Genomic DNA, 57,073 nt, shown 5'->3' with positions numbered 1-57,073 from the left:
GCCGCCGCCGGCTCGTCGCGTCCGCTTCATGGGTGTCAATCAGCGTCACCACAGCCTGGCGCTGTGCCCGGCGCCGCCTGTGGACGAGCCCGGTCTCGTGCATCTGATGATGGAAGCCGAGACTCTCGACGCGGTGGGTCAGGCTCTCGATCGTGTTGCCAAGCTTGGCTTCTCGATCTCCTCGACGTTGGGTCGCCACACGAATGACAAGATGGTGTCGTTCTACGTGCGTGCACCGGGTGGCTGGGATCTGGAGTTCGGTTGCGAGGGCATGCTGGTCGACGAAACCTTCTACACTGCTGAGGAAATCACAGCGGACAGCTACTGGGGCCACGACTGGTCCGACAGTGAACCGCTGGCTGCGTTCACTCCCACGAGCTAGCTCTTACGCAACGAAAAAGCTCGGCTCCAATGCATATCGGGGCCGAGCTTTTTCGTGTGATCGATCAGGAAGCTGCTGCTGCCAAACCGGTTTCGAGGTCGGCGAGAATGTCGTCGATCCCTTCGATGCCAACCGCGAGGCGGACGAGCCCCGGGGTGACGCCCGAAGCGAGCTGCTCTTCGGGGGTGAGTTGCGAGTGCGTCGTCGACGCGGGGTGGATGACGAGTGAGCGAACGTCACCGATGTTGGCGACGTGGCTGTGCAGTGTCAGGGCGTTGACGAACTTCTTGCCCGCGTCGACACCACCGGCAAGCTCGAATGCGACGATCGCTCCGGTGCCCTTGGGCGCCAGCTGCTTTCCGCGCTCGTGCCACGGCGACGACGGCAGTCCCGCGTAGGCGACCGAGGTGACCTCTGCGCGACCGTCGAGGAACTCGGCAACCTTCTGTGCGTTGGACACGTGGCGCTCGATGCGCAGGCTCAAGGTCTCGATGCCCTGCGAGATGAGGAAGGCATTGAACGGCGCGATCGCCGAACCGAGGTCGCGGAGAAGCTGGACGCGTGCCTTGAGCGCGTAGGCGGGCGCGCCGAGGTCGGCGAAGGTGACGCCGTGGTAGCTGGGATCCGGGGTGGTGAAGTTGGTGTGGCGTCCCTGGGTCCAGTCGAAGGTGCCACCGTCGACGATGACGCCGGCGATCGCGGTGCCATGTCCGCCAAGGTATTTGGTGGCGGAGTGGACGACAATGTCAGCGCCGTGCTTCAGCGGCTGAATGAGGTAGGGCGTTGCGACGGTGTTGTCCACGATCAGCGGGATGCCGTTCTCGTGGGCGACCGCACTGATACCGGGAATGTCGAACACGTCGTTTTTGGGGTTGGAGATGGTTTCGCCGTAGAACGCCTTCGTGTTCGGACGGATGGCCGCACGCCAGTGCTCGAGGTTGTCCGGGTCTTCGACGAAGTCGACGGTGATTCCCAGCTTGGGCAGCGTGTAGTGGAAGAGGTTGTACGTGCCGCCGTACAGACGAGGGCTGGAGACGACGTGGTCGCCCGCCTCGGCAATGTTGAGGATCGCGAAGGTCTCGGCAGCCTGACCGGACGCAACCAGCAGAGCCGCGACTCCGCCTTCGAGGGCGGCGATGCGCTGCTCGACGGCGTCCTGCGTCGGGTTCATGATGCGGGTGTAGATGTTGCCCGGCTCGGCGAGGCCGAACAGGGCGGCAGCGTGATCGGTGTTGTCGAAGACGTAGCTGGTGGTCTGGTAGATCGGCAGTGCCCGAGCGTTGGTGGCGCTGTCCGGGCCCTGTCCGGCGTGGACCTGCTTGGTTTCGAACGACCAATCGGCGGTCGGATCGGTGTCGACGGGGGTGTTCTCGCTCATGAATTCATACTCCGTGGTGAAGGGTGGGTTGATGCGGGTCAGGCGGTTTCGACGACTGTATGCACTGGGACGGGATTGCGGGTGAGATCGAGTACGGGGCAGTGGGCGTCGACCGTCTCCTGCAACTCCAGGTAGCGCTCGCGAGTTTCCGGACCGGTCAGGGTGACGACCACGCGGACCTCGGAGAATCCCGGACGGACCGCATCGTCGAAGCCGAAGAATCCACGAACGTCGAGATCGCCTTCGGCTCTGGCCGAGATGTCGTCGAGCGCGATACCGAGCTTGTCGGCCCAGACGCGGTAGGTGACCACCTGGCAGGACAGAAGAGAAGCGAGGTAGTACTCGACTGGATTGGCTGCGGTGTTCTCGCCGCCGAGGGCCGCCGGTTCGTCGACCTCGACGCTGTACTTACCGAGCGAAATGGTGCTGGCAACGGCGTCGTGCGCCTGGGCGGAAGCCTTGAAGACGGCGTGCGCTCTACTCGCGTCCTTGTCGATGGCGTCGGCGTTGGCTGCTAGGACGGAACTCAGGTGGGAGATGGAAGCGGTGGTCATGACAGAAATGTCCCCTGATCTGGGCGTACATACGAATATCGACGCGAGCGGCGCTCACGTCGTAGGTCCGATCAGTAGATCGGACACCCGGATGTACAGACATGCGCAAAGTCGACATGGCGTCGCCGCGTCAGCAGCGTGCCCGTCTCGTATGCGCCAATTTCCGTCACAGGAGTGACTGTAACCGGTTCACACCCTTTCCGACCAGATGTATAGGAAATCTGTCTCGGATCGTGGTCCGTCATGTAGGCGACAGTCCGCTCCACCGGGGTGTCCGACGACCCGCAAAAGCGTCGAGTCCTTCGGCGATGTCCGGGGAACGCAACACTGCGTCCTTGGCATCGTCGGTGACGGTCCATCCGACGGCATCGGCTTCGGCGTAGAGAGCGTCGATCGCCTTCAAGCTCAAGCTCACCGAGGTAGGGGAGGACTCGCAGATCTCGGCCGCCATCACCAACGCCTCGTCGAGTGCCTTGCCTGGCGCAGTGACTGCGTTGACGACGCCGAGGTCCCTGGCCCGTTCGGGATCGAGTGTGCGGCCGGTGATCAGGAGTTCGCGGGCGATGTTGATCGGAAGTGCCCGAGGCGCCCGAAAGAGTGCACCGGACGTCGCAACCAAACCGCGTTTGGTTTCGGGGAGGCCGAATTGTGCTGTGGCAGAGGCGACGATGAGATCGCAGGCCAATGCGATTTCGAAACCTCCACCCAGTGCGTATCCCTCGACCGCAGCGATCAGAGGCTTGTTCCGCTGACGCCGGATTACGCCGTACTCACCGCCGCGGGGCATGCGGAGGTCGGCTCGTTCGCGGATATCGGTTCCGGCACAAAAGATGTTGGGGGTTCCGGTGATGATGCCGACCCACAGAGATGGGTCGTCGTCGAGGAGGTTCAGTGCGGCTTCGATTCCCTCGGCAGTTTCGCGATTGATCGCGTTACGACGTTCTTCGCGTTCGATCCTGACGATGAGAACGCGGTCGTGGCGTTCGGTGGAAACAGTCGACATAATTGGACTGTAATCCATCTATCGAAGGGGTGGTGCGTTACCTGACGGGACGGACATTGGACACATTCCGGACTGTGGCGAAGACTGTGTTCTGAGGCGGAGAAAGGCAGGTCGACGTGATTTCCAAACGAGAACAGAACAAGCGCGATACCAACGACAGGTTGCTCTCGGCTGCTCGAATTCTGTTCTCGGCGCAGGGTTTCGCCAGCACGACTGTCGACGACATCGCCGAGCGAGCCGAGGTGTCGCGAGCCACCTTCTTCAACTACTTCCAGGGCAAGGACTCGGTTCTCGAGGCGCTGCACAGTGATCATCTCGATCAGCTTGCGGCACTGGTGGATCAGCTCATGGAGTCGCCGGTGCCGACCACTGATCGGATCTCCAGGATCTTTCAGGACTTTGCGCAACAGGCGATCATGCATCCGCGCTATCTGCGCATGGTGACTGCAGAACTCGAGCGTGACTTCGCCTCCTCCGGAGCGGGGGCGGCCCATGATCATCGGTTCCACGTGGAACTTCTACGGATCGTCACTGCCGGGATCGAAGCCGGTGAAGTGCGATCGGACTATCCGCCGCTGTTTCTCGCGCAGATGATCGGCGGTACGTACGGCGCGTTGGTTCGCTTCTGGCGGCAGGACGCCGACTACGACGTGGTCGGCGAATTCGATCGCGGAGCGAAGTACGTGGCGGAGGGCATCGCTGCTCGCTGAACTGCCTCAGGGCTTGGGCTGACTCAGAGGGCGGGCTGATTCAGAGGGTGGGCTGATTCAGAGGGTGGGCACTACCAGGGGCAGCATCTGCTGGACGCTCTCCGAAAGATAGTTCGCAGCAGTCTGATCGCCGGACAGATGACGCAGCAGACTCTGCTGGAACAGGCCGTCGAAGATTGCGTACATCGCCGGCGAGGTGACCGAGGGTTCCACATCGAGAAGCTCGGCGTAGCGAGAAACGATGCGCCAGATCATGTTTTCGAGACTCTCGTCGATCGCGGCCACGTCGGCTCGGAAGGACTCCTCGAACATCGACTGCGCACGCAGGTCGTACCAGAGGCGGTGCATCGTCGGTTCGTCGATCATGGTCTCGGCGAGCAGTGCCCCGAAACCGGTTTTCAGTTCCTCCGGCGTCTGGGCGGTGGCGACGATGCCGTCGTAGCGGGTGACGCAGCGTGCCTTGTAGTGGCGCACGCAGTGGGTGATCAGGTCGACCTTGTCGCTGAAGTAGTAGTGCAGGACGCCGTGTGAGAACTCCGAATTCTGGGCGATTTCGCGCAGACTGGTGCGTGCGTAGCCCAGTTCGGCCAGCGTTTGCAGTGCGGCCTCGGCCAGTTGATCGCGGCGCTCGGAGAATTTGTCGACCTGACGACGTGACACTTTGTCGGCGTTGGACCGCTTGTCTGTGTTTGACCGCTTGTCTGAAGCGGTAGGTGCAGCCTTTTTCCCTGCCCCACTGGGCTTCTCGACTGTCGTGGTCACGATGGCACGTCCTGTTCCCTGCGGTTTCCACAGCGGCACGATCGCCGCGTCCGAATCAGTGTAACCCCTGGTCTTTGACGAGCGTGTAACAAAATCTTGACAGTCGTCAAGATTTCTCTTGACACTCGTCCAAAGTTGAATACTCTGTGACTCACACCACTTGGCAGCGTCGCTGTGAACGGTGGTATCGCGAGAGTCGTTTCAGTCACGGAGGCAGTCGAAAATGAGCGTGTTTGATCTCGAGGGACGAAAAGCACTGGTCACGGGTGGTGCCAAGGGGCTCGGAGCCGGAATGGCTGAGGCGTTGGCGAAGGCGGGAGCGTCGGTGATGATCGGCGACGTTCTCGAAGACGAGGGTCGCGCCACCGCGGAGGCCGTCGGTTCGGGCGGAGTCAAGACCGGCTTCGTGAAGCTGGACGTCACCGACGACGCCAACTGGGAAGAAGCAGTTGTGGCAACCGCGGAGACTCTCGGCGGCTTCGACATCCTTGTCAACAACGCCGGCATCGAAATTTCCTCGCTGGTGGTGGACCTCGATCCGGGCGACATCCGCCGCATGTGTGAGGTCAACATCCTCGGAACGGCGCTCGGAACCAAACACGGACTGCGCAGCATGCGTCCGGGTGGCGTCGCCGGAACCGGCGGATCCATCATCAACATTTCGTCGGTGGCAGCAACCATTCCATTTCCCGGCATCAGTGGTTACTCCGCGACCAAGTCCGCGGTCGACCGCTTCACCAAGGTTGCTGCAGCCGAGTCGGGCAAGCTCGGCTACGGAGTCCGCGTCAACTGCATCTACCCGGGCCTTGTTGCCACGGAGATGGGTCTCGGACTCGCAGCGGACATGGAGAAGCTCGGACTCTGGCCCAGTGCCGAAGCAGCAGTCGGCGACGTCATCGGTCTCACCCCACTCGGCCGTCTCGGCGAAGTGAACGACATGGCGGACGCCGTGGTGTTCTTGTCCTCCGACGCCGCACGCTTCATCACCGGTATCGGCCTCCCCGTCGACGGTGGCATGGGCATGTAACTCGCCCCAAATTCGTACGTACACCCTTCCCCCGTCTCCGAAAGGTTCCACGAACATGTCCGAAAAGAAGCCAGTCATCGTCTACGGAGTCTCCGGGTACACCGGCCGTCTGGTGTGTGAATACCTGCGCGAGTTCAACATCCCGTTCATCGCGGCCGGCCGCGACGCCGCTCGCATTCAGGAGGTCCTCGACAAGATCCCCGGTTTGGACACCGTCGATCACGAGGTCGTCGAGGTCGAGCACACGGTCGAGGCGCTCACCGAATTGTTCACCGGTGCACAGGTTGTCAGTAACATGGTAGGGCCGTTCATCAAGCTCGGCGGCACCGTCGTCGAGGCCGCGTTGAATGCGGGTTGCCACTACATGGATACCACCGGTGAGCAGGACTGGGTACTCGATGTCCAAGAGAAGTTCAGCGACAAGTACCAGGAGAAGGGCCTGCTCCTCTCGCCCGGCATCGCTCAGATGTACACCACCGGTGAGATCGCGGCCAACATCGCATTGGAAACGCCGGGCCTCGACACACTCGACATCCTGGTGCTGTGGAAGGGATTTCCCACCTACGCGTCCACTCAGACGATCTTCACCATCCTCAAGGCGAACTGGTACTACCTCGAGCAGAACAAGTACGTGCAGTGGGCGCCCGGCCAGACTTTCGACGTCGTCGTTCCCGGCCAGCACGAAACCGCGCTGGCATTGCCGTGGGGCGGAACATGTCACCCGGTGTGGTTCAAGAACGATCCGCGAGTTTCCAACGTCAAGGCCGCCGGCGGGGTGTTCGACCGCACCGTGATGGAAGGCGTTGTCGCGACCCAGAAGATCGTGGAGGAGCAGATCAAGACACTGCCCGCCGACGAGCAGGAAGCCGCCCTGGCCGAGATCGCCGGTTCGGTGCAGGCCGGAATGCCACCCCGCGAGAACCCACGCATCAACACCTCGCTGGACTCCGTCTATGCGTCCGGCCCGCTCGGTCGCTCACACGTCGTGCTCCACGGCAACTGCAACTACAAGCAGACCGGACTCCTGCACGCATACGCAGCGCACTCGTTGCTTCAGCAGGCGCCCAAGCGCACCGGACTCGCCTCGGCCTGCCAGGCATTCGGGCATCGCGAACTGCTCGGCGCGCTACGCAGTTTCGGGCTGGCACTGGAACCGGAAGTAACCATCAACACCTAGTCCACGCCCTCGTCATCACGTTCACGGCTCCCGGCGTCCTCGCGCCGGGAGTCCGGCCCTGGAGGCTCCCCATGCGTTTGACCGACTATCTCGACAAGGGAGCCTCTCTTGGTTCCACCGCACCGTGTTTGACGATGGGAGAGCGCACTCTCTCCTATGCGGAGGTGCAACAGTTCAGCCGTCGCTTCGCAGCTTCGCTCGCGGCATCGGGCATCGCGCCGGGCGAGAAGGTCGCGATTCTGTCCGGAAATGATCCGATCTCGTTCTCGTGCGTATTCGGAATAAGCAGGGCTGGCGGCGTCTGGTGTCCGATCAATCCTCGCAACGAAGCTGCGGAAAACCGAGATCTGTTGGATCTGTTCGATTGTCGCGCTCTCTTCTTCCAGAAGTCGTACGCGCCGCTGGTCGACCAGATCAAGGATGCGCTTCCCCAGTTGGTGACGCTCGTCTGCATCGACGGCGAATGGGATTCGGTTCAGTCTCTCGAAAGCTGGCTCGGGGATGAAGAACTCGACGTCGTTGCGCCCGACGACGTCACCATGCTGGTCGGCACGGGTGGTACGACGGGTCGGCCCAAGGGTGTGATGTTGACCAAGCACAACATCGAGACGATGACGGCCATCACCTTGATGAGCTATCCGTTCGAAGGACGCCCGGTGTATCTGGCGTTGGCGCCGTTGACTCACGCCGCCGGTGTTCTGTGCTTTCCGATCATGGCCCTCGGCGGCGAAGTGGTGATCATGCCGAAGCCCGACCTCGGGTACTTCCTCGCGAACGTTCAGAAGCACAAGGTGACTCACACCTTCCTGCCGCCGACGCTCATCTACATGCTGCTCGAGCACGAGGGCCTCGCGGCAACGGATCGTCGCTCGCTGCAGTGTTTCTGGTACGGCGCGGCACCGATCTCCCCGACCAGACTCGAGGAGGCGATCGACAGAATCGGCCCGGTCATGGCTCAGTTGTTCGGGCAAAGTGAAGCCCCCATGATGATCTCGACGATGTCACCGAAGGAGCACTTCGGCTCGGACGGCACCGTCGAAACGTCACGACTTGCCTCGGCGGGGCGACCGTCGCCACTGGTGACGGTGGGGATCATGGACGACAAAGGCGCACTTCTCGGACGTGGCGAGCGTGGTGAGGTGGTGATTCGCAGTTCGCTGGTGATGGCGGGCTATTACAAGAACCCCGATGCAACCGCGGAAGCGTCAGCCCACGGCTGGCATCACACCGGCGACATCGGGTACCTGGACGAGGACAATTTCCTGTTCATCGTCGATCGCGCGAAGGACATGATCATCACGGGCGGTTTCAACGTCTACTCGGTAGAGGTCGAGCAGGCGCTCATGGCGTACCCGGGGATTCAGGACTGCGGAGTGATCGGGCTGCCGGACGACAAGTGGGGCGAACGTGTTGTGGCAGTGGTGCAGCCACACCTCGGCGCCGACATCGACGGCGCCGAGGTGATGGCTTTCGTGAAAGCTCGCATCGGAAGTGTGAAGACTCCGAAGCAAGTCATCGTCTGGGACGATCTACCTCGCTCCAAGGTCGGCAAAGTTCTCAAGAACGAGATCAAGAGCGAACTGACGAGCTGAGATCACGACTCGCACACCACGTCTTCTGCCGGCAGTGAGCCGTCGAGCAGATACGAGTTGACGGCGGCGTCAGCGCAAGTATTCGCGTAGCTGGGGAACACCGCATGAGTACGACCCGGAACTGTCACCAGCCGTGAGCCTTTCATGGCTTCATGCATACCGAGTCCTTCCTCGTACGTCGTGCGGGTGTCACCGGTTGCCTGGATCTGCAATGTCGGAACGGTGTTGTCGATGTCGATCCGCGTCGGGGGCTCACTGCGCCAGAACGCGCACGGCATGATCGTGTTGTGGGTGCCGGCAAAGATCGGCTGATCATCCCGGTGCTCCTCCAACTTGTTGCGATACCACTGGGGATCGCTCGGCATCGACACGTCGCCGCAGACGATGGCGATTGTTCCGGCATAGTCGGGGTCGGTCCCCAGTTCGGTCTGGAACCACGCCTGCATCAGGCCCGTCAGCTGTGGATGGATGTTCTCGACGGTCTTGCCGGACGCGAGATCGCGCAACTGAACCAATACCTGTGCGAATGCCTCGCTTTCCTTCTCGGTGTCCCCGGTCCCGTTGACGTACATCAGGAATGGAAGGACGTGATCGTCGACGGCGTAGTCACCGATCCGAATCGGAGTGGTGGCGGCGTCCGAGATCAGCTTCTCGATGAGGGCGCGAACTTCTGCGGGCGTCGATCCGAGCGCATAGGTGGAGTTGCGTTCCGCTGCCCACTGCGAGAATCCGTCGATCGCCTTCTCGTTGGCCGGGCCCATGTCCTGGAACATCTCGTATCCGTACTTCTTCGGGTCCGGTGCACTGTCGAGAACCACACGATCGATCCTGTCGGGGAACATTTGAGCGTAGGTTGCACCAAGATATGTGCCGTACGACCACCCGAAGTACGACGCCTTCTCCTGGTCGAGGGCGCCGCGAATCACGTCGAGGTCGCGGGCGATATTCTGAGTATTGATGTGCGGCAGATAGTCCGGGTACTTGTCCCAGCATTTGTCAGCGGCCTCGCGTGCGAGCGCGACACTCTCGTTCCACCCTTCGTCCGTGGTACCCGGTGAACGCATCCATGACATCTGCTCGACGCCGCAGTCGATCGGCGTGCTCTTGCCGAGTCCCCGGGTATCCATGCCGATGATGTCGTATGCCGCCGCGACCTCCGGTGTCATGCCCGCATTCAGAATTTCAGGCAAGCCCAGACCGCGGCCACCCGGGCCGCCAGGGTTGGTGAGCAGGATCCCGCGTCGCTGCGCGGGGTCGGTCGACGCGACCCGTGAGATCGCCACTTCGATCGTCTTGCCGTCAGGGGTGGAATAGTCCAAAGGTACTGTGACCGTCGCGCAGTCACTTGCCGTCGACGTTCCGGTGTCTGTGGCGCATGGTCCCCATTCGACATCCTGGTCGTAGAATGCGCTGAGATTTGTTTGTGGATCTGTCTGCGGGGCAGCAGGTTCCGAGCACGCCGCCAATGCGGGTACGGCGAGTGCGGCAGCGGCGACTATGGAAGCCAGCCATTTTTGTGGTCGAGGCATGCGTGATCTGGGCATGATGGATCCAGTCATTGTCTTGTCCTTGTGTCGAGCCCGATTCGGGCAGCGTTGATCACCCCACCTGGAATGTGGGGGTTCATGAGGGGTTTCAGGGTCGAGATTGGCGGGCGGCGAACTCGGCCGCCACTGCCTTCGCGAATCTTTCCTGGGTCGCGGTTCGTCGATCCGCTTGGTGTTCGCGCAGTACCGCTACCAACCTTGTGGGTGAAGCACTCTCCGGTGCAGCCTGTTCAGGTAACACGCTCTCGGTGAAGTCGCAGAACTGAATGGCAAGCGCCGCAATCGTGTCCGCGTCCGCCGGGGCATCGGCGAGGGCGTACATGCGAGTGATCAATTCGATGGCGCGCTCGCGGTTCGGCTCGGCCAATGCTCGGTGATGTGCGCTCAGGAGTGAATCGCAGACCTCGGGATCGCCCCCGGAGACCGTGAGCGCGAGGATCAGAAGTTCGCGCTCGTTGTCGATCCATGCTGTCGGCGCACCGGCCACGACGTACTGTGCGAGCACTTCCGAAAATGCATCGGGTAGTTCTGGATCGGCGTTGCGGCGTAGTGACTCGATGTGGGCACGTTGAACAGCGATCTGTTCGGCCTTCGTCTCCAATTCCTTGTCGAGGGCGTCGAGCGCGGACCGAGTGTCGTGAGCGTCGCCGTCCAGGAGTTCGGCGATCTTGGCGACGGAGATCCCCAAATCGCGTAGACGACGGATCCGGCTCAGTCGTGCCAGGTCCACCGCCCGGTACATGCGGTAGCCGTTGGGTTGGCGTTGTGGTTCTTCGAGAAGGCCGTTCGAGTGGTAGTAGCGCACGGATCTGACGGTGGTGCCGGCCAATTTGGCCAGCTCGCCGATGGTCATCATCGCCCTGCCCTCCCGTGATCGAATCGGATTCCGTCTGTGGAGACCATTCTCCAACCTTGACGCGGCGTCAGGGTCAAGGTTCGCACGGGAGAACGTGACCGTTGACACTTTAAGGAGATGAACTTAATCTGAATTTTGTCCGTTACGACATCGTCGATTTCGAGGAAGTGCCCCGATGGCTACCCTTTTTCCTGCGGCAACAATCTTTCCGATCCCCACCGATCCGCTTGCTGCCTACGGTCCACTCGTTGCTCGCCGGAATCCCGAGTCGGTAGTTCCGGCACCGTACGAACACTTCGCAGTCAAGGCGGTCGCGCCGACGATCGGAGCGGAAATCTCCGGTATTCGACTCGGCGGGGGCCTGTCTGATGCCGTGATTGCGGAACTCCGCCGAGCTCTCCTCGAATGGAAAGTCCTCTTCTTTCGGGATCAGGACCTCGACCGAGCGGATCATCGAGCTTTTGCCGAGCGTTGGGGTGATCTCGAACAGCATCCGTTCTTCACGTACACGCAGCCCGGGCAGACGGACGTCGATGTCACGACACTGGCGAAGAATGCGATGGTCGGCGGAGTCGAGAACAACTGGCACAACGACGTGACGTGGCACGAGTTTCCTTCGTTTGCCGCCGTGCTTCGTGCAGTCGAGGTGCCAGAGGTGGGTGGTGACACGTTGTGGGCTGACACCGCTGCTGCCTACGATCTACTTCCGGAAAGCATCAAGAAGCGTATCGACCCGCTTGTTGCAGAACATGATTGGATCAATTCTTTTGGTAGGTCGATGCCGGCGGATGCGGTCGAGATGTTGCGTCCGAAGTTCCCCGCTGTGCAACATCCGGTGGTTCGGGTCATTCCCGAAAGCGGCAGGCGGGTGTTGTTCGTCAACATGACATTCACTCAACGGATCCTCGGTGTGTCAGAAGGGGAGTCGAACGAACTCCTCACGATGTTGTATCGCCACGTCAACCGTCCGGAATTTCAGGTCCGTTTGAAGTGGGCGCCGAATACGGTTGCCTTCTGGGACAATCGGACGTGCCAGCACTATGCCGCCAGTGACTATTTCCCAGCGCGACGCGTGATGGACCGAATCTCGATAGTCGGCGACAAGCCCGTAGGGGTCGTGTGAGTCGACTCTGGTGAGTTTCTTTATCGTCAGGCTCGAGTTTCTGTGACATCCGCGCACCCGGAGATGTCGATGAGGTTGCGAGTGACATCCTCGAGCACTTTCCGTCTGAAGAGTTGCCCTTCCTTCACGAGATGATCGTCGATCACGGTCTGAGTCCGGCTTACGACCACACGAGTGAGTTCGTCTACGGTCTAGAGCCCATCCTCGATGCGCTGGAGGCACGCCGAGACTAGCGCTGAATCGGCACGTGCTTCGTCACTATCCGGTGGATCAGACGAGCAGCGGTTCGGGCAGTGCGATTGTCGATGTCGAGGCTCGGGTTCAGTTCGGCAACATCGAGAACCGCGAGCTTGCCACTGGACGTGAGTCGATCACATACGTATTGGATGGTTTCGAGGCTGACGCCGTAGGCCGCGGGTGCGCTGACGCCCGGCGCCACAGCTGCAGGCAGGACGTCGAGGTCGATGGTCAGGTAGACCAGATCGACATCTGCGAGGAAGTCTGCGAGGAACTGATCCACGACCTCCCGACCGATCGCTCCGCATTCTTCGTCGAGCAAATAGCGAACGCCAAGGCGGTGAGCAGTGTCGAACAGGGCAGTGGTGTTGCTCGGCTGGCTGATTCCGATCACGCTGTACTGATGCGACGTGCCCGCCGCGACTTCGTCCTCGGCGATCTGACGAAAGGGTGTGCCGGAGCTGGGTATCGGGTCGCCCCGCAGGTCGAAGTGCGCGTCCAGATTGAGAATTCCGAGTTTGGCGTCGGCGGTCCGCATCTCGGATCCTGCGACGCCGAGGTACGTGCCGTAGGCGATTTCGTGTCCGCCCCCGAGGACCACGGGAAAGTGTCCCGAATCGAGCGCAGCGCTGACGGCGTTCCCGAGCGCGGCTTGACCGGCCTCGAGCTCTTCACCCGACACGGCAACGGTGCCCGCATCCTGAATCTGCAGCGGTTCGGCCAGCGCCATGGAGGCCAACCCCGCTCGCAACGCGTCCGGGCCGTCTGCAGCACCACGCCGTCCCTTGTTGCGCCGGACGCCTTCGTCGCTGGAGAAACCGATCAGGACGCAGTCGCCGGGCGCCTGGTCTGCCGAATACGGTTGCACGGCATGGTGCCAACGCAGATGCTCGGCAGTGGTGCCGTCGGAGCGCCCCGTCCACGGCGTGGGTTCGATGTCGACTGCGATCTGATGTGCCACGACGGCCTCCCGGTGAGTGTATTTCAGTAGCTGGTGGCGAGTGCGCCGTTTTTCCAGACCTCGCGCACCAGCGGCACGCCCGGACGGTAGGCGAGGTGGAGGTACGACGGTGCGTCGAGCGCGATGGCGTCGGCGCGAGTTCCGGGAGAGAGCGTTCCGACGTCGGTGCGCTGCAGCGCCCGGGCGCCTCCCGCGGTGGCTGCCCAGACTGCTTCGGCGGGTGTCATGTGCATGTCTCGCACCGCAATTGCGATGCAGAACGGGAGGCTGGTTGTGTAGCAGGTGCCCGGATTGCAGTCGGCGCCCAGAGCTACGGTGACGCCGGCATCCAGCAGTGCGCGGGCGTCGGGGTACTTGTTGCGGGTGGAGAAATCGGCACCTGGCAACAGTGTTGCGACGGTGGAACTCTGAGCCAAGGCGTCGATGTCCTCGGCGGTGACGTACGTGACGTGATCGACGGACGCGGCACCCATCTCGACGGCGAGCTGGACTCCTGGTCCTTCGCCGAGTTGGTTTCCGTGGACGCGGGGGATCAGTCCGGCGGCGACGCCTGCACTCAGGACTGCGTGTGCCTGTTCGCGATTGAACGCACCGCGCTCGCAGAAGACGTCGATCCACTTCGCGTGTGGCGCACAGGCAGGGATCATCTCGTCGCACGCCATGGCGACGTAATCATCGGCGCGGCCAGCGTATTCGGGTGGTGGAACGTGGGCCGCCAGCAGTGTGACCTCGTCGGTGAACTGCCCGGCGATCAGCGCGCTGCGTAGTTCGCTCTCGGTGTTCTGCCCGTACCCGGTCTTGCATTCGACGGTTGTGCTGCCCGAGCGCAGGGATTCGTCGAGTAGGCGTCGAACATTGGCTTGCAATTGCTCGTCGGTGGCCGAGCGCGTCGACTCGATGGTGTTGCGAATGCCGCCCGCAGCGTACTTTTCGCCCGCCATCCGAGCTGCGAATTCCTCGGCCCTCTCGCCACCGAACACCAGGTGCGAGTGGCTCTCCACGAATCCGGGCAGGAGTGCCCGGCCGCCGATATCCTGACCGATATCGGCAGCCGGGGCGTCGGCGGAATCGCCGACCCAAGCAACAACGCCGTCGTCGAAGACGATTGCCGCGTCGTGTCGTACGCCGAGCTTGCCCTCACCCAGAGTCGGGTCATTGGTGACGAGGGTTCCGATGTTGGTCAGAACTGTGGTTCGAGAACCATTCGTGGTCAATGTAATTCCTAACTCAGGGTGAGGTGGTGGAGCTGGTTCAGTTCTCGGTCATCGGGATACGGACGCCGCGCGTGGCCGCCGTGTCGATGGCGTGGTCGTATCCTGCATCCGCATGCCGGATGACGCCCATACCGGGGTCGTTGGTGAGAACTGCTTCGAGCTTCTTTGCTGCGAGTTCGGTGCCGTCGGCAATGCACACCTGACCCGCGTGGATGGAGCGTCCCATACCGACACCGCCGCCCTGGTGAAGTGAAACCCACGAAGCGCCGGACGCGGTATTGACCAGAGCGTTGAGCAGCGGCCAGTCGGCGATGGCGTCGGACCCGTCGATCATCGATTCGGTTTCGCGGTACGGCGAGGCGACCGATCCGGAGTCGAGGTGATCGCGGCCGATGGCGATCGGTGCGGACAGCTCGCCCGAGGCGACCATCTCGTTGAACTTCAGGCCCGCGAGGTGACGCTCCCCGTATCCGAGCCAGCAGATGCGAGCCGGAAGGCCTTCGAAGGCAACTTTTTCGCCTGCCATGGTGATCCAGCGACGCAGGTGCTCGTTCTCGGGGAAGAGTTCGAGGATGGCCTTGTCGGTGGCCTCGATGTCCTTGGGATCACCCGAGAGCGCTGCCCAGCGGAAGGGGCCGAGGCCTTCTTCGAAGAGCGGGCGGATGTAAGCGGGAACGAATCCGGGGAAGTCGAAAGCGCGGTCGTAGCCGGCCTTGCGGGCTTCATCGCGGATGGAGTTGCCGTAGTCGAACACCTCGGCGCCGGCGTCCATGAATCCGACCATGGCCTTGACGTGCGCGGCCATCGCGTTGCGGGAATCTTCGGTGAACTTCTGCGGATCCTTCTCCGACATGATCTTCATGTCGGGGAAGTCGATCCCGATCGGCAGGTAGGCGAGTGGATCGTGCGCCGAGGTCTGGTCGGTCACGATGTCGATGGGAGCTTTCATCTCCAGCAATGCCGGGAAGATCTCTGCCGCATTGCCTTCGAGGCCGATGGAGAGCGGCTTCTTGGCATCGCGGGCCGCTGTCGCCAGTTCGAGCGCGTGCTCGATGCTGTCGGCCTTGGTGTCGAGGTACTTGTGGGCGATACGACGGTCGATGCGGGTGATGTCGCAGTCGACACAGATCGCGACACCGTCGTTCATCGTGACGGCGAGAGGCTGAGCGCCGCCCATCCCGCCGAGACCTGCAGTGAGGGTGATGGTTCCGGCGAGTGAGCCGTTGTAGCGCTTCTTCGCGATGGCGCCGAAGGTCTCATAGGTGCCCTGCAGGATTCCCTGCGTGCCGATGTAAATCCAGGAGCCGGCGGTCATCTGACCGTACATGGTCAGGCCGAGGTCTTCGAGACGGCGGAACTCTTCCCAGTTCGCCCAGTCACCGACCAGGTTGGAGTTGGCGATCAGCACTCGCGGTGCCCACTCGTTGGTGCGGAAGACACCGACCGGCTTGCCGGACTGGACGAGCATGGTCTCGTCGTTTTTCAGCGTCTTCAGCGTGGCGACCATGGCGTCGAAGGCAGCCCAACTACGCGCTGCGCGACCGGTTCCGCCGTAGACGACGAGGCTGTCCGGGTGCTCGGCAACATCGGGGTCGAGGTTGTTCATGAGCATGCGCAGGGCGCCCTCCTGCTGCCAACCGAGCGTCGTGAGCTCGGGGCCGCGGGGAGCACGGACGGGGCGCGGCTCGTGGCCGGGGGTGCTGATTTCCATGGTGTTCTCCTTGCTTAACTGAAGTTCGAAAGATGTTGGGGGATCAGACGCGAGAGTCGGTCATCGCGGTGTGATCGGGGTAGATCATCGACGAAGGTGGATTGCTGGTGCGTTTGGCGAGCGGGTAATAGATCAGGCCGGTGAACACGATGCCGACGATCCAGGAGATGTCGGCGCCGCCGAGCATGTCCGTGACGGGGCCGGTGTACATCTTCTGGGCGAGGAACGGGATCTGGGCGAGAACGCCGGCGGCGTAGCAAGCCAATGCGGTGAAGTTCCATGCTCCGTATCGACCGTTGACGTCGTAGAGCGCCGGAATGTCGATGCGCTCCTTGGAGATCAGGTAGTAGTCGATCAGATTGATCGCACTCCACGGCGTGAACACCATCAGCAACACCAGGACGAAGTTCTTGAAGTTGTCCAGGAAGTCGGCGCTGGCGGCGATCGCGATCAACACCGAGACGGCGGTGAAACCGAGAATGTAGAGGGTACGGGCGGTGCTCGAGATTCGCGACTGGCCGTTGAAGGCTGTGACGGTGGTCAGGATCGACATGAATCCGCCGTACGCGTTGAGCACGTTGACCGTCAGCTTGCCGACCAGGATGACGAAGTAGATCAGGAAGGCGATGGCAGCGGGCCCGGCCAGATCTCCCATGAAGCCGACCTGGTTGCCCAGGAACGCATCGCCGGCGCAGGCCGCAACGAGGGCGCCGAAGGTCATGGACCACTGCGATCCGATGACGCTGCCGAGGAACGTCGACCAGAAGGTGGTGCGCTCGGAGGTGCTGCGCGGCAGGTAACGCGAGTAGTCGGCGACGTACGGGCCGAAGGTGAGCTGCCAACCGGCACCCAACGAGATCGCGAGCAGGAAGGTGACGATGTCGAAGCCCTTGATGCCGACGAACGAGGCGACGTCGTACTCGAGGAACAGTCGAACGGCCAGGTAGGAGAATCCGACGATACCGACGACGGTCGCGATCTTGCCGACGATGTGGATCAGCTTGTAGCCGGTGACCGCGACGAATGCGGTGAGGAGACCGAAGACGACGATGCCGACGGTGGGGCTGTCGATGTGCAGGATCTTGTTGACGGCCTGTCCGGCCAACACGGTGCCCGTGGCCGCGAAGCCGAGGTACATCAGGATGACGAGAACAAGCGGGACGACGGCTCCCTTGACCCCGAACTGGGCTCGACTCGAGATCATCTGGGGGAGGCCCATGCGCGGGCCCTGTGCGGAGTGCAGCGCCATGACAGCGCCACCGAAGATGTTGCCGATGAGAAGTCCGACGATCGCCCAAATGGCGTCGGCGCCGAATACGACGGCGAGGGCACCGTCGACGATTGCAGTGATCTGCATGTTGGCGCCGAACCAGAGAGTGAACTGGCTGCGCGGGGTGCCGTGTCGTTCTGCATCCGGGACGACGTCGATAGTGCGTCGTTCCGGAGCGAGGATGACCTCGGCCGGTCCATCGTGAGTCATAGGCCTGTCTTTCTGCTGCGAGCCCGTCGAGCGACGGAATCGACGTCGGGGTATTGCCCACCTTCTTCGTGCTTTGTGCCTGTTGCTCGGCGCTCTGTGCGCTGGGTCACTGTCACTGCGGATAAATGTATATGCCTGTATATACAGGCGTCAATACCCGGAACCCGTTTTCACGTAAATGCTGTGTAACACCACTCGGGAATCAGAAACCCTTACCCGGGTTGAGGATTCCGAGCGGATCGAACGCGGCCTTGATCGCTCGGTGCAGTTGCATGCTGTCCTCGCCGAGCTCGAGAGAGAGCCAGCGGCGCTTCAGAACGCCGACGCCGTGCTCGCCCGTCAGGGTTCCGCCGAGCTCGAGAGCACGCCGGAAGACCTCGTCTGCGGCGGTCCACACGGCGTCGGGAACCGATCCGTCGGCAGTGCGGTCGAACACGAACGTCGGATGGACGTTGCCGTCACCGGCGTGCGCGACGGTCATGATCTTCACCGAGTGCTCGGCAGCCGCCCGGTCGATACTTTCGAGCATGTCGGGCAGTTTCGACCGCGGAACTCCGACGTCTTCCACGAGGCATTGCCCGAGTCGTTCGGAAGCGGGGTAGGCGAGCCGGCGGATCTCGAGTAACTGCGCGGCTTCCGCTGCGTCCTGTGAGACGGCGACAAAATCGGCGCCGGAATGCTCGAAGTGTTTCTGCATCGCCGCTGCTGCTGCGTCGGCGTCGACCCCGTCGGCCTGTGCGATCAGCATCGCGGCAGTGTTGTCTTCCAATCCGATTCGTTTCCAATCGTCGACTGCGCGCAGAGTCGCTCGATCGATCAGCTCCAGCAGGCTCGGTCCGATCCCGTCACGAACGACAGCGGCAACTGCGTCCGCCGCGGAGCGGAGAGAATCGAAACTACCGACGACGGTGACCGGTGCTCTCTTCGGCTTGGGCTGCAACTTGAGGGTGGCGCTCGTGACGACTCCGAGTGTCCCTTCCGAACCGACGAGAAGGCTGGTCAAGTCGTATCCCGCAACACCTTTGACGGTCCTTCGACCCGTCCGTACGATCCGACCGTCGGCTAGCACAACCTCGAGACCCAAGACCGAATCGCGGGTGACGCCGTACTTCACGCATCGAAGTCCGCCGGCGTTGGTGGCGATGTTTCCACCGATCGTGGAGATCTCGAAACTGCTCGGATCGGGGGCGTACATCAGCCCGTACTCGTCTGCCGCTCGACTGATGTCGGCGTTGATCACCCCGGCTTCCACGACCGCGAGCTGATCGTCCGGATTGACCTCGAGAATCGAGCGCATCCGAGTGGTCGAGATGACCAGGCAGCCCTCGACGGCTGTCGAGCCGCCCGCCAAACCGGTTCCCGCGCCGCGGGTTACCACCGGGACCCGGTGAGCAGTAGCCCATTTCAGAGCCTCGGAGATGTCGGCCGCAGTGTCGGCGAGCATGACGGCCGCAGGATGGCCGGGTTCGGCAAGATGGGCCTCGTCGCGACGGTACGAGTCCATTACCGACGGGTCGGTGATCAGGCGACTCGAACCGATCGACCGAGCGAGTTCGTGGACGGACATTCTTTTCTCCAGTCGGTCAAAGGTTGTGTGCGAGTGCATCCACCGCGGCGATCACGGCGCCTTCTGCGGCCCGCTCGCCGACCGTGACCCGTACTCCCTCGCCAGGGAACATCCGGACCGAGACACCTTGCGCGACGCAGGCAGCTTCGAACGCAGAAGCGCTCTCGCCGAGAGGAATCCATACGAAGTTGGCGCCGCTGGGGACCGACTCGACGCCGCGCAGAGCCAATTGCTCACGTAGGTGAGCGCGACCCTGAGTCACCGTTTCGACTATCGAATCGGTGTGCGCCGGATCGGTCAGGGCTGCGCAGGCCGCGGCCTCGGCAGCTGTGCTGAGTCCGAAGGGCGGTGCCGCGCTACGAAGATCCGTCGCGATCGCGGAGTTGGTGATGGCATAGCCGGCACGAAGTCCGGCTAATCCGTAAGCCTTGGAGAAGGTTCGGAAGACGACGATGTTGGGAAAGGTTCGCAGCAGGTCGACACCGTCGACGTCGCTGGTCGCGAACTCCCGGTAAGCCTCGTCCAGGAGGATGAGAACGTCACCAGGGATCGCGCGGGCGAACGAAATGAACTCGGCGGTCGAGAACTCGCTACCGGTCGGATTATTGGGGTTACAGACGAGTACCGCGCGGGTCTGCGGGGTCACGGCCGCCGCCATTGCGCTCAGATCATGCCGATGTTCGGAATCGAGTGCGACGGGGACACCGCTCGCCCCGGCGATTCCGATCAGTATCGGGTACGCCTCGTAACTGCGCCACGGGTAGACGACCTCGGTGCCCGGACCCGTGTAGGCAGTCAACACCTGCTGGAGGAGTGCCAACGACCCGGCGCCGACCAATAGCTGGTCGTCGCCGACGCCCAGACGATCGCTCAATCGGGCGATCAGCGTGTCGCCGAACAACGACGGATACAAGTGTGAGTGTGAGGCCGCGAGATTGACGGCGTCGAGAATCGCCGCCGAGGGTGCAACCGTCGACTCGTTGCTCGACGCGCGCCACCGAACCTGCTCGAGGCCGGCTGCTTTGGAGTATCGAGGAAGTGCTTCGATTTCGGGTCGAGGGCGAGGCCTCAGCGCTCCGGGCGCGGTCATGCCAGGGCGCCGATCGCGTTCTCCGCGGCGGCAACGAGTGCGCCGGATGCGGCCAAGTCCACTGCCGCCTCGATCTCGGGAGACAGGAAGCGATCGGTGCCCGGTCCCTGGACCTTCTCGCGCAGGGTTCGGAGTACTGCTCCGGTGGCGGGGGAGGGTTCGAGTGGGGAGCGCAAATCGATTCCTCTTGCTGCAGTCAGTATCTCGATTGCAAGAACTCGGGTGAGACCGTCGATGGACCGGCGGAGTTTGCGTGCACCCGACCATCCCATGGAGACGTGATCTTCCTGCATGGCCGAGGAGGGAATCGAATCGACACTGGCGGGGCTCGCGAGTCGCTTGAGTTCGGACACGATGGCAGCTTGTGTGTACTGCGCGATCATCAGTCCGCTGTCGACTCCGGGGTCGTCGGCGAGGAAGGGGGTCAGGCCGTGATTGCGTGCTACGTCGAGGAATCGGTCGGTGCGGCGTTCGCTGATACCGGCGACGTCCGCGGTCACGATGGCGAGGAAGTCCAAGACGTAGGCCACCGGAGCTCCGTGGAAGTTGCCGTTCGAGCGAACCCTTCCATCGAGGGTGACGACGGGATTGTCTACAGCACTGGCTAATTCGCGTCCGGCTACGAGGCGGGCGTGATCGACGGTGTCGCGTGCGCCGCCGGCGACCTGCGGGGCACAGCGAAGTGAATACGCGTCCTGAACTCTGGTGCAGTCAGGACCCGCATGGCTGGTGACGATCGGGGAGTCGGCAAGCAGGCGCACCATGTTCGAGGCCGCCGCGCCCTGTCCGGGGTGGGGGCGAAGCGCCTGAAGATCGGCGGCGAATACCTGATCAGTGCCGAGCAGGCCTTCGACGCTCATTGCGGCAGCGATGTCGGCCAACTTGAGCAGATGATCGAGATCGGTGATCGCGAGGGCCAGTTGGCCGAGCATCCCGTCGGTACCGTTGATCAGTGCGAGGCCTTCCTTCTCGGCCAGAACCACCGGTTCGAGGCCATGGGCAGCCAATGCCGTTGCCGCATCGGTGAGTTCACCGTCGGCGGTGCGGACGGAACCTTCACCGATGATCGCCATCGCCACGTGCGCCAGTGGCGCCAGATCTCCCGAGCATCCGAGGCTGCCGTATTCGTGCACCACCGGGGTGATGCCTGCGGTGAGTAGGTCGGCATACGCCTGCGCGACCACGGGGCGCACTCCGGTCCGTCCGGTGGCGAGCGTCGACAGACGCAGGAGCATCAAGGCCCGGATCACTTCGCGTTCGACTTCCGGGCCCGAACCTGCCGCGTGTGATCGGATCAGGCTGCGCTGCAGCTGCGTCCGCAGATGCGCTGGGATGTGCCGGGTGGCAAGTGCGCCGAATCCCGTGGAAACCCCGTAGACCGGCGTGGGGTCTACGGCCAGGGCCTCGATGCGTGCGCGACTTTCGGCGATCGCGGCCAGTGAGTCCGCGGTCAATGCGACGCCGTAACCGTTGCGCGCGACGTCGACGACGTCGGCGATGGTGACAGCGCCGATGCCGACCTCGATGGTTCGGGTAACTGTCTGGGTGGCAGGGGTGGCGTTCATGGGACTCCAATGATGATGCGGTGGTTATCTAGCAAAGTCTTGTATACGAGACTCTAGTCTTGAATATGAGACGAAAACAAGACCTGAGAAGTACGGAACGGAGAAATTTGTTAGATGTCGGCGGGCGGGGTCTCCACCATTCGGTCGCCGAGATCAGCGGAGAACTCGGCGCTGACGGTGCGTACTCGGTCGGCGATCAGTGCACTCTCCTCGGCGGATTTGGAGCCGGAGAGGAAGGTGACGCCGAGAGCTGCGACCGGACGGCCGTCCCGCGTGATCACAGGACTGGCGATGCAATTGATCCCGGATGTCGTCGCATTCTCTTCCACCGCATACCCGCTCTCGCGTGCTGCGGCGAGCAGTTCTCGCAGTTCGGGGAGCGTCGACGGTCCCGTTCCGGTCCGCGTCGGCCACGTGTATCCCTCGTAGAGTGCGCTGATCTGTTCTGTGTCCAGACGGCTCAGAATCGCCCGCCCGACTGCGGTGAGGTGAGCCGGAAGGCGGGTCCCGATTTCGGTCACCAACCGCACGCCCGGCTTGAGCGGTTCACGTTTGTCGAGGTAGATGACATCCGAACCTTGAAGCACCGCCAGATGTGACGTCTCATCCGTCGACTGAGTAAGGGCCAGCATGAATCGTTGGCCTTCGCGGTGCAGTGGGCCGGAGCGCATGTACGACGCACCGACTTCGAACGCCGAGACACCCAGGGTCCAGGCGCGTTGATCAGCCCAATACGAGACGAACCGTCGATCCCGCATGACATTGAGGAGATGATGCGTCGTGCTCTTGGGCAGGTCGAGGGCGCTGGAGATTTCCGCGGTCGCCAGCGGCACACCCCGGCGAGCCAGGAGGTCGAGCACGTCGAGCACACGCTCAGCGGATTTCACGCGGCTGGTGCTCATGGGGGTGTGTCCTTACAGGTAGGTCGGCAGCGGGAGCGCGGAACCACATTGTCTCGGATACGAGACTGGATCGCCAAGCGCTGGGGGTGGTCAGGGAGTCTGACTGCCGAGTTCGGCGGACAACCGGGCGCAGTGCTCCACCAGGACGCGACCGTGGCTGGCGCAGACCTCGTCCGTCAGACGGAAGGTCGGGCCGACCACGCTGAGCGCTCCGGCTATCTGACCGACTGCGTTGTAGATCGGCGCTGCAACTCCGGTCGAGTGATCCTCGATGGTGTCGTGGGCGATGGCGTACCCGCTCTCACCTACCTTGCCGCTCAACGCTGCGCCGACGGCGGTGCCGTCCAGGGGAACGCTCTGGCCAACCCATCCCATGTGACGGATCGCGTGCGTGCCCTCGATCTGATCGAGATACAGCGCAGTGTCTTTCGGTCCCCTCGTCGACAGGTAGGTCGATTCCCTCGTGGATTCGGCGATGGCCTTCATCGCGGGCCGGGCTCTCGGCAACAGTTGATTGTCGCCGAGAGCGCGGGCCCCGATCTGCAGTAGCCGCGGGCCGACGCGATAGACGTTGTCCTCGCCGCGGACGACGAACTCGGTTTGTTCGAGGCTTCTGATCAGGCGAAGCGCGGTACTGGTTGCCAGATCGGTCGCCTTGGCGGCGTCACCGAGCGTCAACCCGCCGTGCTCGACGATCGCACCGAGAAGTTCGAACGTGCGATTCGCGCTGCGGGTCACGTCGCCGGGGGCCATGTCCTACTCCAAGTGCCGAGGGATGTCTGCGCTGAATCTATCGCGAGCCCGGCAGTACCTCACCGTGGTGCTCGTCCAGCAGGGGGCTGCGGCGAACCCGGGGGCGTCGGCTCTCACCGAACACGACGGGTTGTCGTACGTAGGAGATCTTTCCTGCTACCGGGTGCTCGAACGATTCGACGAGTTCCCGATACTCGGCCTGCGCGGAGGTGAGTGCCTGCTGGACGTCCCAGATCTCCGAGCCGGCGAGGCCCGCGTCGCCGAGAATGCCGACCACATCGGCGACGGTCTTTCCGGCAGCCCAGTTTTCGATCTCCTTACGCAGTGCCGGTTCGTTCTCGGTCCGGGCGGTGTCGTCGGCAAAACGAGGATCTGCGATCAGGTCGACGCGATTCATCGTCTGCGCCAATTTCTCGAAGCCCGATTGGCTCGCAACCGCGAGGACGAAGAGTCCGTCGTCGGCCTTGTAGGTGTCGAAGGGTGTGGAGACCGGGTGTCGGTTGCCGACGCGTGGGGGAGTGAGCCCGGTGGACTGCAGTTGGCTGTGCGCTGTCGGCAGCATGGCGAGCATGCTGTCGAACATCGCGACGTCCAGGTGCTGCCCGAGCCCGGTCATCCGTGCGCTCAGCAGCGCGGTGCTGATTCCCCAGGCAGCGAACAGCCCGGCGACCAGGTCTCCGAACGACTCACCCAACCGGGTCGGCCCGGATTCTTCCGAACCGGTGATGCTCATGATTCCCGAAAGAGCTTGGACTACAAGATCGTAGGCGGCGGATCCGGACATGGGTCCGTCCTGTCCGAAACCGGAGATGGACGCGTACACGATCCGCGGATTGCGAGCCCGCGCAACCTCGTAGTCGATCCCCAGGCGCTTGGTGACGCCCGGCCGAAAGTTTTCGACGACGACGTCGGCGGTCTCGATGAGCGTCAGCAGGGCCTCACGGTCCTCGTCGTTCTTGAGGTTGAGCGCCACCGAACGCTTGCCGCGATTGAGCACGTTGAAGTAGATGCTCTCGCCGTCACGGAACGGGCCGAGGTGCCGAGAGTCTTCACCGTGTTCGGATTCGATCTTGACGACGTCTGCACCGGCGTCGGAAAGCAATGCGGTGCAGTAAGGCCCGGCGAGGACACGTGAGAGGTCGATGACCCGAATGCCGTCGAGTGGGGGAAGTGCAGTCATGTCCGCGCCCTTTCAGAATTCGGTGGAACGCGGCGACGGAGCGTTGCCGGCAATGGTGAGTAATTGGATCTGCGAGGTGCCCTCGAAGATGCGGAGAATGCGGCAATCGCGGTACAGGCGTTCGATTTCCGATTCGCGCATGAAGCCCGCGCCACCGTGGATCTGCACGGTTTGATCGACGATCGAGAAGCAGGCCTCGGTGGCGACGTACTTCGAAATCGATGCGGCGCGGCGGATGTCCTGGCCGGCGTCCTTGACGTCGGCGGCCCAGTCTGCGGTGACGCGTGATGCGACCAGTTGCGCGTCGCAGCCACCGAGGAGGAGCTGGATTGCCTGGAAATCGAAGATCGGCGTGCCGAACTGCTTTCGCTTCGTTGCGTACTCACGTCCCAATTCCCAAGCGCGCAAAGCGATGCCGTTTGCCATTGCCGCTACGTCGATGCGCGCGCGGTTCAGTGCGGTCAAGGCAATGTTGCCGCCGCGACCTTCGGTGCCGATCACGGAGTCGAGCGGCAGGACGACGTCGTCGAGGTAGACGGTGTACGTCGGAGCCGAACGAATTCCCATCTTGTCCTGCGGCTCCGAGTAGCTGATTCCCGGAGTTCCCTTGGCGACGACGAAGGCGGTGATGCCGCGGAATCCTGCGCTCGGGTCCGTCTTGGCGAAGAGCACGACAAGGTCGGCTTCCTTGGCGTTGGAGATGTACGTCTTGGATCCGGAGAGATGCCAACCGTCGTCCTCGCGTCGGGCGACGGTACGCATCGAGGCGATGTCGGAGCCGGCGTCGGGTTCGGTGAGTGCGAAGCCTGCCAACAGTTCGCCCGAGGCGAGCTGGGGCAACCAGCGGCGCTTCTGTTCTTCGGACCCGCCGACGAGAATCGGCTCGAGGCCCAGATAGTGGGCGGTGTAGATCGATGCCAGCGCGGCATCGGTGCGTGCAACTTCTTCGATGGCGACCAGTTGGGTTCGTGTCGAGAGACCCAGTCCGCCGAATTCCTCCGGCACGGAAATGCCCATGAGGTCCTGCTGCCCGAGGCGCTTGACCAGCTGCGCCGGGAACTCTTTGGACTCGTCGCGTGCGGCTGCTCCAGGGTGGATCTCGGCGTTGGCGAAGGCTCGGACGGTACTGCGGAACTCTGCGAGATCAACGCTGTCGATGTCGTGCGCGGTCTGGGTGGTCACGGGGGCTCCTTCGAAGCGAGGCGATTGCGAATTTCATCTAATGGAATCGAATTGCCACTAGTTGGCATGACTTGACTATGGCCGAGGGTGGCGAGTTTGTCCAGGGGTGACGCTGTTGTGTCGCGGCTCACGTTCTGCAATGATCAACTTGTCTAAGCCTGTATAGACAAGTTGATTGCGGATGGAACCCACTACAAGTCGGAAGCAGCGTGGCTTTCGGCGGAAGGTGCTGACATGAGCCTCGTTTCAGTCGACACGACACTGGACTCCGAGAATGTGAGGAGGGTGTGCAGTACGTATTTCGAGGGCTTGTCGGCTGATCGATACGCGGCGCTTGCCGAAGACCGCAAGCTTGCGATGGTCGCTGCGCACATGGATCTCTCGCGCCGAAGAGGACGCGACTCGTCGATCTCGAGGTTCGTGTCGGCCGGCGAGTTGGGAGATGGGCCGGCAATTCAATACGTCGGCGACGACATGCCGCAGCTTGTCGAAGCGGTACTGGCGACACTTGCCCGCGCCCGCGTGGAACCGGAACTCGTGGTGCACCCCGTGCTTCGTACAGTCGTTCGCCCAGTGCTTCGCACAGTCGTGCAAGCGGCGCACAGCACCGACGATGCCCGGGTTGGGGAGCGTGCCGAATCATGGATCCATATAGGACTACCCGGAGATTGTTCGGACGCGCAGGCGCAGGTGATCGCTGAGGACGTCGCCGGAATCCTCGACCGTATTGCGCGTGCCTTCCGCGATTCCTTGCCCATGCGGGATCTCGTCGACGAGGCGCGCGAGCAACTGGGCTCGGACGGCTACGCCGAAGAAGCTGACTTCCTCCGGTGGTGCAGCGCCGGAAACTTCAGTGTCGTCGGCGGTGCGCGAACTATCGACAGTGACGAGCCGTACGCCCTCGGCGTGCTCCCCGATCCAACCGGGTCTTCGGATGCGAAAGCGGCGCCCCTCTCGATCGGAGTGGTGTACCTCGGGCAAGGGTTCGGTGGATCCGCTTACGCCACCGAGATCGACGTGTCCATCGGTGACCGTGCGTACCGATTCATCGGATCCTTCACCGCGACCGGTCTTGTCGCGGATGTCAGGCGAACCCCGCTCGTGCGAGGACGCGTCGCAGACATATTCGATGCCGCCGGATCCACCGTCGATTCGTTTGTCGGACAATCGATGCTGGCGGTGATCCAGTCGATTCCGATCACCGTGCTCTTTGCCGCCGAGCCGGCCCGAATCGCGGACGCGCTGGACGAACTCACTTCCGTGGACGGCCGCACGTCGATCCATCTGTTCTTGCAACCGGTGGGATGTTCTCCGGCGACAGGGCAAGACCAGGAGTTGTCGGCGTTGCTCTTCGTTCCGCGCGAGAAATTCAGTACGACGATCAGAACAACGGCCGAGTCGGTACTCGCCGACGCACTCGGTGCCCGCAATATCGAGTTCTCGAGTCGAGTCTCGGAATCCCCCTTGGCCGTCGTACATTTCACGGCCACAGTCGGCGGCGGCGCGAACTTCGCATCGGCGCGACGAGCACGGGAGATTCGGGACCTCGTCGTCGACGCGTGCCTGACATGGGACGAGCGATTCGTTCTGGATGCTTCGAACTACGACGAGCGGCGCAGGCGCGCTCAGTTCGCCGAGCGAGTTCCGGTGGCGTACAAGCAGGATTTCGACGCCGTCCGAGCCGCCGAGGACATGGTGGTGTTCGAGGGCCTCGAGCCCGGAGAGGTGAGCCCACGACTGGCCCGATCTGTCGACGGGCCCGGTACTCACCGACTCGGACTTTACGTATCGGGTGACCCGCTCTCGCTGGGCGAGGTGCTGCCGGTATTGCAGAGCCTGGGTGTCGACGTGGTCGACGAACGTCCGTACGAGATCGCATCGGTGGGATCGGAACAGTCCTGGATCTACGAGTTCACGCTCGACTATCCGAGCGCTCCGGTCGAGCGCTTCGACAACTTTGCCGCGCGGTTCGGGGCGGCGTTTGCCGCGGTTCGAAACGGTGCCGCCGAGCCGGACTCGTTCAACGAACTAGTCGCGATCGCGGGACTCGGCTGGAACCAAGTAGTGGTGCTGCGGGCATACGCGGAGTTCTTGCAGCAAGCGGGATTTCCGTACAGCACCAGTCGCGTCGCCGAGGTACTTGCCGATCATCGCGAGATCGCCGGCGGTCTGTGTGAAGTGTTCGAGAGCCGTTTCGATCCCGACGTCGTCGATGGAGATCGAGGTGCACGTGCAGCAGCGGAGGTGGAGACGGCAGTGGCACAAGTGCAAGGACTCGACGCCGATCGGATCCTGCGCGCATTGTCCGAACTGGTCCGTAATACGTTGCGTACCAACTACTTCGTCCATGACACTGCGTCGCTCGGCGTTCTCTCGCTGAAGTTCGATTCGGAGAAGCTGTCCGTATTACCCTTCCCTCGACCGAAGTTCGAGATATTCGTGTACTCACCCGATGTCGCAGGTGTGCACCTTCGCTTCGGTACTGTCGCTCGCGGCGGCCTGCGCTGGTCGGATCGCAAAGAAGACTTCCGCACCGAGGTACTGGGATTGGTGAAGGCGCAGGCAGTCAAGAACGCAGTCATCGTGCCTGTCGGCGCTAAGGGCGGATTTGTCGTCAAACGCCCGCCGGTTCCAGGACTGGGTGCAGACGCAGACCGGGAAGCTGCGTTGGCGGCAGGGATCGATTGCTACCGATCCTTCATCCGTGGACTACTTGATCTGACCGACAACGTCGACAAGCAGAGTGGCGCCGTTGTCGCGGCGCGAAGGGTCGTTCGCCACGACGGAGACGACACGTATCTTGTTGTCGCCGCGGACAAGGGCACCGCAAAGTTCTCCGACATCGCGAACGAGGTTGCCGCGGAGTACGGATTCTGGCTCGGCGACGCCTTTGCATCCGGTGGGTCGGTCGGCTACGACCACAAAGCCATGGGTATCACCGCGAAGGGCGCCTGGGAAAGTGTCAAGCGGCACTTCCGTGAGCTCGGCGTCGACACCCAGAACGACGACGTCACCGCGGTGGGGATCGGAGATATGAGCGGCGACGTCTTCGGCAACGGTATGTTGTGCAGCAAGCACATTCGCCTGATCGCGGCGTTCGATCATCGGCACGTGTTTGTCGACCCGAGCCCGTCACCGGAGCGCTCGTACGTCGAGCGATCACGTCTCTTCGCTCTCCCACGATCCTCGTGGGCCGACTACGACCCGACCTTGATCAGTGCGGGCGGCGGAGTGTGGGAACGCTCGGCGAAGCGCGTCCCGATCAGTGACGAGATGCGTCAGGCACTGGGTCTCGAGGATGACGTGACCGAATTGACTCCACCGCAACTGGTTCGGGCGATTCTGCGCTCTCCGGCAGATCTGTTGTGGAACGGCGGCATCGGGACGTACGTCAAGGCCTCCGGTGAGTCCGACCTCGAAGTCGGCGACAAGAGCAACGACGCGGTTCGGGTGAACGGCAACGAAGTCCGTGCTCGAGTGATCGGTGAAGGTGGCAACCTCGGCCTCACCCAGGCAGGACGAATCGAGTACGCACGCGGCGGCGGGCGGATCAACACAGACGCCCTCGACAATTCCGCGGGAGTCGATTGCTCCGATCACGAGGTGAACATCAAGATCCTTCTCGACTCCCTCATCAGTTCAGGCGTCGTCGCAGACTCACATCGTGTTGGACTACTGGAATCATTGACCGACCAGGTCGCCGAACTCGTTCTTGCAGACAACCGTTCACAGAACGAACTGATGGGCACCACTCGTGCGGACGCGGCGGCGATGATCGGTGTGCACGGCAGGGTGATTTCCAGCCTCGAATCCAGAGGGATCGTAGATCGCGTCATCGAGGGGTTTCCGACCAAGAAACAGTTCGCCACGGCTGAGAAGACGGGGACGGGGCTGACGTCACCGGAACTCGCCACACTGATGGCGCACGTCAAGCTCGATCTGAAATCCACGCTGTTGGCGGGAAGCTCGATCGACAATCAGATCTACCGTCAGACGCTGGTGAACTATTTTCCGGAGGGTGTTCGAGATGCCGGGGGTGACGCCCTCGACCGGCACCCACTGCGGCGGGAGATCGTTGCGACCGTGTTGACGAACAACGTGGTCGATCGTGGCGGCATCACCTATGCGTATCGGCTCGGTGAAGAAGTCGGCGCTGATCCGGAAGACGCAGTACGTGCCTTCACCGTGGTCTCCGAGGTATTCGGACTGTGGGAATTGTGGCGCGACATCAGCGAAGCCTCGATCTCGACTGCCGTATCCGACGAGTTGATCCTGCTCACCAGGCGACTGCTCGACCGGGCGTCGCGTTGGATGCTTACGCGTCGGCCTCAACCGCTGGCCGTCGGGTCCGAGATCAGCCGATTCGGTGATCGGATCGCGGAGGCGTCGGCAGAGCTCGATGGCTGGCTGGTAGGCGCAGATCAGCGGAACCTGGCTGCGCGAACTGTCCTCATCACGGACAAGGGCGCGCCGGAGAACCTGGTCAGGCGAGTGGAGATCCTGCTCGATCAGTTCGGACTGCTGGACGTGGTGGAGATCGCGGAACTCGCTGATCGCACCATTGCGGAGACCGGCGAACTCTACTTCCGGCTCGGTGAGCACGTTGGGCTCGTCCCGATGCTCAATCGAGTGTCTGCCTTGAGCAAGGACGGAAAGTGGAACGCACTGGCGAGGTTGTCGTTGCGTGACGAGTTGTACTCGACGGTGCGGGCCTTGACCCTCGACGTCTTGGCCGACGCGGAAGCAGGTGACTCGACAGCGGAAAAACTCTCGAGGTGGGAAGAAAGGAATGCGTCGAGAATAGAGAGGTCCACTCTCGCGCTCGCGGAGATCGAGGCATCCGGACAACACGATCTTGCTGCGATTTCGGTTGCGACGAGCCAATTGCGGCGGATGGTGGGTTAGGTCGGGCGCCGGCGCTCGCGGTTGGATCGGAAAGGTGCACGGGGCGGATAGACTTCGGAGGCCGAACGGGAGAACCGACTCGGTGGTTTCCGACGAACGGGTGGTGGCGATGGCGATTGCCGAAGTGGACGCAGAACTCGCCGTGCTGTTCAACGAGGCAGGCGGCGAGTCCGCCCCTGCCTACGAGCGGGTCAAGAACCTCGTGGTCTCGCAGATCAACTCGGGTCGGTGGACCGAAGGCGATCAGCTGCCTTCGGAGAATCAACTGGTCAGTGCGCTGGGGTTGTCACGTATGACGATCAACCGAGCGCTTCGTGAACTCACCAGCGACGGTCTGATCGTACGGATGATGGGGGTCGGTACCTTTGTCGCCGCTACGAAGACTGCGTCCCCGCTGTTCGAGGTGAAGAACATCGCCGACGAGATTCAGCGGCGTGGCCACCGTCATCGAACCGAGGTCGTGTTCGTTCGTGAGGAAGAAACCGACCACGCGCAGACGTTCCTTCGTGAATCTGTGGGCAAGCGGGTGTTCCATTCGCTGATGGTGCACTTCGAGGACGAAACTCCGATTCAGGTGGAAGACCGGTTCGTGAATCCGAACGAGGCGCCCGATTACCTGCGCCAGGACTTCACCGCGATCACCCCCAACAACTACCTGAGTGACGTTGCGCCACTGGTCCGTGGCGAGCATGTCGTGGAAGCGGTGTTGGGGAGCCCGGACGAATGCGAGCTGCTCCGCATAGATCGAGGGGAACCGTGCCTGCTGATTCGCCGCCGCACCTGGTCGGCCAACGGGTTGGTCAGTGCGGCGCGCTTGATCCATCCGGGTTCACGCAATCGCTTGGAAGGAACCTTCGAGCGCTGATCGTTTCGAATGGCGAGTCCTGAACACAGGCTCGTCCGATCGCACCAATTTCGGGTGCAAGTTCGGTGCAATCGACCAGGACGTGACTGCGAGCACACTGAGATCATGGGTGGACGGTTATTGCTTCCGCAACCTCACTTCCCGACGAGTGAGACCTGAGCGGATCGCAGCAACGCCGTCTACGCCGCTGGCTTCCATGATCGAAGGAGTTCGACCTGTGACCGACTTGCCCGAGGACCTACTTGTCGCCCCGAAGTGGCAGGAACGCCTCGACGAACTGGCAGCCAAGCATTCGGTACCGGGCGCTCAGGTCGGTGTGATCGCGCTGGGCGAAGACGGCGCCGCGGATATCCGTGTCATCACCACCGGAGTGACGAGCCTGAACACGCGCGTCGACGTCGACGCCGACACCCTGTTCCAGTACGGATCCGCGAGCAAGATCTGGACGACGACGCTGATCATGCAGCTCGTCGACGAAGGCAAGCTGACGCTGGACACCCTGGTGGTGGAGGTGCTTCCGGAGTTCACGATCGCAGACCCTTCCAACACGAAGGAAATCACGATCCGCCAGTTGCTCACGCACACAAGCGGTATCGACGGAGACCTGTTCAACGACACCGGTGACGGCGACGACTGCGTCGAGAAGTACGTCGACGAACTCGCTACCGCGATCAGCGTCACCAAGCCCGGCGGGCATCTGAGTTACAGCAACGCGGGTTTTGCCGTTGCCGGCCGCATCGTCGAGGTCCTTCGTGAGATGACGTGGGACGAGGCGTTGGTCGAATACCTCTGGAAGCCACTCGGACTGACGCACATCATCACCAAGGCCAAGGACGCCCCGCTGTTCCGCACCGCCGTCGGCCACGTGGCCAACCCGGATCGGACGTCGCCGGACAAGGTGGTTCCGACCAAGCAGTGGCTGCTCCCGCGCGGTATCGGTCCGGCCGGCATCATCGCCGGATCTGTCAGCTCTCTGCTCACGTTCGGTGCTGCACACATGCGTGACGGACTGGCTCTGACGGGTGAGCGCATTCTGTCCGAAGAGTCCGCGCGCCTGATGCGCACTCCGCAATTCGACCTGACCGCGGTCTCGAGCGTCGATCAGGCCTGGGGTCTCGGCTGGATCCTGTCCGACTGGGGCGGTGTGACGTCCGCGCAGCACGGCGGTGCGACGATCGGCCAGATCACACGTTTTCACACCTTCCCCGAGCTCGGCCTCGCCATGGCCGTTGTCACCAACTCGCGTGGCGGCGGTGCCCTGGCCCACGACATCGAGAAGGAGATCGCGCAGGAGCTCGATCTCGTTCTGCCGGAACCGAAGTCCGAGGCGGATGCGGCAGAGATCGACCTGTCGCACATTCTCGGAACCTATGAATCGACAACCGTTCGAATCGAACTCACGCGCGGCGACGACGGCGGATTCCAGGTTCAGAACTTCGCCAAGGTCGAGATCGACGGCGAGCCCCCGGCCGCGCCCACCAAGGTCGTGCCGCTGTCTGCTTCCCGATTCTCGATCAGTAACGAGAGCGCCTCGGGGGAGATGGCTCATCTCACGATCGATGGCGAGGAATATCTGTACATGACACGGCTTTTCAAGAAGATTTCCGACTAGCCGCGGCGAGATGATTCTCTCCGCTGAATGAAATCTCGGGCAGGTCGAGGGCGATGAGGGCCCTCGACCTGCCCGCACTACTTTCTCGAGGAAAACTCATGTTGAAACCTTTCGCTCCTTTCCCGGACGTGAATCACCCAGCGGCACTGGATGCTTACGGCCTTGCGCCGGTCATCGACGGTCACAACGATCTGGCATGGACGGCTCGCGAGACTGCCGCCTACTCGGTGGAGAATCTCGAGAAGGATTCCATCTTCCACACCGACATCGACAAACTCGGTCGCGGTGGCGTCGGTGCGCAGTTCTGGTCGGTTTACACCCCGTGTGACATGACCGAGCCCGAGGCGGTTCAGTACACCCTCGAACAGATCGACTTCGTGTACCGGATGATCGAGCGGTACCCGGATACTTTCGAATTCGCGCGCACGGGCGACGACGTGCGTCGCATCTGGAGCGAGGGCAAGGTCGCGTCCTTGTTGGGTGCGGAGGGCGGTCACAGCATCGGCAGCTCGCTCGGTGTCTTGAGAATGATGGCGCGCCTTGGTCTTCGGTACATGACCCTGACGCACAACGACAACACCGGATGGGCGGACTCCGCGACGGATACGCGAGTGCACGGCGGTCTCACCGACTTCGGTCGCGAGATCGTGCGCGAAATGAATCGGCTCGGCGTACTGGTCGACCTGTCGCACGTCTCGGTGGAAACGATGAGAGACGCCATCGAGACGTCGTCGGCACCGGTGATCTTCAGCCATTCGTCCTGCACTCAGCTGTGCGGTCACCCACGCAATGTTCCCGACGACGTCATGCGGTTGCTCGCGGACAACGGCGGCGTGATCATGATCGCCTTTGTGCCCATGTTCCTTTCTGCCGAGTACGACGAGTGGTTCAAGGGCGGACGGGTCGGCCCACGGCCGGCGATGACGGTGGACCATCTGGCCGATCACGTCGAGCATGCCCGAGACGTCGCGGGCATCGACCACCTCGGTTTGGGTAGTGACTACGATGGGTTCGACGACTTTCCGGACGGTATGCAGGACGTATCCGGTTTCGCGGTGTTGATAGACCGTCTGGCGGAACGCGGTTGGTCCGCGGAGGACTTGGCAAAGCTGATGGGCAACAACGTGTTGCGTGTGCTCGACGATACCAGTGCGGCCTCGATATCGAGCCGTTCCTAGCCGTATCGACGCCCGAGAAGATGAGGATGAGAATGAAGAAGATTCGTACCGTTGCACTGAAGGTGGTTGCTTCGGTGTCCGTAGTTCTGGTTGTGCTGGTATCGATAGCGCTCGTGTTCAATGTCGGCTCCAGCAAGGCGAGCGTTCCGACCGGGGAAACGGGCAACCAGTTCGTGTCCGTCGACGGAAAGAACATGAGCTACTCGATCCGCGGCAACGGCGATCAGACCATTGTGTTGCTACCGGGGTTCGGAACGTCCGCACCGATCCTCGACTTCAAGTCGCTCATCGATGAACTTGCACCTGACTACCGGGTCGTCACGATCGAGCCCTTCGGCTACGGATACAGCGACGCAACGGACAAGGACCGCACGGCTGAGAACATCGTCGAAGAGATACACGAGGCTGTGCAGGCCTTGGGGATTGACGAATACATCCTCATGGGTCACTCCATCACAGGTGTTTATGCCTTGGACTACACCGCGAAGTACCGCGACGAAGTCACCGCATTCGTGGGTATCGACAGCAGTGTTCCAGGACAGCCGAATATGGACACCAAGTTTCCCATCGAAGTCTTCCGTGTTGCAAAGAAATTGGGCTTCTCCGACGTTCTGGCGAAACTCGGTGGCAGCGAGGAAACCGATGCATACCTCAATGATGCCGAGAAGGCAGAGATGAGCAGACTGGTCGCGAAGAACAACTTCAGCGACACGTACCTCAACGAAATGGATCACCTTTCCAGCAACTTCGCCGCGGCGATCGGCAAGACGTTCCCTGCCGATCTCCCGATTCTGTTGTTCGTTGTACAGAATTCCAAGGTACAGGGCTGGACAGAGCTGCACGAAGGACAGGCAGCATCGGTCGATCACGGTGAAGTGGTCTTGCTGGACGGAGACCACTACCTGCACCACACCAAGTCGAAGGAGATCGCCGAGAACCTCGACAGGTTCCTGGGGGAGCTGAACTGAAGTTACTAGGACGTTAATGTCGAATGCGGGGCCATCGACGTGAGATGGCCCCGCTTCTTCTTTCTCTACTGATCGTTCGGAGGCATTGTGGCACAGACGTTGTCACGCGAAGAACTGGCGAGTGAGCTGGACTCGGCGTATTCGAAACTCGACGTACTACTCGACGGCGTCGCCGAGGCCGATTTGTTCGACGCCATTGCCGTCGACGGGTGGACGGTGCATGACATACTCGCGGTGCGCGTCTGGTGGGCCGAGGCGGTCTCCGAATGGATCGCGGCCGGACTACGTGACGAGAATCCGCAGACACCGGCGCCCGGCTTCAACTGGACGCAAACTCGCGCACTGAACCAGTCGGTTGTCGACGCGAGCACCGACGTTCCGATTCTGGTGCTTCGCGATCGCTTGGAAGCTGCCGTAGCGTTGTTACGCAGATACATCGAGACCCTCGACGACGATCAATTGCTGTCGGTCGGGGTTTTCTCGTGGACCCGGACGTGGCCGGTGTCGAGGTGGATCGCCGTCAACACGATCACCCAATACGCGTCCTTGTCGAAAATGGTTCGGCGACTGCTGAAATCGGCGAATCAGCTCTGAACCCGGTGCATTCGCCAGACCGTCGGTCCGTCGGTCAGTGAGATTTCGCCTGCGATCGTGAACCCGAATCGTTGATACAGCGGGAGATTCCGTTCCGTCGAGGTATCGAGCCAGCATGGGTACCCCGAGCGGTCCAATTCGCCCAATGCGTGTTGCAGTAGAGCAGAACCCAATCCCGTCCCGCGCGAGCGCGGCGTCGTGCCGATCGTTGCCAGCGACCACGCGTGCTCGGGGACGGGAAGTGCAGACAGTTGTTCGTCTGCCTGAAGAACTCGCTCGAACCGATCTCCGTGGAGTTCCACGATCTTCTCGACAGTCGCTTCATCAGGCTCCGGGGTGTCCGGCGGCAGGACTGCGACGACGCCGTTGCCGGAATCATCGATGTAGGAACGCCCGAACGGTAGTGCCAGGTGCTCGAGATAGATCCGTTGCAGAGCCGCGACGCGTTCCACGTGAGAGACTTCGGCGACGCACCAGTTCGTCCAGGGATAGTCGGCAAACGCCTCGCCGAGAACGTCGGCGGCGCGGTGGAGGTCGTCGATGGACAGCGGTCGAACAGAAATCTGCATAGTGCCACTTCAACACAGTCGAGCTCGCCGTCGCCACTCGATTTCGGCGGTGTAGCAGGCGCGCGGGCCGTGGTCACGTACTTGTGAGTTCATTCAAGAAAGTTGGACGCAGCCGTCGAACCTGCGTTCACTGGTAGTGATCGGGTAATCGCCTAGCTGTCAATTCCGGGCACGTGAGATCCGGGTATGGTGATTCTCCGCGGAGGGAACAGATATGAACAGGCTCGAAGGCAAGAACGTAGTGATCACCGGCGCCGCCAGTGGAATCGGGCGCGCAGCAGCAGAACTCATGGCGGCGGAAGGCGCCAAGGTGCTGGTTGCCGACCTCGATCCGGCGCGAGCAGAGGAAGCGGCGGCCGCGATTCACGAGACCGGTGGCACTGCACTGGGTTTCGGTGTCGACGTCATGAACGAGGACTCCCTGGCTGCGATGATCGAAAGGGCGGTCGCCGAATTCGGTGGCATCAACGTCCTGTGTAATCACGTGGGCGGTAGTAATCCACGCAAGGATCTCGACCTGCTCCGGATGGACCTGGACGAGTGGGATCGCGTGATGTCGCTCAACGTCCGCAGCACTGTCGTCGCTTCACGCCTTGCCATTCCGCACATGAACAGTGCCGGCGGAGGATCGATCGTCAACACGGCCTCGGTGGGTGGATTGATCGGCGATTCCCTGCAGTCTGCCTATGGCTCCGCCAAGGCGGCGGTCATCCGGTTGACTCAATACATTGCAGTTCAGTACGGAGCGAACGGTGTTCGGTGCAACGCCGTAGCGCCGGGTGCGATCCTGACACCCGCACTCGTGGACAACATCCCTGCTGACGTCGTCGAAGGTATGAAGCAGGCAAACGCCCTGCCTTATCTCGGCGAACCCGAAGACATCGCACACGCCATGGTCTACCTTGCCTCGGACGAATCTCGCTACATGACGGGGCAGACCCTGGTGGTCGACGGCGGACTCACCAGCAAGAGTCCGCTCGCGACCGGCCGTTCGGCGATGTTGAGCTGAGTCAGCTCCGCCAACCGCTGGGGCCGGCGCCCAGAACCTCGATGGATCCCAAGCTGGCGTGTGAATGCTTGGTGCGGTGCGTCATTCGCCACGTGCCGTCCACCCGAGCCCACGAATCGTGGTAGTCGCCGAGGGTGAAGAAGTTCAGATGAGCTTTGCTCCCGGTGCCCACATGCATGTCGCTGACGTAGGAGCGGCTGGTGGCGAGATCGCCGACCACCTCGACCAGAACGTTGCCGATCAGATGTTGGGTGGGTCCGCACTCGTCGAGGAACGAGCGAATGGACGCCACGACCTCGGCAGGCCCGCGCAGAGTTCCGGTGCCCAGTTCTGCCGTAGCGTCCGGCGTCATGATCCGGTGGAGTTCATCCCAGTCTCGAGCATCCATGGCTCGCGCGAACTCGAAGATGGCGCGGGTGATCTCGCGTTCGTCGAGGAGAGTGGTGATGTCGATGCTCATGCTGTGCGCCTTTCTTGGGCGTCGGGGGGTAATAAAGGCGCACAGCAGATGTCAGCGGTTGAGCAGCTTGCGCATCGCTTCGGCAGCGCCCTTGACCATCTTGTCTCGGGGGAAGCCACTGCGCTTCTTGGCGCCTTCGTAGTTTCCTGCAGCAACCCAGATCGGGCCGTCGGCAAGGTGTTCGAGACCTTCACGTGCAACATCTTCGGGCTCTGCGACGTTCATACCCGGGATGTCGAAGTTCAGTCCCGCGCGAATCATAGCCGGTGTGCGAGTGACACCGAGAATGAACTCGACCACGTGGACGCCGTACGGCTGGAGTTCGAGCCACAGGCTTTCGGTGAAGATGCGCCCGAATGCCTTGGACGCCGCGTAGATGCTCTGGTGCTCGGAACCCATGAAGCCCGCAAGTGAACCGAGCAGCATGATGCCGCCGCGTCCGCGATCCTTCATCAAACCGCCGAAGTGGTGCGAGAGTTCGAGTTGCTTGTTGATGTTCAGCTCGATGACTCCGGCAAATCCCGACAGATCGCCGGTGACGAACTCGTGGCCGTAACTGTTGGCGCCGGCGTTGAAGATGAGCAGGCCCACCTCGACGTCGTCGGTGACGGCTTTGATCTGATCGAGCGCGTCGGGAACGAGCAGATCCAATGCGAGAGTGCGTACTTCGACGCCGTTGGCACGCGCCTTGGCCGCGGTCTCTTCGAGCGGACCCGGCTTGCGGGCGATGAGCACCAGATTGATGCCGAGCTTGCTGAGCTCGTCGGCAAACCCTGCGCCGACACCTTCGGAACCGCCGGCGATGACTGCCCACGGGCCGTAGTACTGAGGATCGATCATTACTACCTTCTTCGAAAGATGTTGGTTTGGCTAGTGAAACGGAGCCGGTACGGGTTCACTGTCGTCGACGATCGGCTTGGGTACCGGGTCTTCGTCGATGATCTCGATCTCCCCGGCCTTGGCAGCATCGACGATGGACGCGATCAAGGCGCCGCACTCCTTGCGGGGAGCGCCGGGTCGGCCCTCTCGTTGCCCGAATTCACGGTCGTCGGCGATTTCGAGGCACTTGGCGCGGGCCTGGTCGCTCCACTGAACAGTGGTGTGTTCCCAGCTGTTCTTCTGGACCAGGACTTGCGCCTTGCACTCAGCGCACTGAAGAGGCTGCATCTTCTTCGGCCTTCTTCGCAGCGAGGTTGTCTTCGACTTCCTTCTGCCAGGCGGCGACTGGGCGTGCGGTGTCGAGTTCGAATTCGAATCGCTCGGTCATTTCGGGAGCGATGTCCGCGACGTCGACGTAGAACTGCTCGTACCAGCGACGGAGTTGGTAGACGGGGCCGTCTTCTTCGCACAGGAGCGGGTTTTCGATGCGAGTCTTGTTCTTCCAGATCTCGACGTCCTGCTCGAAGCCCTTGGCGATGAAGGTACCGAAGTTCGCGGCCATCGCGTCGGCGGCTTCGCCCTGGAAACGATCCGACTTCTTGACGATGATGCCGTACTGGAGCACGAACTTGTCTGCGCTGACCGGGTAGTGGCAGTTGATGAGCACGGAGTCGACGTTGTAGTCCTCGTACTCGTAGGTCAGGTCGTCGACCATGAAGGAGGGGCCGAAGTACGTGGCAACCGAGTTGCTGCCGACCATCTTCGGGGTGCCTGCTGCGTGGGGACGCATGTCCGAGCGAGCGACGCCGCGCATGTACTGCGTTGCTGCGTGGCCTTCGAAGATGTTCTTGAAGTACGTCGGGAAGGAGTAGTGGACGTAGAAGAAGTGCGCCATGTCGACGATGTTGTCGACGATTTCGCGGCAGTTCGTGTCGACGGTGGTGGTGTACCAGACCCAGTCGCTCCACTCGTCGCTGAGCGCGCCTTCGATGCGGGGGATGGCTACGTCGTCGGTCGGCGGGTTGCCCTCGGGGTCGTGCCAGACGAAGAGCATGCCGTCCTGGTCGAGTGTCTGCCAAGCACGCGTCTTGGCCAGCGGGGGAACGCGTCGTGCGTAGGGGATCTTCTGGCACTTGCCATTGCCGCCCCAACGCCAGTCGTGGAACGGACAGGCAATGGCGTCGCCCTTGATCGTGCCCTGGCTCAGGTCGCCACCCATGTGACGGCAGTACGCGTCGAGGATCTTGACGTTGCCTTCACTGTCGGCGAAGACGACAAGTTTGGTGCCGAACGCCTCGATCGAGTGCGGCTGGCCGTCCTTGAAGGACTCCGTGAGTCCAATGCAGTGCCATCCACGTGCAAAGCGAGTAGGCGCGGTTCCAGCTTGGATCTCGCGAACCTCGTCGTTGTCGGACTGATTGATCGTCACGATGAGTCCCGTCCTTTCCAGGGTCAGTGTCGACGCCCGACGCTAGGGGAGCGTGAATTGCCTCTGGGGCGTCGTCTCACTGGCCGGGACCAGCGGAGAGCGCGAGGATCCGGCGGCTGATCCCGGCCTCCGGGACTTCCGATCACCGGAACGCGCGACCGACATATCGTGACGGGGCAGCCGTTATGTCTATCTGCCGATCCGCTGCCTCACGGTTCGGTGCGAGGAGTGTCTCCCATGGTCAACAAGGTTCTGAGCACAGTTCGTGATCTGCTTCCGAAGATCGCGGCCCGCGCTCAGAAGGTCGACGATTCGCGCAAGATCTCCGAACGGACCATCCGGGAACTGTCCGAAGCCGGCGTATTTTCGATGCTGGCGCCGAAGAGATACGGAGGCGCCGAGAGCGACCCAGTCCACTTCTACGAAGTGATCCGGGCAATCTCCGCCGCCTGTGGCTCGACGGGCTGGGTCGCCTCGGTGGTGGGGGTGCACCCGTGGCATCTGGCGCTTTTCGACGACCAAGCACAGGCCGACGTGTGGGGAGAAGACCAGACGACGCTCATCTCGTCCGCCTACGCACCGGTCGGACGGCTGACGGCGGTGGACGGCGGCTACGAGCTTTCGGGCCAGTGGGGCTTTTCCTCCGGTTGTGATCACGCGAGTTGGGCGTTGCTGGGAGCGATGGTGGTCGGCATGGACGGCCGTCCCGTCGATTTCATGACGGTGTTGGTGCCGCGCACCGACTACGAGATCCGCGACGTCTGGGATGTTGTGGGAATGAGAGGCACCGCGAGCAACGAGATCGTGGTCAAAGACGCGTTCGTGCCCGAGCACCGATTGAAGCGCAACTACGAAACCGCGCAACTGCGTGGACCCGGCCAAGCAGTCAATCCTGGTCCGCTGTACAAACTTCCGTTCGGGAGCATCTTCACCTCGACGGTGGCCGCCCCGTGTGTGGGCATCGTTGCCGGTTGTTACGAGGGGTACCTCGACGTGATGCGTGAGCGCGTCCGTCTGAGCTTGGGTGGTGGACGGTTCAGCGAGGATCAGTTCGCTCAAGTTGCCGTCGCACGTGCGTCGTCGGAGATCGACGCTGCGATTCTGCAGATGGATCGCAACATTCGGGAGATGTACGAACTTGCTGTCGCCGGCCAGGAGTTTCCGCTCTCGATGAGGCTTCGGGCCCGTCGTGACCAGGTGCGCGCGACGGAACGTTCGGTGGAAGCGATCGACATGCTGTTCAAGACAGCAGGCGGTAACTCCCTCTCTCGCGGAAACCCGATCGAGCGCGCGTGGCGCGACGTTCACGCAGGCAGCGTTCACGTTGCCAACGAACCGGAGCGCGCGTTGGCGCTGTACGGCCGGGCGGCGTTCGGGCTGCCGGTGGAGGACAACCTGATCTGACGGGTTGGCGCGACGCCGGGCGGGGTATCTGCGTCTGGATGAGGGAAGTTCCGGCTCTGACCATCGGCTCGCTCGTCGACATGGCAGGTGTCGCACGAGCGAAAGTGATGCCTGCGGCCCGAACTGGTGTCTTCGAGGAAATCGGTGCGGGAGTGTCACCGAGTTGGAACGTCTTCTGCAGCGACGATCGGATTGCCTTCACCGACTCCTTCTCCGTCGTGGGCGACCTCCGATTACGTATCGACCGATCCGACCTCCGCGATCTCGGCGGTGGTGTGTCCTGGGCACCCGCGACTTTGTACGAGCAGGACGGTTCGACGGCTGCCGTGTGCACGCGTTCCGCGCTTGCCGCCGTCGTTGCGCGGCTCGCCTCCGACGGCCTCGAGGCCCGTGTCGGCCATGAGGTCGAGTTCACGCTTTTCGGTGAAGTGAGTGGCGGTGAGTGGTCGGCCTACGGTCTGAGTGCGGTCCTTCGGCATGAGGACTTCCTCAAGGACCTCCTGCACAATGCCGAACGCGCACAACTACATATCGAGCAAGTCCATGCCGAATACGGGCCCGATCAATTCGAGATCTCGATCGCTCCGAGCGCTCCTGTTCAAGCCGCTGATCTCGTGGTGCTGGCTCGGATCTTGATCAGCCGTACAGCCAGAGCGCACGGATTGGCGGCCTCGTTCTCGCCGTTTCCCACCCTGGACGGCGCAGGAAATGGTGCACACCAGCACTTTTCGTTGACCGCGAGTGGTAGTTCGGTCTTCTCCGGCGGCAGTCGGGAGCATGGAATGACCGACGCTGGAGCTTCCGCTTTGGGCGGAATCCTCGCTCATCTGACGGAATTCACGGCGGTCTTTGCGTCCTCACCGCTCTCCGGCCTCAGGCTGCGCCCGGACAATTGGTCGGGGGCCTACGTCTGTTGGGGGTTCGAGAACCGCGAAGCGGCACTGAGGTTCTGCGCAGAGTCACCGTCGAATCCGCACGGCGCCAACGCCGAAGTGAAAATCGTCGATCCGTCGGCCAACCCGTATCTGGCGACCGCTGCGATACTTGGCCTTTCGCATATCGGTATCGGCAATGCCGCGCCATTGCCTGCGGAAATTGTTGTGAACCCGTCGACTCTCACGGATGCGGAACGCGATGAGCGCGGGGTGACCCGAGTCCCCACCGAGCTCGGCGAGATAGTGCAGAAGTTCAACTTCTCCTCGGTGGCGAAGGAAATCTTCGGGGAGTCGATCATCGAAGCGATGGTGTCCGTGAAGGGAGCTGAGCGGGAGACGTTCTCCCAGATGGACGAGGCGACAACCGTCGAGCGGCTTCGATACACCTGGAGCTGAGAGGGTTGACGCCCAAGCCACTGAGTTCTATGTTTAAGTTATTCCTTAATTAAGGAGTTGCTTACATGGACGAGCGAAGTGTCCGGCTCGATGCAGTGTTCAGTGCACTGGCCGACCCGACGAGGCGCGAAATGCTCTCTCGCCTGACGGATGGTTCGATGACCGTCGGCGAGTTGGCTGAACCGTTCGAGATGAGTCGACCCGCCATCTCGCAGCATCTGAAGGTGTTGGAGAAGGCAGGTCTCATCGAACGGACCGCCACTGCGCAATGGCGCACCTGCACCCTTCGCGCAGAGGGACTCGACGACGCCAGTGTCTGGGTCAACGAACATCGGCGGGGTTGGAACGAACGCTTCGATCTCCTCGACGAGCGTCTACGTGAGCTGAAGCAACGTCGACTGCAGAAGGAGAAGGACAATGAGTGACCAGAACGGCGATACCACCGCAGAATTCACCATCACCCGAATCTTCGACGCACCACGTGAACTCGTGTGGCAAGCGTGGACCGATCCCGACGAGGCAGCACGCTGGTGGCATCCCGAGGGCGTCAGCAGCCCCCGTGAGCATGTCACGATCGATCCCAGAGTTGGCGGAACGTACCGATACCTGATGATCAACGACGAGAACGGAGCCGAGTACCCCACCGGCGGAACCTATCTCGAGGTCGACGAGCCGAAGAGGCTTGTCTTCACGTGGGGAAATCCAGGCGATCCGGTAGGCGCCGCGCCACGGATAACGGTCACGCTCGCAGAACGCGGTGACAAAACCGAAATGACATTCCACCTGGTCGGAATTCCGGGATTCAAGGGTGACGGGAATGTGTACGACGGATGGGAATCCGCTTTCGACGTGTTGGAAGAAGTTCGAGCCGGCGACTAGTCGGGAATCGGACACCGCGACAGCGGTGCCGGTGATTGAATGAGGCTGATACTCCATTCATCACCGACTCAGGAGAGCCTGATGGCACCAGAAGTTGCGGTAGTTCTCGAGGGATACACCTACTTCGAATGCCCGCGCTGGCACGAGGACCGGATCTGGGTGTCGGACTTCTACACCTACCAGGTGATTTCGGCCCGCGAGGACGGGACCGACATACGCGTCGAGGCGGAGGTTCCAGGGCAGCCGTCCGGGCTGGGGTGGCTTCCGGACGGCAGATTGCTGGTCGTCTCCATGCGGGACCAGAAGATTCTGCGGCGAGAATCCGATGGCGAGTTGGTGGTGCACGCAGACTTGTCCGGGTACGTCAGTGCCAACGTCAACGACATGCTGGTCGACGCGCAGGGACGAGCGTACGTGGGCAACTTCGGGTTCGATCTGATGAACCTGGCGCCCGTCGAAACGGCAGATCTACTCCGAGTCGACCCGGACGGGTCGGTGCACGTCGTGGCGCGAGATCTCCACTTCCCCAACGGAATGGCTCTGACGTCAACCGGAGATCTGCTCGTGGACGAAACCCTGGGGAATCGAATCAGTGCATTTGCCGTCCATGCTGATGGCTCGCTGGGGGAGCGCCGCGACTGGGCGTCGTTCGGGCCGGTGCCTGGTGGCCCCGAGATGGAGACCACGCTCGCGCAGATTGTTGTTGCAGCCGATGGTTGTTGCATCGACGGAGACGATTCGATGTGGGTGGCCGATGCCCTCGGAAGCCGTGTTCTCCTTGTGGGTACCAACGGCGAAATAGTCGACGAAATTGCCTTCGACAGCGGTGTCTTTGCCTGCGGGCTCGGCGGTTCCGACGGTCGTACGCTGTTCGCGTGTGCCGCCCCGGACTTCAACGAACACGCTCGCAAGGTGGCTACCGAAGGAAAGCTGCTGTCGATTCGTCTGGAGCCGTTGGGCTGACATGGAATTGGCGACCTCGCTACCTGCCGATACCCCGCTGCGGCAGGTAGCTCAGTACGTCAGACGCATCGAGAACCTCGGATTCGACACGGTGCACATCTCCGAGACCATTCGCGATCCGTTTGCGGTGGCGGCACTCGCCGTCGAGCACAGCACCACCCTCACTGTCCGGACGTCGATGGTTGTCGCGTTTGCACGCAGCCCCATGGTGACGGCTTTGGCTGCGTGGGATCTGGCGGACTTCTCGGGCGGACGATTCCAACTGGGGCTCGCGACGCAGGTGCGGGGAAACATCGTCGGGCGGTACTCGATGCCGTGGACGGATCCTGTTGCGCAACTGCGTGATTATGTCAGCGCCGTGCGCGAGATCTTCCGAGTGTTCCAGGAGGGCGGTGAACTCGACCATGCCGGAACGCACTACACCTTCAACCGACTGCAACCCTACTTCAACCCGGGGCCGGTCGGCGTCCCCGCCCCCGAGATATGGACCGGGGGAGTGAACTCTCGAATGTGCTCGCTGGCCGGAGCCGTCGCCGACGGTTTTGTTGCTCACCCCACCAGCTCCCATCCGAAGGTGCTCGCGGAGAGGATCATTCCTGCCTTGGCGGTAGGCGGAAGGAAGCCTCGACTGATTGCCGTTCCGAAGACGATCACCGGCAAAGATCGTGCTGCGATAGTTGCGCAGCGAGAAGCGGTGCGCAGCGAACTTGCCTTTCTCTACTCCACACCGGCATATCGAATCGCGCTTGAGGTCATCGGATTGTCCGAGGTCGGGGAGAAGCTGACTGCGATGGCGCGAACGGGCGATTGGGCTCAACTCCCCGCCGTCCTCACCGACGATGTTCTCGACATCTTGGTCACGCAATGCACTTACGCGGAACTCCCCGAAGTGCTGAGTTCGAAGTACGCGAGCCTCTGCGACGGGATTGCACTGGCAGTGCCGACGGATCCCGCCGACGACGTCGATTTCACTGCGATGTGTGAGGAGCTTCGAGCCGCCGCAGCGCCTGCCCCGTGACGTCCAGTCGGCGCGATCTACACTTTCGGCATGGGGCGCGTCTACGAAGGCATCGATGAAAAGCTCACCACGTGGCTGCAGGCTCAACCGCTGTTCGTCGTTGCCACCGCACCGTTGTCTCCTGACGGATTGATCAATTGCTCACCCAAAGGGGGAGTCGGATCGTTTGTGGTGCTGACATCCACCCAGGTGGCGTACCTCGACCTGACTGGCAGCGGAGTGTAAACTATCGCGCACGTGCGCGAGAATTCGCGAATAACTCTGATGTTCATGGCATTTGGCGGACCGCCGAAGATTGTCCGGCTTCACGGCAATGCACGCGTTCTACTGGCAGGGTCGGAACCGTTCAACGAGCTGGTCGGTAAGTTCCCCGACCACCCGGGGCTGCGGTCCATCGTCGTGGTTGATCTGACGCGCGTCTCGGATTCGTGCGGATACGCAGTACCGCTGATGGACTACCAATCCGACCGTGACGTGCTCGACCGCGTAGCGGAGAAGAAGGGCCCGGAGCGGCTCATCGCCTATCGCGCCGAGAAGAACGCGAAGAGTGTGGACGGTTTGCCCGGTATCGACCCGGAGTGATACAACATCGCGACGCCGTGAGAAAGAAAGTGAGGCAGCCGATTGCGATATCAGCTGCCCCACGATCTGCTGTCACACAGTGCGATTGAACTGCGTTACTTCGCCATGTCCTCGGCCGCTCGGTAGGAGAAGACCATTGCAGTCCCCAGCGGAACTCCGGGGCCGGGGTAGAAGCGCCCGCTCAAGGAAGCGCTCGTGTTGCCGGCGGCGTACAGACCGTCGACAGCGCTGCCGTCGGCGCGAAGAACGCGACCGTTGACGTCGGTGACCAATCCGCCCTTGGTGCCGAGGTCACTGAGGACGATGCGAGCTGCGTAGAACGGACCGTTCTCGATGGCCGTCAGTGCTGCATTCGCGCCGCCGTTGGGCGGGCAGAAGAATGCGTCGTACGGGTCCTCTCCGCGATGGAACTCTTCGTCGACGCCCAGTTTTGCTGCATCGTTGAACTTTTCGACGGTGCTTCGCAGAGCGTCGGCCGGTAGTCCGGTCTCGGCGGCGAGCTCTTCGAGAGTGTCGGCGCCCACCCAGGTTCCGGCTTCGAGGTGCTTGGCGGGCGCCGTGTTCGGGATGCAGATCGCGGGCAGTCCGCCACCCTCGCGCGAGTCGAAGATCATGAACGACGGCACGGCAGAACCGTTGTCGTCGTGAGCGTCCATGGCCCGCCCGAATTGGTCGTACGGAAGCGACTCGTTGAGGTAGCGCTCGCCCGCGTTGTCGACGACAAGTCCGCCGCGAACGCCGACCATGAAGGCTGCGCTGCCGTCGGGCTGCTCGACGCCGGGGCAGAACCATGCCTGATCGAGCAATGCGGTTGCGCCACCGACAGCGATACCGGCAGAGATCGCGTCGCCGGTGTTGGCGCCGAAGGGACCCATACTCCAGATCGCCTTGCCGGGGGTGCCGGCCTGCTCGCGCATCTCGGCGTTGCCTTCGATGCCGCCCGCTGCCATCAGGACACCGCGGTTCGCCTTGATTCGCTGGGTTTCGCCGCCGGATTCGACCTCGGCGCCGACGACTCGTCCGTCTTCGACGATCAGGGACGTGAGAACGGATTCGGTTCGAAGTTCTGCTTTTCCGGTGCTCTGGACTGCGGCCAGCAGACGGCCGATCAGTGCGCGCCCACCGATCATCGGGCCGGGAGCATGGCCTTGACCGGTGCGGTCCTGGTCGAGTTCGGGACGCACCTTGCCGGCGAGATCACCGATGTCGGCGGGATCGAGATCGAGCGGGTTGATGGAGCGTCCCGTGTCCATCCGGCCTTCGGCCTTGTAATAGTCGGGAAACGCGCGGAACTCGAATTCGATGTTCGGGTTCTGCTCGAGCAACGCGACCACTGCCGGTGCGGTCTCGACGTAGGCGTCCTGGCGATCGGACTCGGAGTCGCCGAGCAGCGCGCGCAGATAGGTGCGTGCGTTCTCCGTCGAGTCAGGGAGTCCCGCGCGTTCCTGTACCTGGGTTCCCGGCAGCCAGATGGATGCGCCCGAGTACGCGGAAGTTCCGCCGAAGCGATCGGTTTTCTCGAGGACGATCGTTGTCAATCCTCGAGCTGCCGCGGTGTATGCGCCGGTCAGCGCGCCGCCGCCGGAGCCGACTACCAACACGTCGCACTCGGTGGTCCAGTCCTGCATCATTGCGTCCTTACTCCAAGAGGGTGGGGTGTCCACGGAATACCGCACGGAGAGAGAAGGCCATGCCAGGTCCCACTGAGCGGGCAATATGCCGAGATGGGTGATCGAGATGAGAGAATTGGCGAGGTCGTTCGCGACTGAGACTCAGAATCGATGATGGGGGCGACGTTGCCGAGAATTGCCGAGGTCAGGGACGCTGCCGAGCCCAGTTCGGACGAGCAGCGGGCGCGCCATGTGCGGATGCTGGAAGCTGCCGCCGAATTGGCGACCGAGAAGGAACTCTCACGGGTTCAGATGCACGAGGTCGCCAAGCGGGCGGGCGTGGCCATCGGCACCCTTTATCGCTACTTCCCCTCGAAGACGCACCTCTTCGTCGCAGTGATGGTCGAGCAGATCGATCAGATCGGCGACAGCTTTGCCAAGCACCAGGTTCAGTCGGACAATCCGCAGGACGCGGTGTACGAGGTGTTGGTTCGCGCCACTCGCGGGTTACTGCGTCGGCCGGCTCTCTCGACTGCGATGCTGCAGTCGTCCAGTACCGCCAATGTCGCGACGGTGCCGGACGTGGGCAAGATCGATCGTGGATTCCGGCAGATCATCCTCGATGCGGCCGGAATCGAGAACCCCACCGAGGAAGACAACACAGGTCTGCGTCTGTTGATGCAGCTGTGGTTCGGGGTCATCCAGTCCTGCCTCAATGGTCGAATCTCCATCCCCGATGCGGAGTACGACATTCGCAAAGGGTGCGACCTGCTTCTGGTGAATCTCTCACGACGCTGACGTGACCACACCCCTTCGGGATGGGTTCGTCATATCTTACAAAGTGAAATAAATTCTATTATTGAAGGTGGCTCCGAGTCGGAGTCGGTGTTTGTGGGGGCATTGCCCTCATCTCATTAATAGAATACATTGCAGAAAAGTTGACGGTGAGCCAGCTCGCCGACCGAAAACTCCACGAAGGAGCGCACATCATGGGTCATGCAGTCATCGTCGAGGCCGCGCGGACACCGATCGGCCGTCGTCGCGGCGCCCTGGCGGGGCTGCACCCCGCCGAGATTCTGGGAGCAGCGCAGCTCGGCGTTCTCGAACGGGCAGGCGTCGCACCGGAAGACATCGGACAGATCATCGGTGGCTGTGTCACCCAGGCGGGCGAACAGTCCAACAACGTCACGCGTCAGGCGTGGCTGCACGCCGGACTGCCGTACAGCACAGCGGCAACCACCATCGACTGCGCCTGTGGATCTGCCCAGCAGGCAGTGCATTTGATTTCCGGCCTCATTTCCTCGAGTCAAATCTCGGCCGGTATCGGCTGCGGCGTCGAGGCCATGAGTCGTGTGTTCCTGGGCCAGGCAAATGCGCCCGGAACGGGAAACCCGTACCCGGACGACTGGACCATCGACATGGGTGACCAGTTCACCTCTGCTCAGCGTATTGCCGAGAAGCGTGGCATCACACGCGCCGACGTCGACGCCTTCGGTCTCGAGTCGCAGCGCCGCGCAGCCCAGGCCTGGGCGGAAGGCCGTTTCGACCGCGAGATCGTTCCCGTCAAGGCTCCGGTGGTGGACAAGGAAGGTACGCGCACCGGTGAGATCGCTACTGTCACGCGCGACGGCGGCCTGCGCGAGACGACAGCCGAAGCGCTGGCCGGGCTCGAGCCGGTCATCGAAGGCCACATCCACACCGCCGGCAACTCCTCGCAGATCAGTGACGGCGCCGCTGCGGTACTGCTGATGAGCGAAGAGCGCGCACAGGAACTGGGATTGAAGCCCCGCGCGCGGATTATCGCGTCAGGCATGGTCGGATCCGACCCGTTCTACCACCTCGACGGTCCCATCGAGTCCACCCAGATGGTGCTCGACAAGGCCAGAATGACCTTGGACGACATCGATCTCGTCGAAATCAACGAAGCATTTGCCTCCGTCGTGCTCTCCTGGGCGCAGGTTCACGGCGCAGACCTGTCCAAAGTCAACGTCAACGGCGGTGCAATCGCGCTCGGACACCCTGTCGGTTCGACCGGCGCTCGTCTGATCACCACGGCGCTGCATGAACTCGAGCGCTCGAACAAGTCGACGGCTCTGGTCACGATGTGCGCCGGTGGCGCTCTCTCGACCGCCACCGTCATCGAACGCATCTGACCCGTACCCGCACTGTCGAATTGACGAGGTAGACATGACCATTGGATTGAGTGAAGAAGATCGCGACCTCCGCGACTCCGTACGGGGCTGGGCGGCGCGCCACGCAACACCCACCGGCATCCGTGAAGCTGTCGAGGCGAAGGTCGAAACCCGCCCGCAACTCTGGAACGGGCTTGCCGAGCAGGGCCTTCTCGGACTGCACATCGCCGAGGAATTCGGTGGCGCCGGCTACGGACTGGTTGAACTCGCGATCGTCGTCGAGGAACTGGGACGCTCCATGGTTCCCGGACCGTTCCTGCCGACGGTAGTGGTCAGCGCTGTTCTCAGTGATGCCGGAGTATCAGGCAGGCTGCCGGCGCTCGTGGCCGGCAGTACTCTCGGAGCTGTTGCGCTGCAGCCGGGTTCGCTCACGATCACGCGTGACGGTGACACTGCCACTCTGAGCGGTACGTCCAGTCAGATTCTCGGCGGTCATGTCGGCAACGTGTTCATGCTCGCGACGGACAGCGGATTCGTGTTGCTTGAACGTGATCGTCTCGACGTGACAGACCTGGCCAGCTACGACGTCGTGCGTCGTAACTCCGAGGTCACCGTCGACGGACTTGTTCTCACTGATTCCGAAATCCTTACCATCGACACCCAGCGTGTACTCGACATTGCCGCAACGCTGTTCGCCGCCGAGGCATCCGGCTTGGCGGACTGGGCAGTCACGACCTCAGCTGACTACGCGAAGGTGCGTCAGCAGTTCGGTCGTCCGATCGGCCAGTTCCAGGGCGTCAAGCACAAGGCTGCTCGGATGCTCGCTCTTGCCGAGCAGGCACGCGTCTGCGCCTGGGATGCTGCACGTGCCCTGACGCCGGCGAACGGTGTCGGTGCCGAAGAGGCTTCTCTCGCAGCAGCCGTCGCCGGCGCCACGGCCCTCGAGGCCGGCTTCTCCGTCACGCGCGACTGCATCCAGGTGCTCGGCGGTATCGGCTACACCTGGGAGCACGACGCGCACCTCTATTTGCGCCGTGCGCAGTCCTTGCGAATTCTGCTGGGTTCCACGGCATCCTGGCGTCGACGCGTTGCCGAGCTGACCATTGCCGGCACCCGGCGCGTGCTCAGCATCGAATTGCCGCCCGAGGCCGAGGTGATCCGCGCCGACGTCCGCGCCGAGCTCGCACCGGCTTTGAGCCTCGTAGGTGCCGCGCAGAAGACCTACCTCGCGGAAAAGGGCTACACCGCACCGCACTTCACGGCTCCGTGGGGGAAGTCTGCCGACGCGGTCAGTCAGCTGGTCATCGCCGAAGAACTACGTGCAGCGACGATCAAGCCGCACGACATGATCATCGGCAACTGGGTCATCCCGACGCTCATCGCGCACGGCAACGAGGAGCAGCTTTCCAAGTTCGTCCCGCCGTCACTGCGCGGCGACATCGTCTGGTGCCAGCTCTTCTCCGAGCCCGGCGCAGGTTCCGACCTCGCGGCTCTGAGCACGAAGGCCACCAAGGTAGACGGTGGCTGGAAGTTGCAGGGCCAGAAAGTGTGGACGTCGATGGCACGCGACGCGCACTGGGGAATCTGCCTCGCCCGCACCGACGCCGACGCCCCCAAGCACAAGGGCTTGTCCTACTTTCTCATCGACATCAAGAACAGCGGTCTCGACATTCGTCCGCTGCGCGAGATCACCGGCGAGGCACTCTTCAACGAGGTGTTCTTCGACGACGTCTTCGTTCCGGACGAGTGCCTGGTCGGCGAGCCGGGTGACGGCTGGAAGCTCGCTCGCACCACGCTGGCCAACGAGCGTGTCTCGCTGTCCAACGACTCGTCCCTGGGATCGGGCGGCGAGGCTCTGCTGAGCCTGGTCGACGGACTGCCCGGCGGTATCGACGACGAGCAGCTGACGGTTCTCGGAAAGGTGCTGTGCGACGCTCAATCCGGCGGTCTGCTCGGTCTGCGCACCACGCTGCGCTCGCTTACCGGCGCGCAACCGGGGGCTGAGTCCTCGGTGGCGAAGCTGATCGGCGTCGAGCACATCCAGCAGGTCTGGGATGTGGCGATGGAGTGGGCTGGTCCCAGTTCCCTTCTGGGCGATCAGCATCGGATGTCTGCGACGCAGATGTTCCTGAACTCGCAGTGCATGTCCATTGCGGGTGGTACAACCAACGTTCAGCTCAACATTATCGGTGAGCGAATCTTGGGTCTACCTCGTGACCCCGAACCGGGAAAGTGACCTGCACATGAGCAATCGCACCTTCGTCATCGGCGTGGGCATGACCAAGTTCGAGAAGATCGAGACCCGCGATTGGGAATACCCGGACATGGTGACCGAAGCAGTCTCGAGTGCCATGACCGATGCCGGGATCAGCTACGACCAGATCCAGCGTGCTGCAGTCGGATACGTGTTCAATGCGTCGACTGCCGGCCAGCGAGCTCTCTACGAGACCGGTCTGACCGGCATCCCCATTTTCAACGTCAACAACAACTGCGCCACCGGGTCGACGGCGCTGATGATGGCGCGCGAATGGGTCCAGGCAGGACAGGCAGACTGCGCCTTGGCAGTCGGATTCGAGAAGATGACCAAAACGGCGTTGACCGGAAACGGTGAGATGCCCAAGGTCACCACCTTGGACTCTCAGCTGAAGATCATGGTCGAGGACTACGGCTTCGCCCGCTCGCCTATGACCGCTCAGTTGTTCGGTAACGCTGCCGTCGAACACATGAAGAAGTACGGCACAACCGTCGAGCAAATTGCAGCCGTGGCGGTCAAGAACCACAAGCACTCGGTCAACAATCCGTATGCACAGTTCCGCGATGAGTACACCCTCGAACAGGTCTTGGGCGACAAGATGATTCACGAGCCGCTGACGCGCTCACAGTGTTCGCCGACTTCGGACGGCGCCGGTGCTGCCATCGTGGTGAGTGAGAAGTTCGTGCGTGAGCACGGGCTCGAAGACCGGGCGATCGAGATCGTGGCACAGGCGTTGACCACCGACACCGAGGCCGCTTTCGCCGAGAAGTCGATGATCGACGTGGTCGGTGCACCGATGACGGCCGCCGCGGCCGAGCAGGCCTTTGCGCAGGCCGGGATCACCATTGAAGATGTCGATGTCATCGAACTGCACGACTGCTTTGCGATCAACGAGATCATCACCTACGAGGGCCTGGGGATGTGCGCGGTCGGAGAAGGCGGAAAGCTCGTCGAATCCGGCGCGACCACGTACGGCGGCCAATGGGTCGTCAACCCGTCGGGTGGTTTGATCTCGAAGGGACACCCGCTGGGTGCCACCGGGTTGGCGCAATGCGCCGAGCTCACGTGGCAGCTCCGCGGGACGGCAGATGCCCGTCAGGTCGAGGGCGCTCGAATTGGACTGCAGCACAATCTCGGACTGGGTGGCGCATGCGTCGTCACGGTCTACCGAGCCGGAACTTTGGAGAACTGATGGCTATCGATCTTGCGGTGGCGTTGGCCGCCGAACCGACTGTGCGCGAAGTGTCGTGGACCGATCGCGACGTCATGCTCTACCAGTTGGGGCTCCGAGCAGGCGTGAACGCTCTGGATCCCGCAGAACTCACCTGGGTGTACGAGAAGGGTCTGAAGGTACTTCCGACGTTTGCAATGGTTGCAGGCCAGGGAATTTCGGCGGATGTACTGCCGGCGCCGTCGATGAGCATGCCGGGAATCGATATCGACCTGCGCAAGATCCTGCACGGCGGGCAGTCGCTGTCACTTCACGCCCCGATCCCGTCGACGGGTACCGCGCGTATTTCCTCCCGCGTCGCTGACGTCTGGGACAAGGGAAAAGCGGCTGTGATCGTTCTCGAGACGGCGGCCGAGGACCTGGACGGGAATCCGTTGTGGACCAACGGAATGCAGATTTGGGCGCGCGGCGAAGGCGGATTTGGCGGAGACGTCGGGCCCGAAGTTGCTGCCGGGGAGCCTGATCGCGCGCCGGACAAGGTACTGACGTCGAGCACCAGTCCGTCGCAGGCGCTGGTGTACCGACTCAGCGGAGACATGAACCCTCTCCATGCCGATCCTGCCTTCGCGAAAATGGCGGGCTTCGACGCACCGATCCTGCATGGTCTCGCGTCGTACGGCATCGTCTGCAAGGCAGTGGTAGACGGGATTCTCGACGGAGATCCGACTCGGGTGAAGAACTACTCGGTGCGGTTTGCCGGTTCGCTGTTCCCCGGCGAATCCATCACCACCTCGGTATGGCAGGACGGCAACACACTGACCTTGGCGGCGACGTGCCCCGAGCGCGAGAACTCCCCGGTTCTCACACACGCAACAATGGAGATCAACTGATGGACCTCGGTACGCACCCCACGGCAGCAACACATCCGGGCGGGACAATTCTGACGTCACCGCCGCAGGACGCCCCGGTTGACCGGGCGACGGCCGCGGCTCGGCGCGTTGTCGACGCGATGCTGCGGACTGACCGCGGAAACGCCAATTTGGACCGGGTTGCGGAGGAGCTCAACAGCATTGCCGAGCACCTCGAGCAGCACTCGCCTGAGGTTGCCGAGCGGTTGATCGACATGTGGAACGGTGAGGGCGTGACGCGTCACGATCCGGTGACCGGTCCCGAGAACGCCATTGCGCCGCCGCTTGTCCTGGAAGGGCTCGCTGACGGTTCGGTGCAGGGAGTCGTCACGTTAACTCTGCCGTACCAGGGACCTCCCGGTCACGTGCACGGTGGTGTTTCGGCGCTACTGCTCGATCACGTTCTCGGTGTCGCGAATGCCTGGGGTGGAACTTCCGGTATGACAGCACAATTGAGCACTCGCTACCACCGCCCGACTCCGTTGTTCGAGCCCCTCACCATCAGCGGCAAGTTCCTTTCCAAGGACGGCCGCAAGATTCACACCGTCGGCGAGATCAAGACGGCGGACGGCGAATTGTGCGTGTCCGTAGAGGGATTGTTCATCGACAAGACGGTGCCGCGCCCCAGGTAGGGGTACTGATAAAGGTGGCCCCAGTGGGCAAGCTCGACGGACGTATAGCAGTGGTCATCGGTGCCGGTATGGGCATCGGGCGCGCAGTGGCTGCGCGAGGAGTGGGGCACGGAGGCGGCGTTCATCCGAACCGATGTCACTGGCGCTGTTCAACACGCCGGACGGTGGAGCGAGCACCGTAAACCGAGGGACAGCGTCGGAGAGCGGTGCCGTAGGCAAGGTCGTGGAGTTGTGGGCCGAGAAGAACCCGACGACAGGAATCTTCACCTACCGGGTACTGATCAACGGGGTCCAGAGAATCTCGTGGCCGGACTCGTCGAACATCATCCCGAAGCCTGCCGGCAACAAGAAAGTGGGATGGGGCGCGCGCACCAATCGTTCTTTCGGGTCCACGAAGTACTCACCTCGCCTCGCGTGGTGGGAGGGCGGCGATATCTGACCAGTCCGTCACTCGCCGCTCACTCAAAAAGATCAGGGCCCACTCTCCACACGGAGAGTGGGCCTGACCTTTGCGTTTGGAACCTCAGGTCAGGAGAGGCTTCCGAAGATGTTGCCGAGTGAGCCGGTGCCGGTTTCGGGGTCGGCGTCCTTCTTGGCGAAGTTGGTGGCGCAGCCGTTGAACTTCACGTCGTCGACGAAGACGTTCGAGGCTGCTGAGCCGGTTCCGACGCTTACGCCGTAGTGCTCGACCTTCGCGTTGGGGTTGGCTGCAACGATGGCATCGAGTGAGGTGGGAACGCCCTTTGCCGCGCCACCGATGGTGCGGGTGCTCCACCAGAGTCCGTCCTGGATGTTCTGGTGCTTCACGGCGTCGGTGGTCACGGGCGCGCCGTTCTGGCTCGGGACCCACACCAGAGTGGTGAACCCGTTGTCATTCGCATTGGTGGTGCCGGTCAAGCGCAACTGAAACGCGGCACTGGTGGTCACGGCGCGCTCGGAGAACCCGATCTCCTTCGCTGCAGCGTCGGCGAGCTTGATGCTGCCGGCCGCGTGGTAGGACACGGAGCGATCCTTGACATCGGTGACTTCGAGCTTGAGTGAGCCGTCCTTGTCGAAGACGTTCTCTGCAGAGTAGGAGGCGGCCTGATCCTTCTCGTCGGTGAACGGGATGCCCCATCCGTTGGCGGTGGTTTCAGTCGACGTCGCGGAGCATGAGAAGCCTGCCCCCGGGTCTGCGGAGCCGAGCGAACCGGTCGGTGCCGCATTGGCGAAGGCCGGCGCGATCAGCGCGGCCGCGCCGACGAGTGCAGCGATGGTTCCGGTACGACGAGTGTTCTTGGACATGCGAATTGACGCCTCTCACAGGGGGGAAAGTGAAGCTCCGGGAAAATTAACACAGACCGGCCGGTTTGTGTCGTGCCAAATTCGGATAAACCTCGCCTACCGGAAAAGTTAGACCTTTCGGGTTAGTCCTTTAGTTGCACTGAGTGGAGGAGGGCTGGACGTGCTCGGTCCGTTTGGTTCCGTCGAAGCCACCGATTTCACCTGGGGCTGTGTTCGGCAGGTGCACCTCACGGCTTCGCCGAGGGCATTGTCGGGGAGCCATCCCGTACTCGTCGCACTGATTGCACTTCGGCGCGAGAGCGGCCTTGGGACGTGGCATTTCGCGCCGCATCGGGATCCATCTGGAGGCATACCGAGTTGCATTGCCCGGGTTGCATTGCCCGGGTCGGGGATCGGATTCCTAGGCGTAGTTGGTGCTGCGTCGACTCCCTCGATGATCGGTTCCGATTATTCCGCTCGAGATTCCGGCGTCTATTTGGCCGTG

53 protein-coding genes (2 of these 53 only partly in view) are annotated in these 57,073 nt (G+C 62.3%); 28 read left to right on the top strand and 25 right to left on the bottom strand.

The annotated features are described in order from the left end of the window. A protein-coding gene (bphC, locus tag QM716_RS05650; protein WP_283302909.1) for a biphenyl-2,3-diol 1,2-dioxygenase crosses the window boundary here: on the top strand, window positions 1-382 show its 3' portion. Its footprint begins 539 nt before the window's first position; only the last 382 of its 921 coding nucleotides appear in the window; its start codon lies beyond the left edge, outside the window; it ends in the stop codon at window positions 380-382. 64 nt (window positions 383-446) lie between these two features. On the opposite strand, the gene QM716_RS05645 is transcribed toward bphC, so the two are convergent. The 3 genes from QM716_RS05645 to QM716_RS05635 form a co-directional block, all read right to left on the bottom strand. Continuing rightward, on the bottom strand, window positions 447-1,760 hold the full coding sequence (locus tag QM716_RS05645; RefSeq protein ID WP_283302908.1) for a bifunctional o-acetylhomoserine/o-acetylserine sulfhydrylase: 1,314 nt from the start codon (window positions 1,758-1,760) through the stop codon (window positions 447-449). Between the two features lie 38 nt (window positions 1,761-1,798). Then, a complete protein-coding gene (locus tag QM716_RS05640; RefSeq protein ID WP_283302906.1) occupies window positions 1,799-2,314 on the bottom strand; it encodes an OsmC family protein in 516 nt (171 codons plus the stop codon). Window positions 2,315-2,555: 241 nt separating this feature from the next. Beyond that, window positions 2,556-3,317: an enoyl-CoA hydratase-related protein gene (locus QM716_RS05635; RefSeq protein WP_283302904.1), complete on the bottom strand. Its 762-nt coding sequence runs from the start codon at window positions 3,315-3,317 to the stop codon at window positions 2,556-2,558. Window positions 3,318-3,433: 116 nt separating this feature from the next. Here QM716_RS05635 and QM716_RS05630 point away from each other — a divergent pair, with 116 nt between their 5' ends. Beyond that, window positions 3,434-4,027, top strand: a complete 594-nt coding sequence (locus QM716_RS05630; protein ID WP_283302902.1) for a TetR/AcrR family transcriptional regulator — start codon at window positions 3,434-3,436, stop codon at window positions 4,025-4,027. 57 nt (window positions 4,028-4,084) lie between these two features. Here the strand turns inward: QM716_RS05630 and QM716_RS05625 are convergent, their stop codons facing one another. After that, on the bottom strand, window positions 4,085-4,687 hold the full coding sequence (locus QM716_RS05625) for a TetR/AcrR family transcriptional regulator (RefSeq protein WP_283303076.1): 603 nt from the start codon (window positions 4,685-4,687) through the stop codon (window positions 4,085-4,087). 325 nt (window positions 4,688-5,012) lie between these two features. On the opposite strand from QM716_RS05625, the gene QM716_RS05620 reads away from it, so the two are divergent. From QM716_RS05620 to QM716_RS05610, 3 genes are all read left to right on the top strand, one after another. Further along, a complete protein-coding gene (locus QM716_RS05620; RefSeq protein ID WP_283302900.1) occupies window positions 5,013-5,816 on the top strand; it encodes an SDR family NAD(P)-dependent oxidoreductase in 804 nt (267 codons plus the stop codon). 55 nt (window positions 5,817-5,871) lie between these two features. Then, window positions 5,872-6,993, top strand: coding sequence for a DUF5938 domain-containing protein (locus QM716_RS05615; protein WP_283302898.1), 1,122 nt, complete (start codon window positions 5,872-5,874; stop codon window positions 6,991-6,993). 71 nt (window positions 6,994-7,064) lie between these two features. Next, the gene (locus tag QM716_RS05610) at window positions 7,065-8,585 is read left to right on the top strand and encodes an AMP-binding protein (RefSeq protein ID WP_283302896.1); all 1,521 of its coding nucleotides are present in this window, start codon (window positions 7,065-7,067) and stop codon (window positions 8,583-8,585) included. A 2-nt stretch (window positions 8,586-8,587) separates the two neighbouring features. Here the strand turns inward: QM716_RS05610 and QM716_RS05605 are convergent, their stop codons facing one another. Together QM716_RS05605 and QM716_RS05600 are read right to left on the bottom strand one after the other, a co-directional pair. After that, window positions 8,588-10,144: an alpha/beta hydrolase gene (locus QM716_RS05605; RefSeq protein ID WP_283302895.1), complete on the bottom strand. Its 1,557-nt coding sequence runs from the start codon at window positions 10,142-10,144 to the stop codon at window positions 8,588-8,590. A 76-nt stretch (window positions 10,145-10,220) separates the two neighbouring features. Then, window positions 10,221-10,988 carry a MerR family transcriptional regulator gene (locus QM716_RS05600; RefSeq protein ID WP_283302894.1) on the bottom strand — a complete coding sequence of 256 codons (768 nt, stop codon included), beginning with the start codon at window positions 10,986-10,988 and terminating at the stop codon, window positions 10,221-10,223. A gap of 175 nt (window positions 10,989-11,163) precedes the next feature. Between QM716_RS05600 and QM716_RS05595 the strand changes: the two genes are divergently transcribed. Then, window positions 11,164-12,111: a TauD/TfdA dioxygenase family protein gene (locus QM716_RS05595; RefSeq protein WP_283302893.1), complete on the top strand. Its 948-nt coding sequence runs from the start codon at window positions 11,164-11,166 to the stop codon at window positions 12,109-12,111. A gap of 229 nt (window positions 12,112-12,340) precedes the next feature. Here the strand turns inward: QM716_RS05595 and hutG are convergent, their stop codons facing one another. The 11 genes from hutG to QM716_RS05540 form a co-directional block, all read right to left on the bottom strand. Continuing rightward, window positions 12,341-13,309: a formimidoylglutamase gene (hutG, locus tag QM716_RS05590; RefSeq protein WP_283302892.1), complete on the bottom strand. Its 969-nt coding sequence runs from the start codon at window positions 13,307-13,309 to the stop codon at window positions 12,341-12,343. Between the two features lie 23 nt (window positions 13,310-13,332). Beyond that, on the bottom strand, window positions 13,333-14,523 hold the full coding sequence (hutI, locus tag QM716_RS05585; RefSeq protein ID WP_283302891.1) for an imidazolonepropionase: 1,191 nt from the start codon (window positions 14,521-14,523) through the stop codon (window positions 13,333-13,335). A 37-nt stretch (window positions 14,524-14,560) separates the two neighbouring features. Beyond that, window positions 14,561-16,234, bottom strand: coding sequence for a urocanate hydratase (hutU, locus tag QM716_RS05580; RefSeq protein WP_019745352.1), 1,674 nt, complete (start codon window positions 16,232-16,234; stop codon window positions 14,561-14,563). Between the two features lie 43 nt (window positions 16,235-16,277). After that, a complete protein-coding gene (locus QM716_RS05575) occupies window positions 16,278-17,714 on the bottom strand; it encodes a purine-cytosine permease family protein (protein ID WP_283302890.1) in 1,437 nt (478 codons plus the stop codon). 202 nt (window positions 17,715-17,916) lie between these two features. After that, the gene (locus tag QM716_RS05570; protein ID WP_283302888.1) at window positions 17,917-19,281 is read right to left on the bottom strand and encodes an FAD-binding oxidoreductase; all 1,365 of its coding nucleotides are present in this window, start codon (window positions 19,279-19,281) and stop codon (window positions 17,917-17,919) included. Window positions 19,282-19,297: 16 nt separating this feature from the next. Next, on the bottom strand, window positions 19,298-20,371 hold the full coding sequence (locus QM716_RS05565) for an aminotransferase class I/II-fold pyridoxal phosphate-dependent enzyme (protein ID WP_283302886.1): 1,074 nt from the start codon (window positions 20,369-20,371) through the stop codon (window positions 19,298-19,300). Then, window positions 20,368-21,936, bottom strand: a complete 1,569-nt coding sequence (gene hutH, locus QM716_RS05560) for a histidine ammonia-lyase (RefSeq protein ID WP_283302885.1) — start codon at window positions 21,934-21,936, stop codon at window positions 20,368-20,370. Before hutH ends, QM716_RS05565 begins: the two co-directional genes overlap by 4 nt. 110 nt (window positions 21,937-22,046) lie before the next feature. Beyond that, window positions 22,047-22,838: an IclR family transcriptional regulator gene (locus QM716_RS05555; protein WP_283302883.1), complete on the bottom strand. Its 792-nt coding sequence runs from the start codon at window positions 22,836-22,838 to the stop codon at window positions 22,047-22,049. Window positions 22,839-22,928: 90 nt separating this feature from the next. Beyond that, window positions 22,929-23,591: an IclR family transcriptional regulator gene (locus tag QM716_RS05550; RefSeq protein WP_283302881.1), complete on the bottom strand. Its 663-nt coding sequence runs from the start codon at window positions 23,589-23,591 to the stop codon at window positions 22,929-22,931. A gap of 37 nt (window positions 23,592-23,628) precedes the next feature. Further along, complete coding sequence (locus QM716_RS05545; protein ID WP_283302880.1) at window positions 23,629-24,771, bottom strand: CaiB/BaiF CoA transferase family protein; 1,143 nt, start codon at window positions 24,769-24,771, stop codon at window positions 23,629-23,631. A gap of 12 nt (window positions 24,772-24,783) precedes the next feature. Continuing rightward, entirely contained in the window at window positions 24,784-25,953 is a 1,170-nt protein-coding gene (locus QM716_RS05540) for an acyl-CoA dehydrogenase family protein (RefSeq protein ID WP_283302879.1), read from the bottom strand. A 234-nt stretch (window positions 25,954-26,187) separates the two neighbouring features. Between QM716_RS05540 and QM716_RS05535 the strand changes: the two genes are divergently transcribed. The 6 genes from QM716_RS05535 to QM716_RS05510 all read left to right on the top strand — a co-directional run bounded on the left by QM716_RS05535 (window position 26,188) and on the right by QM716_RS05510 (window position 36,075). Then, window positions 26,188-30,858 (top strand): NAD-glutamate dehydrogenase, encoded by a 4,671-nt coding sequence (locus tag QM716_RS05535; RefSeq protein WP_283302877.1) that lies wholly within the window; start codon window positions 26,188-26,190, stop codon window positions 30,856-30,858. Window positions 30,859-30,967: 109 nt separating this feature from the next. After that, window positions 30,968-31,723 (top strand): histidine utilization transcriptional repressor HutC, encoded by a 756-nt coding sequence (hutC, locus tag QM716_RS05530; protein ID WP_283303075.1) that lies wholly within the window; start codon window positions 30,968-30,970, stop codon window positions 31,721-31,723. A gap of 217 nt (window positions 31,724-31,940) precedes the next feature. Continuing rightward, window positions 31,941-33,335: a serine hydrolase domain-containing protein gene (locus QM716_RS05525; protein WP_283302875.1), complete on the top strand. Its 1,395-nt coding sequence runs from the start codon at window positions 31,941-31,943 to the stop codon at window positions 33,333-33,335. 98 nt (window positions 33,336-33,433) lie between these two features. Further along, window positions 33,434-34,513, top strand: coding sequence for a dipeptidase (locus tag QM716_RS05520; protein WP_283302874.1), 1,080 nt, complete (start codon window positions 33,434-33,436; stop codon window positions 34,511-34,513). A gap of 32 nt (window positions 34,514-34,545) precedes the next feature. Beyond that, on the top strand, window positions 34,546-35,481 hold the full coding sequence (locus QM716_RS05515; protein WP_283302873.1) for an alpha/beta fold hydrolase: 936 nt from the start codon (window positions 34,546-34,548) through the stop codon (window positions 35,479-35,481). An 87-nt stretch (window positions 35,482-35,568) separates the two neighbouring features. Further along, window positions 35,569-36,075, top strand: a complete 507-nt coding sequence (locus QM716_RS05510) for a ClbS/DfsB family four-helix bundle protein (protein WP_283302872.1) — start codon at window positions 35,569-35,571, stop codon at window positions 36,073-36,075. Here QM716_RS05510 and QM716_RS05505 read toward each other — a convergent pair. After that, window positions 36,066-36,644, bottom strand: a complete 579-nt coding sequence (locus QM716_RS05505; protein ID WP_283302871.1) for a GNAT family N-acetyltransferase — start codon at window positions 36,642-36,644, stop codon at window positions 36,066-36,068. The genes QM716_RS05510 and QM716_RS05505 overlap by 10 nt on opposite strands. A 214-nt stretch (window positions 36,645-36,858) precedes the next feature. Between QM716_RS05505 and QM716_RS05500 the strand changes: the two genes are divergently transcribed. Continuing rightward, a complete protein-coding gene (locus tag QM716_RS05500; protein ID WP_283302870.1) occupies window positions 36,859-37,653 on the top strand; it encodes an SDR family NAD(P)-dependent oxidoreductase in 795 nt (264 codons plus the stop codon). Between the two features lies 1 nt (window position 37,654). Here the strand turns inward: QM716_RS05500 and QM716_RS05495 are convergent, their stop codons facing one another. The 4 genes from QM716_RS05495 to QM716_RS05480 are packed head-to-tail and all read right to left on the bottom strand — an operon-like array spanning window position 37,655 to window position 40,421. After that, window positions 37,655-38,113, bottom strand: a complete 459-nt coding sequence (locus tag QM716_RS05495; RefSeq protein WP_283302869.1) for a nuclear transport factor 2 family protein — start codon at window positions 38,111-38,113, stop codon at window positions 37,655-37,657. Window positions 38,114-38,164: 51 nt separating this feature from the next. Next, a complete protein-coding gene (locus QM716_RS05490; protein WP_283302868.1) occupies window positions 38,165-38,953 on the bottom strand; it encodes an SDR family NAD(P)-dependent oxidoreductase in 789 nt (262 codons plus the stop codon). Between the two features lie 30 nt (window positions 38,954-38,983). Further along, window positions 38,984-39,280: a hypothetical protein gene (locus tag QM716_RS05485; protein ID WP_283302867.1), complete on the bottom strand. Its 297-nt coding sequence runs from the start codon at window positions 39,278-39,280 to the stop codon at window positions 38,984-38,986. Further along, complete coding sequence (locus QM716_RS05480) at window positions 39,258-40,421, bottom strand: 3-ketosteroid-9-alpha-monooxygenase, oxygenase component (protein WP_283302866.1); 1,164 nt, start codon at window positions 40,419-40,421, stop codon at window positions 39,258-39,260. The genes QM716_RS05485 and QM716_RS05480 overlap by 23 nt, the downstream gene beginning before the upstream one ends. Before the next feature lie 237 nt (window positions 40,422-40,658). Here QM716_RS05480 and hsaA point away from each other — a divergent pair, with 237 nt between their 5' ends. From hsaA to QM716_RS05440, 8 genes are all read left to right on the top strand, one after another. Continuing rightward, on the top strand, window positions 40,659-41,825 hold the full coding sequence (gene hsaA, locus QM716_RS05475; protein WP_283302865.1) for a 3-hydroxy-9,10-secoandrosta-1,3,5(10)-triene-9,17-dione monooxygenase oxygenase subunit: 1,167 nt from the start codon (window positions 40,659-40,661) through the stop codon (window positions 41,823-41,825). 38 nt (window positions 41,826-41,863) lie between these two features. Next, window positions 41,864-43,156, top strand: coding sequence for a type I glutamate--ammonia ligase (locus QM716_RS05470; RefSeq protein ID WP_283302864.1), 1,293 nt, complete (start codon window positions 41,864-41,866; stop codon window positions 43,154-43,156). A gap of 65 nt (window positions 43,157-43,221) precedes the next feature. Continuing rightward, entirely contained in the window at window positions 43,222-43,581 is a 360-nt protein-coding gene (locus QM716_RS05465) for an ArsR/SmtB family transcription factor (RefSeq protein ID WP_283302862.1), read from the top strand. Next, window positions 43,574-44,035, top strand: a complete 462-nt coding sequence (locus QM716_RS05460; RefSeq protein WP_283302861.1) for an SRPBCC family protein — start codon at window positions 43,574-43,576, stop codon at window positions 44,033-44,035. The genes QM716_RS05465 and QM716_RS05460 overlap by 8 nt, the downstream gene beginning before the upstream one ends. Window positions 44,036-44,116: 81 nt before the next feature. Continuing rightward, on the top strand, window positions 44,117-44,998 hold the full coding sequence (locus QM716_RS05455; protein ID WP_283302860.1) for an SMP-30/gluconolactonase/LRE family protein: 882 nt from the start codon (window positions 44,117-44,119) through the stop codon (window positions 44,996-44,998). Window position 44,999: 1 nt separating this feature from the next. Next, the gene (locus QM716_RS05450) at window positions 45,000-46,016 is read left to right on the top strand and encodes a TIGR03617 family F420-dependent LLM class oxidoreductase (RefSeq protein WP_283302859.1); all 1,017 of its coding nucleotides are present in this window, start codon (window positions 45,000-45,002) and stop codon (window positions 46,014-46,016) included. Window positions 46,017-46,046: 30 nt separating this feature from the next. After that, window positions 46,047-46,241 (top strand): pyridoxamine 5'-phosphate oxidase family protein, encoded by a 195-nt coding sequence (locus tag QM716_RS05445; RefSeq protein ID WP_283302858.1) that lies wholly within the window; start codon window positions 46,047-46,049, stop codon window positions 46,239-46,241. 45 nt (window positions 46,242-46,286) lie between these two features. Beyond that, a complete protein-coding gene (locus tag QM716_RS05440; protein WP_283302857.1) occupies window positions 46,287-46,598 on the top strand; it encodes a hypothetical protein in 312 nt (103 codons plus the stop codon). 95 nt (window positions 46,599-46,693) lie between these two features. Here QM716_RS05440 and QM716_RS05435 read toward each other — a convergent pair whose 3' ends face one another. Then, window positions 46,694-48,226: an FAD-dependent oxidoreductase gene (locus QM716_RS05435; protein ID WP_283302855.1), complete on the bottom strand. Its 1,533-nt coding sequence runs from the start codon at window positions 48,224-48,226 to the stop codon at window positions 46,694-46,696. Window positions 48,227-48,379: 153 nt separating this feature from the next. Between QM716_RS05435 and QM716_RS05430 the strand changes: the two genes are divergently transcribed. The 7 genes from QM716_RS05430 (at window position 48,380) to QM716_RS05400 (ending at window position 55,744) form a co-directional block, all read left to right on the top strand. After that, window positions 48,380-49,006 (top strand): TetR/AcrR family transcriptional regulator, encoded by a 627-nt coding sequence (locus tag QM716_RS05430; RefSeq protein ID WP_283302853.1) that lies wholly within the window; start codon window positions 48,380-48,382, stop codon window positions 49,004-49,006. Between the two features lie 191 nt (window positions 49,007-49,197). Then, window positions 49,198-50,361: a steroid 3-ketoacyl-CoA thiolase gene (locus QM716_RS05425; RefSeq protein ID WP_283302852.1), complete on the top strand. Its 1,164-nt coding sequence runs from the start codon at window positions 49,198-49,200 to the stop codon at window positions 50,359-50,361. A 34-nt stretch (window positions 50,362-50,395) separates the two neighbouring features. Next, window positions 50,396-52,576 (top strand): acyl-CoA dehydrogenase family protein, encoded by a 2,181-nt coding sequence (locus QM716_RS05420; RefSeq protein ID WP_283302850.1) that lies wholly within the window; start codon window positions 50,396-50,398, stop codon window positions 52,574-52,576. Between the two features lie 7 nt (window positions 52,577-52,583). Next, on the top strand, window positions 52,584-53,786 hold the full coding sequence (locus QM716_RS05415; RefSeq protein WP_283302849.1) for a lipid-transfer protein: 1,203 nt from the start codon (window positions 52,584-52,586) through the stop codon (window positions 53,784-53,786). Next, a complete protein-coding gene (locus QM716_RS05410; protein WP_283302848.1) occupies window positions 53,786-54,655 on the top strand; it encodes a MaoC/PaaZ C-terminal domain-containing protein in 870 nt (289 codons plus the stop codon). The genes QM716_RS05415 and QM716_RS05410 overlap by 1 nt, the downstream gene beginning before the upstream one ends. Continuing rightward, a complete protein-coding gene (locus tag QM716_RS05405; protein WP_019745318.1) occupies window positions 54,655-55,305 on the top strand; it encodes a PaaI family thioesterase in 651 nt (216 codons plus the stop codon). The genes QM716_RS05410 and QM716_RS05405 overlap by 1 nt, the downstream gene beginning before the upstream one ends. A 133-nt stretch (window positions 55,306-55,438) precedes the next feature. Continuing rightward, window positions 55,439-55,744: a hypothetical protein gene (locus QM716_RS05400; protein ID WP_283302847.1), complete on the top strand. Its 306-nt coding sequence runs from the start codon at window positions 55,439-55,441 to the stop codon at window positions 55,742-55,744. An 89-nt stretch (window positions 55,745-55,833) separates the two neighbouring features. Here QM716_RS05400 and QM716_RS05395 read toward each other — a convergent pair whose 3' ends face one another. Both QM716_RS05395 and QM716_RS05390 read right to left on the bottom strand, forming a co-directional pair. Next, a complete protein-coding gene (locus QM716_RS05395; RefSeq protein WP_283302845.1) occupies window positions 55,834-56,589 on the bottom strand; it encodes a hypothetical protein in 756 nt (251 codons plus the stop codon). 471 nt (window positions 56,590-57,060) lie between these two features. Continuing rightward, window positions 57,061-57,073 carry the 3' end of a mycofactocin-coupled SDR family oxidoreductase gene (locus tag QM716_RS05390; RefSeq protein WP_283302844.1) on the bottom strand. It continues 812 nt past the right edge of the window, so only the last 13 of its 825 coding nucleotides appear in the window; its start codon lies beyond the right edge, outside the window — the gene reads right to left on this strand; its stop codon occupies window positions 57,061-57,063.

It is taken from the genome of Rhodococcus sp. IEGM 1409, from assembly GCF_030056735.1.
Lineage (GTDB): Bacteria > Actinomycetota > Actinomycetes > Mycobacteriales > Mycobacteriaceae > Rhodococcus_F.
Note: the sequence above shows the minus strand (reverse complement) of the source record. Positions and strands in the feature narration are given on the sequence as shown.

What these genes read in the sequence shown, in the direction of transcription:
- QM716_RS05645 (WP_283302908.1), bottom strand. Translation starts at nt 1,760, where the DNA reads ATGAGCGAGAACACCCCCGTCGACACCGATCCGACCGCCGATTGGTCG.
- QM716_RS05640 (WP_283302906.1), bottom strand. Translation starts at nt 2,314, where the DNA reads ATGACCACCGCTTCCATCTCCCACCTGAGTTCCGTCCTAGCAGCCAAC.
- QM716_RS05635 (WP_283302904.1), bottom strand. Translation starts at nt 3,317, where the DNA reads ATGTCGACTGTTTCCACCGAACGCCACGACCGCGTTCTCATCGTCAGG.
- QM716_RS05620 (WP_283302900.1), top strand. Translation starts at nt 5,013, where the DNA reads ATGAGCGTGTTTGATCTCGAGGGACGAAAAGCACTGGTCACGGGTGGT.
- QM716_RS05615 (WP_283302898.1), top strand. Translation starts at nt 5,872, where the DNA reads ATGTCCGAAAAGAAGCCAGTCATCGTCTACGGAGTCTCCGGGTACACC.
- QM716_RS05610 (WP_283302896.1), top strand. Translation starts at nt 7,065, where the DNA reads ATGCGTTTGACCGACTATCTCGACAAGGGAGCCTCTCTTGGTTCCACC.
- QM716_RS05605 (WP_283302895.1), bottom strand. Translation starts at nt 10,144, where the DNA reads ATGACTGGATCCATCATGCCCAGATCACGCATGCCTCGACCACAAAAA.
- QM716_RS05600 (WP_283302894.1), bottom strand. Translation starts at nt 10,988, where the DNA reads ATGATGACCATCGGCGAGCTGGCCAAATTGGCCGGCACCACCGTCAGA.
- QM716_RS05595 (WP_283302893.1), top strand. Translation starts at nt 11,164, where the DNA reads ATGGCTACCCTTTTTCCTGCGGCAACAATCTTTCCGATCCCCACCGAT.
- hutU (WP_019745352.1), bottom strand. Translation starts at nt 16,234, where the DNA reads ATGGAAATCAGCACCCCCGGCCACGAGCCGCGCCCCGTCCGTGCTCCC.
- QM716_RS05575 (WP_283302890.1), bottom strand. Translation starts at nt 17,714, where the DNA reads ATGACTCACGATGGACCGGCCGAGGTCATCCTCGCTCCGGAACGACGC.
- QM716_RS05570 (WP_283302888.1), bottom strand. Translation starts at nt 19,281, where the DNA reads ATGTCCGTCCACGAACTCGCTCGGTCGATCGGTTCGAGTCGCCTGATC.
- QM716_RS05565 (WP_283302886.1), bottom strand. Translation starts at nt 20,371, where the DNA reads ATGACCGCGCCCGGAGCGCTGAGGCCTCGCCCTCGACCCGAAATCGAA.
- hutH (WP_283302885.1), bottom strand. Translation starts at nt 21,936, where the DNA reads ATGAACGCCACCCCTGCCACCCAGACAGTTACCCGAACCATCGAGGTC.
- QM716_RS05555 (WP_283302883.1), bottom strand. Translation starts at nt 22,838, where the DNA reads ATGAGCACCAGCCGCGTGAAATCCGCTGAGCGTGTGCTCGACGTGCTC.
- QM716_RS05550 (WP_283302881.1), bottom strand. Translation starts at nt 23,591, where the DNA reads ATGGCCCCCGGCGACGTGACCCGCAGCGCGAATCGCACGTTCGAACTT.
- QM716_RS05545 (WP_283302880.1), bottom strand. Translation starts at nt 24,771, where the DNA reads ATGACTGCACTTCCCCCACTCGACGGCATTCGGGTCATCGACCTCTCA.
- QM716_RS05535 (WP_283302877.1), top strand. Translation starts at nt 26,188, where the DNA reads ATGAGCCTCGTTTCAGTCGACACGACACTGGACTCCGAGAATGTGAGG.
- hutC (WP_283303075.1), top strand. Translation starts at nt 30,968, where the DNA reads ATGGCGATTGCCGAAGTGGACGCAGAACTCGCCGTGCTGTTCAACGAG.
- QM716_RS05520 (WP_283302874.1), top strand. Translation starts at nt 33,434, where the DNA reads ATGTTGAAACCTTTCGCTCCTTTCCCGGACGTGAATCACCCAGCGGCA.
- QM716_RS05515 (WP_283302873.1), top strand. Translation starts at nt 34,546, where the DNA reads ATGAAGAAGATTCGTACCGTTGCACTGAAGGTGGTTGCTTCGGTGTCC.
- QM716_RS05505 (WP_283302871.1), bottom strand. Translation starts at nt 36,644, where the DNA reads ATGCAGATTTCTGTTCGACCGCTGTCCATCGACGACCTCCACCGCGCC.
- QM716_RS05500 (WP_283302870.1), top strand. Translation starts at nt 36,859, where the DNA reads ATGAACAGGCTCGAAGGCAAGAACGTAGTGATCACCGGCGCCGCCAGT.
- QM716_RS05495 (WP_283302869.1), bottom strand. Translation starts at nt 38,113, where the DNA reads ATGAGCATCGACATCACCACTCTCCTCGACGAACGCGAGATCACCCGC.
- QM716_RS05490 (WP_283302868.1), bottom strand. Translation starts at nt 38,953, where the DNA reads ATGATCGATCCTCAGTACTACGGCCCGTGGGCAGTCATCGCCGGCGGT.
- QM716_RS05485 (WP_283302867.1), bottom strand. Translation starts at nt 39,280, where the DNA reads ATGCAGCCTCTTCAGTGCGCTGAGTGCAAGGCGCAAGTCCTGGTCCAG.
- hsaA (WP_283302865.1), top strand. Translation starts at nt 40,659, where the DNA reads ATGGTCAACAAGGTTCTGAGCACAGTTCGTGATCTGCTTCCGAAGATC.
- QM716_RS05470 (WP_283302864.1), top strand. Translation starts at nt 41,864, where the DNA reads ATGAGGGAAGTTCCGGCTCTGACCATCGGCTCGCTCGTCGACATGGCA.
- QM716_RS05465 (WP_283302862.1), top strand. Translation starts at nt 43,222, where the DNA reads ATGGACGAGCGAAGTGTCCGGCTCGATGCAGTGTTCAGTGCACTGGCC.
- QM716_RS05460 (WP_283302861.1), top strand. Translation starts at nt 43,574, where the DNA reads ATGAGTGACCAGAACGGCGATACCACCGCAGAATTCACCATCACCCGA.
- QM716_RS05455 (WP_283302860.1), top strand. Translation starts at nt 44,117, where the DNA reads ATGGCACCAGAAGTTGCGGTAGTTCTCGAGGGATACACCTACTTCGAA.
- QM716_RS05450 (WP_283302859.1), top strand. Translation starts at nt 45,000, where the DNA reads ATGGAATTGGCGACCTCGCTACCTGCCGATACCCCGCTGCGGCAGGTA.
- QM716_RS05445 (WP_283302858.1), top strand. Translation starts at nt 46,047, where the DNA reads ATGGGGCGCGTCTACGAAGGCATCGATGAAAAGCTCACCACGTGGCTG.
- QM716_RS05440 (WP_283302857.1), top strand. Translation starts at nt 46,287, where the DNA reads ATGGCATTTGGCGGACCGCCGAAGATTGTCCGGCTTCACGGCAATGCA.
- QM716_RS05435 (WP_283302855.1), bottom strand. Translation starts at nt 48,226, where the DNA reads ATGCAGGACTGGACCACCGAGTGCGACGTGTTGGTAGTCGGCTCCGGC.
- QM716_RS05430 (WP_283302853.1), top strand. Translation starts at nt 48,380, where the DNA reads ATGATGGGGGCGACGTTGCCGAGAATTGCCGAGGTCAGGGACGCTGCC.
- QM716_RS05425 (WP_283302852.1), top strand. Translation starts at nt 49,198, where the DNA reads ATGGGTCATGCAGTCATCGTCGAGGCCGCGCGGACACCGATCGGCCGT.
- QM716_RS05420 (WP_283302850.1), top strand. Translation starts at nt 50,396, where the DNA reads ATGACCATTGGATTGAGTGAAGAAGATCGCGACCTCCGCGACTCCGTA.
- QM716_RS05415 (WP_283302849.1), top strand. Translation starts at nt 52,584, where the DNA reads ATGAGCAATCGCACCTTCGTCATCGGCGTGGGCATGACCAAGTTCGAG.
- QM716_RS05410 (WP_283302848.1), top strand. Translation starts at nt 53,786, where the DNA reads ATGGCTATCGATCTTGCGGTGGCGTTGGCCGCCGAACCGACTGTGCGC.
- QM716_RS05405 (WP_019745318.1), top strand. Translation starts at nt 54,655, where the DNA reads ATGGACCTCGGTACGCACCCCACGGCAGCAACACATCCGGGCGGGACA.
- QM716_RS05400 (WP_283302847.1), top strand. Translation starts at nt 55,439, where the DNA reads ATGTCACTGGCGCTGTTCAACACGCCGGACGGTGGAGCGAGCACCGTA.
- QM716_RS05395 (WP_283302845.1), bottom strand. Translation starts at nt 56,589, where the DNA reads ATGTCCAAGAACACTCGTCGTACCGGAACCATCGCTGCACTCGTCGGC.